The organism is Shewanella sp. GutDb-MelDb, from assembly GCF_002836075.1.
GTDB lineage: Bacteria > Pseudomonadota > Gammaproteobacteria > Enterobacterales > Shewanellaceae > Shewanella.
In genome coordinates this window covers 1-57,671 of record NZ_PJBM01000261.1, presented here as the reverse complement: position 1 = coordinate 57,671, position 57,671 = coordinate 1, and the positions used below count along the sequence as shown (strand labels likewise).

Below are 57,671 nucleotides of genomic sequence, written 5' to 3'. Positions count from 1 at the left end.
TGAGCTTTGAATAAGCACCCAGCACCTCGACTAACGGGTATCGCTTACTTGCCACGATGGGTAGGGGGCACGTTTTGCTATATCGTTTTTGGCCTTGGTGGATTACTCAGTTCATTGACCATTTTGCCTATCCTCAGATTTTGGCCTGGCACCCCCACACAACGTATAGAAAGAGTGCAGCATGCGGTTCACCTCATGTTCAAAGGCTTTGTCTGCATGCTCACTTGGACGGGGTTGATTAAGGTCAGTCATGGCGACCTGCAACAACTCAAGGATGCCAAGGGAATGATTGTCACCTCAAATCACCCTACCTTGGTCGACGTCGTTGTCTTGATCAGTTTAATGCCCAATACCAGCTGCATTGTCAAACAAGGTATTTGGCGCAACCCCTTTTTACGTGGTGTAGTATCCAGTGCAGGTTATATACCCAATCGTGGTGCAGAATTCCTATTAGCGGACTGCAAAGAGGTGCTCAATAGAGGCAATAATTTAATTATTTTCCCTGAAGGTACTCGGACTATCATTGGTAAACGCGTCAATAGTTTTGCTCGCGGTGCTGCCAACATCACTATTCGCACACGCAGCGACCTGCTACCCATATTGCTTAAAACCAACTGTGTTGGCTTTAGTAAACAAGAATCTTGGTATCAATTACCCAGACGCACCATCGGCATGCATATTGAAATAGGCGAAAAACTGCCCTATCTACGCTATGATGCAACTGCGGGTGGCGATGCTAAGATGGCTCGCCAAATGACCCGTGATCTAGAAGAATATTATAAACAACAATTAGATAAATACTTATGAGCTTAGAAAACGAAATTAAACAATTGATCATCGACAGTCTTGACCTTGAAGACGTCAGTATTGATGATATTGATGCTGAAGCACCACTTTTTGGTGAAGGGTTAGGGCTAGACTCGATTGATGCACTAGAACTTGGCTTAGCAATAAAAAAACAATTTGATGTGAAAATTGAAGCTAATTCAGACGCAACCAAATTACATTTTTTCAGCGTTGCTAGCTTAGCAAGCTTCGTTAAGTCACAACGAGTGTAGGAGGCATTATGCAAACTCGTGAACAAATTTTAGAAGCATTAACCCGTATATTAGTCGATGACTTTGAAGTCGACGCTGACGATATCACGTTAACAGCATCACTTTATGAAGCGTTAGATTTGGACAGTATTGATGCTGTCGATCTAGTGATTAAACTGCAACAGATGACAGGTAAAAAAATAAAACCTGAAGAGTTTAAAGCCGTGCGCACCGTCGGTGATGTGGTCGATGCAATTCAAGGTTTAGTTAAAGACTAATGCGCTTATTTTTGCAAATAGTGACTAGCCTAGTGGTGTTTGCCTATCCGTTGGCAGTCTATTTCGGCTTGCACTATTTGCCCGTAGGCACCGTTGCACTGGTACTGTGCGCCGTACTGCTGTTGCGCTTATTACTGCAAAAACAAAAATTAAAAGCACTATTATTACCCATTTTAATTGGTATTGGTCTCACCGCAGGCAGTTTTATCGCTAAAGAGCATGCGCTGTTACTGTTCTATCCAGTCGTGATCAACCTGACAATGTTAGCGCTCTTTAGTTACTCTTTAGTTCGTGGTCCTAGCATGATTGAGCAACTTGCGAGATTGAAACAACCCGACCTTCCTGATGAAGCCGCTGGCTACCTCAATAAGGTCACACGACTTTGGTGTGGATTGTTCATTTTCAATGGCTGCGTTGCACTCTATACCGCTCTTTATGCTAGCTTGGAAACTTGGACCCTTTATAACGGCTTAATCGCCTATTTGCTTATTGGATTACTGCTCGCTGGTGAGTGGTTATACAGAACATTGTGGTTAAAAAAGACATGACTGAATTACTCAAATCTTGGTTATCTCAAGGGCCAACAGCACAGCAGTTAATTAGCTTCAACCATCACAATATTGTGACTGGTGCGGTTTTCAGCAACCAAGTTGCTCATCTGCACCAGCAGCTCAATCGTTCCCAAGAAAAGCGCTGGCTATTGAGCTGTGATAGTAGCGATATGTTTGCTGTTGGGCTCTGTGCAGGCTTGCTTGCCGGAAAGCAGATTATACTGCCCGCCAATACTCAAACGGGAACGTTGAGTGAATTAACCCATGAATTTGAGGGGGTTATTTCCGATTTACCACTATGTGAAGGCAAAGCATTTCTGCGCTTAGATAAAGATATTAATCTGCCTACATCGCAATGGCCTCAATCAATCCAATGGGGTGAGCTGGTATTATTCACCTCTGGTAGCAGTGGTAAACCCAAACGAATCGCCAAATCTATTAGGCAACTCGATGCTGAAGTCAGCATCTTGGAGCATACTTTTGCTCAGCATCTGCCACATTGCAGCGTCATAGCAACCGTTTCGCACCAACATATTTACGGCTTGCTGTTTAAAGTTCTGTGGCCACTTGCCGCTAGTCGTCCATTTTTAAGTGATTTAGTTGAGTATCCTGAAACGCTTAGCTACTACGCCAACTTATTTCCAAACTTGTGCTTAGTGAGTAGCCCAGCTCAGTTATCTCGCTTGCCTGATGCTCTCGACAATGAGCCGCAGTTGCGCGCCCCAAGCTTAGTCTTTAGCTCAGGCGGCCCACTCAGCTTTGAGGCCGCGATGGCAATAAAGCAATGCTACGGTCGTCTACCCACCGAAGTTTTTGGCAGTACAGAGACGGGCGGGATCGCATACCGACAACAACACTCCCCCGCTGAACCTTGGCAAACATTTGCCGAAATGGAGATTAAGCAAGACGCTGTCGATGGCGCATTGCAGCTGAAATCACCCTATTTAGAAAACGACCACTGGTTAAGGTGTGAAGATAAAGTCGACATTGCGGCCGATGGTAAGTTTAGCCTACAAGGCCGCTTAGATCGCATCATTAAAGTCGAAGAGAAACGCTTATCATTAGTGCAGATGGAGTCACTTTTAGAGAGTCATCCTTACGTTACAAAGGCGGCCCTACTCTTATTAGAACAGCCCAGAATACAGCTAGGGGCAGCGATTGAACTGTCGCAGCAAGGTATTGAGCAGTTAACTACCGATGGCAAACTGGCACTCAACAACGTGCTTAAACGCCATCTATTAACCCAGTTTGAACGTGTTACCTTGCCACGTCGTTGGCGCTACCCAGAGCAGCTGCCGCTCGATTTTCAGGGAAAACGCGTACACAACACCATGTTGGCTTTATTTGATATCGATAAGTTTAAGAGTAAATGATTAAATCTACGCTACCGACGATTTTGAGCACTGCAATAGATGATGACACCATTTGTTGGCGTCTAGAGATTGCTGCTGAACTTGAGTATTTCAAAGGCCACTTTCCCGAGCAACCCGTGCTGCCAGGAGTCACTCAATTAGATTGGGCGATTAAACTTGGCAGCCAGCATTTTGGCTACACCTGCGACGTTGCCGTGCTTGAGGTTCTCAAGTTTCAACAACTCATGCTGCCTAACACTCAGGTCAATTTGACCATGAGTCACAATGCCGCTAAAGCTAAGCTTATGTTTACTTATAGCGATGGCGATAAACGCTTTGCATCTGGCCGAATCGCCTTCAATATGGCCCCTCAGAGTATTCAACAGACCAATAAGGACATAGGCTAATGCGCATCGCTTTGGTCATTCCAAACTATAACCACCAAACGGCAATTGCACATACGCTTGAGCAACTTGATGAACTTGGTTTGCCTTGCTACTTGGTCAATGATGGCAGTGATGATGAAACTCGCTTTTTACTCATCGAGCTGGCCAATAAATACCCCTGGGTAACGCTGCTGCACCATCCTTTTAATCGTGGTAAAGGCGCTGCGGTAATGACGGGACTGCGCACCGCTTATCAAGATGGCTTCAGCCACGCACTGCAAGTTGATGCCGATGGGCAACACAATTTAGATGATATTCCGGCGATGATCGCCCGTGCAGAATCAGCACCAGAGGCGTTAATCTCTGGGCTACCTCAATATGATGAATCGGTGCCTAAGGCTCGCTTATACGGTCGCTATCTCACCCACATTTGGGTCTGGATAGAAACACTCAGCTTTGATATCCAAGATTCCATGTGCGGCTTTAGAGTTTACCCGTTAGCCGAGACTGAAAAACTGTTTCTAACTCATGCTCTTGGCGAGCGAATGGACTTTGATATAGAAGTGCTAGTGCGCCTGTATTGGCAAGGCGTACCCGTTATTCATATTCCTACCCGTGTTATCTACCCCGAAGATGGCATTAGCCACTTTCAAGGGTTCAAAGATAATGCGCGTATCTCTCTCATGCACAGCAAACTGTTTTTCAGCATGCTACTGCAGCAACCTAAGCGCTTGTGGAACAAATTCAGCCAAGGTAAACAAAACCAACACTGGTCCACTATGCAGGAGCGCGGCAGCTACTGGGGCATTAAATTGATAGCTGAAAGCTATCGTTACGGTGGTCACTGGTTATGCCGTGCCATTATGTACCCCGTTATCTGCTACTTCTTTGCCACTGGATCCACGGCCAGATCAGCATCACAGCAGTTTTTAAGCCAAATTAAAGCGACTCAGCCCAACCATCCTTTGCTTAATGACAAACTCAGCTGGCGTGACAGCCTCAAGCACTTTTTTGCCTTTGGTCATGCAGCGCTTGACCGCATCGATGCCTGGTGTGACCGCATCAAACTCGCCGAAGTCGACTTTCCCAATAGACAACTCTTAACAGAACAACTGGAAACTGGCAAAGGGGCTGTTTTACTGGTTTCCCATCTAGGTAATCTAGAGCTTTGCCGCGCAATATCGATCCACCAGCGCAAAGTGAAAGTGAATGTCATGGTCTTAACCGAGCACGCCGAAAACTTTAACCGTGTATTGCAGCAACTCAACCCAGATAGCGCATTAAACCTCATTCAAGTGACCGAGCTTGGGCCAAGCACTTCTATCTTGTTACAGCAAAAAATCGATGAAGGTGAATTGGTGGTTATCGCCGGAGATAGAACCTCCTCGCAAACGGCTGGCCGTGTTATCTACAAGCCCTTTTTGGGTCAAGATGCACCGTTCCCTCAAGGACCCTTTATCCTTGCAGGCTTATTAGATTGTCCAGTGTTTACCATGTTCTGCTTACGTGAAGAGGGTCGTTACCACGTTCACCTCAGCCATTTTGCTAACAGCCTGAAAGGCCCACGAGCAGGCAGAACTGAACGACTCGACAATGCAGTACAAGATTTTAGCCAGCGCCTTGAATACTTTGCGCTGCGCCAACCACTTCAATGGTTTAATTTTTATGATTTTTGGCACAAGGATGAAAATATCCAACGTACCAATGTTCAAGGCAGTAAAGGACAACAACACAAATGACCCACGCTAATTCCCTAAACATCAAGCAACAAACCGTTGAGTTTGGCTACCGTAGTTTGTCTCTTGAAGACGTTGTAGCAATTTCAAAAGGGGCAACCGCACAGTTAAAGCAGACCGAAGAATACCGAGCCTATATTCAAAAAGGTGCATTATTTATCGATAGTTTGCTCAAAGAGGAAGGCGTGGTTTATGGCGTTACCACGGGTTACGGCGACTCCTGCACAGTCACCGTCGGCCTCGATCTTGTTCATGAGCTACCACTGCATTTGACCCGTTTTCATGGCTGCGGGCTTGGCGATATTCTATCAGTGGCACAAACACGGGCGGTAATGGCTTGTCGCTTAAGCTCTCTCGCCTATGGTAAATCTGGCGTCAGCTTTGAACTACTCGAACGTATTGAGACACTGCTGAACCTCAATATTACTCCGGTGATCCCAGAAGAAGGTTCCGTCGGTGCCAGTGGTGATTTAACGCCCTTGTCATACCTTGCGGCCGTACTCATTGGTGAGCGTGATGTCATGTATCAAGGTGAGCGACGCACGACGAGCGACGTTTATAAACAACTGAATATTATCCCGTTGACGCTGCGCCCTAAAGAGGGACTCGCGCTAATGAATGGCACTGCGGTGATGACAGCACTGGCTTGTTTAGCCTTTGATCGCGCTCAATATATGGCTCGATTATCAAGCCGCATTACAGCGATGGCCTCACTGACGTTAAAAGGAAATTCGAACCACTTCGATGAGATCCTGTTTGCCGCCAAGCCGCACCCGGGTCAAAATCAAATTGCCGCGTGGATCCGTGAGGACTTAAATCATCACACTCACCCGCGTAACTCTGACAGATTGCAAGACAGATACTCAATACGCTGCGCACCACATGTGATCGGTGTACTGCAAGATGCGCTGCCCTTTATGCGCCAGTTTATCGAAACCGAGCTTAACAGCGCTAACGACAATCCTATTGTGGATGCCGAAGGTGAGCATATCCTTCACGGCGGGCACTTCTATGGCGGCCATATCGCATTCGCGATGGATTCGATGAAAATTGCCGTGGCCAACATTGCCGACTTAATTGACCGCCAGATGGCGTTAGTGATGGATCAAAAGTTTAATAATGGTCTGCCCGCTAACCTTTCAGCGGCAATGGGTAAGCGTAAAGCCATCAATCACGGCTTTAAAGCCGTACAGATTGGCGTGTCTGCATGGACTGCTGAAGCACTAAAAAATACCATGCCTGCCAGTGTGTTTTCACGCTCTACCGAATGCCATAATCAAGATAAAGTCAGCATGGGCACCATTTCGGCGCGTGATTGTATGCGAGTGTTACAACTTACAGAACAAGTCGCGGCCGCAGCGTTGTTGGCCATGTCTCAAGGTATTCGGTTGCGTATCATGCAACAAGAGCTAGCGCCAAGCTCTATCACGCCATCACTGGCTAAGACGTTAGCGCAAGTCGAAGCCGATTTTGAACTGCTCACCGAAGACAGACCATTGGAGCAAGCACTCCGTGCTACCGTCGACAAGATCCAAAGTGGCGATTGGGAAGTATGTTAGTGGGCGTAACCATGCCAACAAGGATAGTGACCTTATGAAAGGGATTATAAGCACCGAAATTGAAATAGTTATCCCTTTCCATGATGTCGATTCAATGGGCATTACCTGGCATGGAAACTATCTGCGCTATTTTGAAATCGCTCGCTGCCAGTTACTCGATCTTATCGATTACGGTTACCGAGCAATGCAAACTTCAGGCTATAGCTGGCCCATTGTCGACTTACAGATCAAGTATGTACAGTCGAGTACTTTTGAGCAAAAGGTGATCATCAAAGCCGCCATCGTTGAATGGGAGAATCGGTTAAAAATTAATTACCAAGTATTGGATGCTGTCACTAAAAAACGCATTACCAAAGGCTATACCATACAAGCGGCGGTTGACATGCAAACGCAAGAGTTGTGCTTTGTTACGCCTGAGGTGTTTCAACATAAAATAGCCAAACTTGTCGATGCGAGTGATCAATTAAGCGCTTCGCTGACCCCGACCACAGGCTCAAATAAATGACGTTCGCAGGATCTGAGTCGCGCAGCTGCCAGTTTATATTAACCTGTATCCTCTTAATCGGTAATGCCGTGAGTTTTTCGGCTCATAGTGGGACAGATTTTGATGCTTTATTTGCACAAACGGCATCATCGAATGAGTTAACCCAACTCTCTAAGCAGCTAGCACCAAGCTCACAAGCGAAGGGGTTATTTACTCAGTATCGGCACTTAAAGGTGCTTAAGAAGCCACTGGTCAGTAAAGGCAGTTTTGTCTTTTCTAAACAGCTCGGCGTGATCTGGCAGCAGCAGTCGCCCTTCAATAGCACCCTAATCTTACAAGCGGGTCGCTTGACTCAAATCGACAGTCAAGGGCAAGTCCACATTAGCGATGCACAGCAATCCACCACGGCCAATCAACTGTCGCAATTAATGCCAACCCTGCTTAACGCCTTGCTCAGTGGTGATCTACACACGCTCGAGCAACATTTTCAATTGAGCTTACAAAGCGCCAGCGCCGACAACGAACAATGGCAACTGGGTTTGACGCCAATAGACCCTTTGGTCAAAAAAGCGATCCCTAGGCTGGTGTTAATGGGTGAGAAACAGATCCAGACCTTGATCCTATTCAGTGACAACCAAGATAGCAGCCGCATCGAATTTTCGGCGATCAATGAAATGCCGTTAACTGAGCAAGACAAAGCACGTTTTTCTCCCGCACAGGAAGATAGCAGCAGAGAAACCCGATGAGCACAACATCTCCTCTAGCCGTATTTAGCGTGTTAGCCACGCTCAGCCCAAGTAAAAAGTTACTGGTCTGGCTGACATTGGTATTTTTCACGTTAACACTGGGTTTTTTGCAATGGCAATCTGGCGCCAAGATCCAGACTGATATTTTGGCTATGCTGCCTAAAGTAAGTGAAAAACCACTTGAGCAACGTGCCATTGCTCAAGTTGAACAGCAGTTAGCCAATCGACTCTATATCGGGGTTATTAGTGCTGATAAAAACCAAGCAGTGAGCGCTGCATCTGCACTCATGCAGCAGTTAAAATCAAATAGCACCGCGGTGTTCACTGACATCAGTAGCGCTGACATTTCGCAAGCCGAAGCCTTAAACGCCTTTTACTTTCCGTACCGATTCAACCTACTGACCGATAAACAACAACAGCAACTCACACAAAATCAGTGGCCACAGCTAACTCAAGCGAGTTTACAGAAACTCTATAGCGCCTTTGGTTACGCCAATAGCGCCTTGATAAGTCATGACCCGCTGTTGCTCTACCCCGATAACTTACTCGCACTGGCCCCTAAACAAGCGTTAAGTGTAGAGAACGCTGTGCTCGTGACTCGCCTACCCAGTAATGATGCTAAAGCTACGCCACGCTATGTCGCTATCGTGATGGCAAAAGGGTTACAAAGCGTCTTTAGTCCTAATGCTCAACAATCACAGCTGAGCGCACTCAATACTGCACAGCGGGCGGTCAGTGCCGAATTTGCTGCGGTTGATTTTATACACGCAGGCGCGCTTTTTCATGCCGCGGCAGCCACTGACAATGCAAAAAAAGAGGTCTCAAGCATTGGCCTCATCTCGCTTATCGGGGTTATCGCCTTAGTCTGGTTTGCCTTTCGTTCCATCATGCCGTTAATGATTGCTGTCATTACGTTAAGCTGCAGCCTGCTTTTTGCCGTCGTACTCACGCTTGTGGTATTTGGCGAGTTGCATTTACTGACCCTAGTATTTGGCACCAGCCTTATTGGCATCGCCATTGATTACTGCTTTCACTTTTACTGCGAACGATTAAATCATCCTCAGCAAGATGCTAACCGGACTTCATTAGCCATTCTGCCAGCGATTTCATTAGCCTTAGTCACCAGTATTATCGCCTATGGCTCACTGGGGCTAGCGCCTTTCCCTGGGATGCAACAAGTCGCCATATTTTGCGCTGCGGGTCTAATAGGGGCTTATTTAACCTTGGTGTTTGCCTACCCTAAATTGGCGGGTGCAAAACTAAATGACGGCCAACGCCTGCTTGAGTTTGCTGATACATACCAAGGTTTTATGCTTAAGCGCGCCATACCATCATCGCGATTATCAACAGTAATCCTGTTACTTAGCACGGTAGCTTTTATCGGTGTCGGGCTCTCGCAGCTTAAGAGCGATGATGATATTCGTCAATTACAACACACACCCGCAGCCATTCAGCAGCAAGAAGACACGCTACGCACCGTACTCAGTGGCGGAACGGATAATCAGTTTCTGCTGGTATCTGGACAAACTGAAGAACAAGTAAAGCAAGCGCTTGAGCAACTCGAACCTATTCTCGAGACGGCACAACAACAGCAATTACTTGGCAATCACTTTAGCTTGAGTAAATTTCTGCCCAGTGAAAAAACACAAGCAAGCAACTACCAGTTACAGCAGCAAATTTATCAGCAACATTTAGTCGAAATCCTTAACCGTTTGGGGATCGAAGACAGCATTAAACAGCCGTTAGCGGATGAGTTTACTGCGGCAAAAAACCGCTATATTCATGTCGAAGACTTCCTACAATCTCCCGCAGGGCAGCAGTTAAGCTCTATGTGGCTAATGCCGCAACAAGACTCTGACTGCGCATCCATTGTATTACTCGGTGGCATTAAACAACTCGACACATTGTCAGCCCTGTTTAGCGACAATCCCAACGTTGATTTAGTGGATAAGGTGGGCGACATATCCAAAGTAATGGGCCACTATCGTCAACTAACACTGGCACTGCTGGTCATCGCATTGATCACTGCCGTAAGCATATTCACCTTTAGATTCGGTGTAAAACTTGCTTCAATAGTGGTGAGCGTACCCGGATTTGCTGCGATATTAACCTTATCGACCTTGGGGATAATGCACGCGCCATTGACTCTGTTTCATGCGTTGGCGCTGATTTTAGTGTTTGGGATTGGCATTGACTACAGCCTGTTTTTTGCTGAAGCGAATCAAAAGACACGCGGGGTGATGATGGCTGTACTCATGTCAGCGATATCGACACTACTCGCTTTTGGTTTACTTGCATTTAGCCAAACCCCAGCCATTAGCGCATTTGGTTTGACCCTATTGATAGGCATTAGCTTTACCTTTTTACTGTCGCCATTTATTCAAATTTACACAAGGAAACCATCTCAATGTTAAGCTCCAATGCACATCAGAACACGATAACTCAAGATGTTGAAAAGAGTCGTGTTGAAGACGTCGATGTTGCCATCATAGGCGCGGGCCCATCAGGGAGTATTGCGGCAAGTTTACTGCATGCTCAGGGCAAACGCGTTCTGGTGCTAGAGAAGCAGCATTTTCCGCGTTTTTCAATTGGAGAAAGCCTACTCCCTTGCTGCATGCAAGTGATTGCTGAAGCCAATATGCTCGACGCTGTTAACGCGGCGGGCTTTCAATATAAAAATGGTGCAGCGTTTAGATGTCGCGATCAATACACCAGCTTCGACTTTAATGACAAGTTCACCCCGGGCCCAGGGACAACTTTTCAAGTTGAACGCGCTCAGTTCGACAAACTGCTGGCAGACGAAGCCACTAAGCAGGGGGTAGAGATCCGCTATGGCCAGTCAGTAGAGTCGGTAAACCTTGACTCAGTACCTGAACTAACGGTACAAAATGAAGCCGGCGAAACCTACACCGTTAATGCAAAGTTCATTCTGGATGCCAGTGGTTTTAGCCGAGTGTTACCCCGATTACTCGACTTAGAAAAACCATCACACTTACCCACGCGTACTGCCGTTTTCAACCATATCAACGACAATATTACTTGTCCTGATTTCGACCGTAATAAAATTCTCATCAGTGTTCACCCTGATAATAAAGATATTTGGTACTGGTTAATCCCTTTTAGCAATGGCCGTTGCTCAGTCGGTGTTGTGGCAGAGCCACATCAACTCGGTAACTTAGCAGGCAATTTGGACGACGTGCTGCTGCAGATGATATCTCTAGAACCTGGGCTTAAAAAATTGCTCGCCAATGCAGAGTTAGTCAATGACTCCGCGCTGCTACAAGGATACTCCGCTAACGTTAAGACCTTAGCGACTAATAAGTTTGCGCTCTTAGGCAATGCTGGAGAGTTTCTTGATCCGGTCTTTTCATCCGGCGTGACTATCGCAATGCAATCGGCTTCTTTGGCGGCTAAAGCCCTTATCAAGCAACTCGATGGTGAAGCCATTGATTGGCAGGATGAATACGCTACGCCATTAATGAAAGGCGTTGATACCTTTAGAACATACGTCGAAGCTTGGTACGACTGCCGCTTTCAAGACGCTATATTTTATAGTGATCCCGACCTCACCATTAAGCAGATGATCTGTTCAATTTTAGCGGGCTATGCTTGGGATCAAAACAATCCCTTTGTCAGTGAATCAAAAAGACGCCTTAATATGGTTGTAGAAATATGTCGCAGCTAACGCATTTTCTTAAAGGCATAAGCTGCTTTAGCTTGCTGCTGTTAGCGGGTTGCAGCCAAACCTTGCAAAGACAAACCTGCGTTGAACTGCCAAGCAACGTCAGTTACTGTCTGGCGCCGCTCAACGACGCCAGCACAATTGAGCCGTCAAAGCCTTTCACTGAGCGTAGCCTGACTCAAAAAACAACCATAAAGACCCAATCAAGTCAGCATGAACTGCTCACTCAATTGGAGCTTAATCCGCAGCAGCTGACGTTAGTTGGCTTAGCCCCTTTAGGCCAACCACTATTTACGCTGACTTATGATGGCGATAAGCTTATCAGTGAGCAAAGCACGTTACTCGGCAATCAATTTAAAGCCGAGTATCTGTTAGCTATTATGCAACTTGTCTATTGGCGTGAAGACAGCCTCAATCGCCATTTACAAAATGGCTATATACAGGGCTATAATTGCGATGGTGCCTATTGCCGAAAGCTATTTGCTGCAGTGCCGAGAGGGAGTAGCAAAGAGATGAAGATTAATGCAGAAGATCCGCAGCCGATTGTCACCATCCGTTATAGTCGGCCTGAACCATGGCAAGCCAAAGTCGAATTGAGGATTGATGCTGCTGATTTCGAGCTCATCATCACTCCGTTATAAATCTATTATGGTGATTTAAAGTGAAGTCAAATATCGCAATAGCAATAACCCAAATAGGTTTATGTACCCCGCTAGGTGACACCTCCGCGTCTGTGCTTAATAATCTCATTACCGCAAATGTCGACGGCATGAGATGGCGCGATGATTTAATGTTTGATCGCCCGGTACTCGTGGGTGAAGTGGCTAGTAAACTACCGGAGTTGACGACGCAATGGCGACACTTTGATACCCGTAATAATCAGCTCGCCCTAGTTGCTGCCAAGCAAATCGAACAATATGTTATTGCAGCTAGCACCCAATATGGTGCCAACCGAGTTGCCGTTGTCATTGGCACGAGTACCTCAGGTATCGCCACTGGCGAGCAGGCGTTAGCACATCATCATCAGCATGGTGAATTTCCCGCGGGATATGACTATTCACAACAAGAGTTGGGCGACAGCAGTCTGTTCTTACAAAGTTACTTTGGGCTCAGCGGACCTTGCTTTACCGTCTCAACCGCCTGCTCTTCAAGCGCTAAAGCATTTGCCAGCGCACGACGACTGCTCAACGCTGACCTCTGTGACATGGTCATTGTTGGCGGGGTCGACTCCTTGTGTCAATTGACCCTCAATGGTTTTAACTCATTGGAATCAATATCCAAAGCCCATTGTCAGCCATTCAGTGCTAACCGCGATGGCATTAATATTGGCGAAGGGGCTGCATTGTTCACCCTAGAGCGAGCAACCGAACGTGATGCTATTGTATTAAGCGGTGTGGGCGAATCCAGCGATGCTTATCATATTTCTGCACCACATCCTGAAGGGACTGGCGCGATTATGGCCATGCAATCAGCGTTAAAAATGGCAAGCTTGAATGCAGGGCAGATCAACTACTTAAATCTACATGGCACCGCAACACCCAAAAATGACGCTATGGAAAGCCGAGCCGTCACTGCTGTATTCACTAAACAGCTCCCTCCTTGCAGCTCAACCAAACCGTTAACCGGACATACCTTAGGCGCTGCTGGCGCGATTGAAGCAGCCTTTTGCTACCTGTTACTCAGCGATTTAAACGTCGATAATAGACTGCCACCACAAGTATGGGATCAACAGCAAGACCCAGATAATCCCTCATTACCTTTGGTGAACTCCGGCGACACAGCGACGATACACCATGTAATGAGCAACTCATTTGCTTTTGGTGGCAGCAACGCAAGCCTCATATTCAGCCGCCATACAAAAACCACTGATGAGACTCAACCACATGTTTGATTTAACCACCCTTGCCAGCCAAGACGTTGAGCAATTTATCCCTCATCGGCAACCTATGGTGCTGATCAGTAATCTATTAGAGTATGAAGCTGATAATTTACTCACACAAACTAAGATAACGACAACCAGTCCCTATTTTGATGACAGCCTGCAGGGGGTGCCAAACTATGTTGGCATTGAATACATGGCGCAAAGCATTGCCGCTTTAGCAGGGATTGAAGCGCATCTTAGGCAAGACATCATCAGAGTGGGTTTTTTACTGGGAACGCGCAAACTGAACATGCATATTTCGCACTTTAAAGCGGGTGAAACCTACCAAACCCAAGTCACTCGACTGTATCAAGAAGAGTCTGGCTTAGCGGTTTTTGACTGCAAAATTATACACAATGAACAGATAGTTGCCGAAGCAAATGTGAACGTTTTTCAGCCTCAAGACACTAAAAACTATATTGCCGAAGCGACTGGCTGAACAATAAACATACTAAATTGAATTAAACATCATTGATAACGGCATTATCCCATTGAAACTTAAAGATAGTTTGCATAACAACGGAGCTGTTAGGGAGAAAAGATGACTAAAAGAGTACTGATCACCGGTTCAAGCCGCGGAATAGGCAAAGCGATAGCATTAAAGCTGGCCGCTGCAGGCTTTGATATTGCAATGCATTATTATCAAAATATCGATGCCGCAAACGAAACGCAGCAAGCATTAGAGCAGCTGGGTGCGTCTGTATCTTGCCTTAAATTTGATATCGCCGACCGCGCAACCGTAAAGCAAGCCATTGAACAAGACATTGAACAGCACGGCGCCTATTACGGCGTGGTGTTAAACGCCGGCATTAATTGCGATACCGCTTTCCCCGCCATGACAGAGTCAGAGTGGGACAGCGTGGTACACACTAATTTAGATGGTTTTTACAATGTAATTCATCCCACGGTAATGCCAATGGTACAAGCTAGACAAGGGGGTAGGATCATTACTATGGCCTCTGTTTCTGGTATTGCGGGCAACCGTGGGCAAGTCAATTACAGCGCTTCAAAGGCCGGGATCATCGGTGCCACCAAAGCATTATCACTTGAGCTAGCAAAACGCAAAATCACCGTCAACTGTATCGCTCCAGGGTTAATTGAAACCGATATGGTGGCTGATATCCCCAAAGAGATGGTCAATACTCTCGTCCCGATGCGACGTATGGGTAAAGCCTCAGAAATTGCAGGGTTGGCTAACTTTTTAATGTCTGAAGATGCCGCTTACATCACTCGCCAAGTGATCTCCGTTAATGGAGGCATGATATGAACCCGCTACCCCGCAGAGTCGTCATCACTGGCATCGGTGGGATTTCAGCCCTAGGTCATGACTGGCAAACGATTGCGAGCAATCTTAAAGCTAAGAAAAACTGTGTTGTTCGACTCGATGAGTGGGACAAATTTGAGGATCTAAATACTCGTTTAGCCGCGCCTATTACTGATTTTGAGAAACCCGCGCATTATACTCGCAAAAAAATTCGCTCAATGGGCCGAGTCTCCATTATGGCAACGCGAGCCAGCGAACTGGCTTTAATGGATGCCAACCTGCTTGATGACCCTGTGGTGACATCGGGGGCGATGGGGATCGCTTACGGCTCATCCACCGGCAGTACCGAACCCATTATCGCTTTTGGCGATATGCTGAAAACCGGTGATATGTCAGGCGTCACAGCGACCAGTTACATTAGGATGATGGCCCACACCACCGCGGTAAATGTTGGCGTTTTTTTTGGTTTAAAAGGACGAGTGCATACTACCAGTAGTGCTTGCACCTCCGGAAGCCAAGGAATTGGTTATGCTTATGAAGCCATAAAATATGGCCAACAAGACCTTATGCTTGCCGGTGGTGGTGAAGAGTTATGCCCAACTGCGGCCGTTGTGTTCGATACCCTTTTTGCCACCAGCACTCAAAACGATACACCGTCACAAACGCCTAAGCCATTTGATAAGCAGCGTGATGGATTAGTGATTGGTGAAGGTGCTTGCACCTTAGTGCTTGAGGAGCTCGAACACGCCCAAGCCCGTGGCGTTAAAATCTATGCCGAAATCGTCGGTTTTGGTACCAACTCAGATGGCTTACATGTCACCCAGCCAAACGCAGGAACGATGGAAAAATCTATCCGACTCGCGCTTAAAGATGCTGCTATTGACGCCAGTAGTATCGGTTACGTCAATGCCCACGGCACGGCAACTGAACGTGGCGATATCGCCGAAACACAGGCGACCAACGTCGTGTTTGGCCCATCACAGCCGATTTCATCACTTAAAAGTTACACTGGCCACACCCTTGGCGCTTGCGGTGCACTTGAAGCTTGGGTCAGTATTCAGATGATGAACGAGGGCTGGTTTGCCCCCACACTGAACCTTACCGAGATTGATCCTGAATGTGCTCAGCTCGACTACATTCAGAATGATATAAGGTTACTCGAGACTGATTATGTCATGAGTAACAACTTTGCCTTTGGTGGGATTAATACTTCACTGATTTTTAAGAAGTGGTCGACATAACCCCTTTATAAATAGCTCCTTTTGGAAGCAGAGTTAGTTAGCATAATCTTTATATCAGTAACCTTGAACAATTGATTAGAAAAATCTTATTGAAATAAATCTAATAAACGGTTTTAATAGGTGTCACTAATATATAAATTGCTATGTGAAAGGAGAGTCCATGTCTGAACCTATACTTTCGACGCTGTCTAGCTGTCAGCCAGGAGATAAGTGTTGGCAGCTTATCGAACAAGGCGCCACTGTTATTGATGTTCGTAGTCCTCAAGAGTTCGCTGACGGCCATCTGCCAAACGCGATCAATGTGCCGCTGGACGCCTTGGCGGCATGGGTAGTCCGTATCAACAACCCACAACAAATGTTTCTACTCTACTGCGGCGCGGGTATCCGAGCGCAAAAGGGCTGCGATATACTTAACGCCAGCGGTTTAGCCAGTGTGGTTAATGCTGGCGCCCTTAAAGATCTATTGGCTTGTAAGCCGCAGGGCTAGCATCACTTAGCAACAAAAAGGTCGCTAATGTTAGCGGCCTTTTCAGTTATTCAGTGGAAAGTCATTAAGCACCTATCAATGCCAGTTCTTGTTTTGCTTGGGCTAATCCTTGCTCTTTTGCTTCAGGCCCCATAGCCAATGCTTCGCTATAAACAAATTCGACGTCATCAATGCCGATAAAACCCAGTACCGTTTTAAGGTAAGGTACAACATGATCTGCTGCGGTATTTTTGTGCACGCCGCCTCGAGTGCTAATAACGATAGCCTGCTTGCCCTTAATCAACCCTACTGGGCCATTTTCGCCATAGGTAAAAGTCACTCCAGCACGTGCAACAAGATCGATCCAATTTTTAAGCTGAGTCGGTATAGAGAAATTGTACATTGGCGCAGCAATCACTATGGTGTCGTGTTCTTTCAACTCTTGAATTAAGGTATTCGACAGTGCGATAGCATCTTGTTGACGTTGCGATAAATCATCACTACCTTGCATACCCGACGCAATTTCACCGTCTAAAACAGGAATAGGCTCAGCTGCAAGATCGCGGATAGTGAGCAGCTTTCCTTGTGCTAAAAACTGCTGGCTTAGATGCTCTATTAATTGAGCAGATTGAGAATAGCCACCTAAGATACTTGATTTCAATACTAGAACTTTCGACATAACGTACTCCATATAATGATGATCAAGCTAAGATGAATTTAACTGCTCAATCGAATGACGTCAGTGTAGAGTGCAATAAAAGACAAAAATAGCGGATAAAACTCCGCTTACTGTTCGATTAAATCGAAAGAACTCACCACTCGTCTCTACAATCAAACCGTCATACACTCCAATTCGATATTCATCACTACATTTTAATGCCAGTAAAACATTCGAAATTATAAATAAATTTTTAAAATAATGAATAAGACTAATACTCTATTAAAACAGATAAATAGTTTAAATATTATTCAGCAAGTGAATTGGATTATAGAGAGAGATGTAACGAAAATGTGATCGTTGTTTTTAGAAAGCCCGTATAGCGAATGGAACCCAACACAAGAAGGGAAATCCAATGCAACGTTTACATACTAGCGCCTTACTTATTGCAACACTCGCCTTAACCGCTTGCGGCAGTGACGATGACAATATCGCAGTCGTTTTACCTGAACCTGCAGCTTCATCACAAATTCGTGTCATTCATGCCAGTGCCGATGCACCCATGGTCAACATATTAGCCAACGGTAACGCATTACTCACCGATGTTGATTATGCTCAATCCTCAGGATTACTGCAGGTCAGCTCAGCTGAATACGATATCAGTGTCGATGCCCAATTACCTGGCGACGAAACACAAACTGTTTTTACTGCATTCTTGGATGCAGAAGCGGATATGGAATACACCGCGGTCGCAGTCGGTAGCGTCGCAGACAACAGCTTAGATCTTGCCCTTATTGAAAATCCTACAGCCGATATTGCGGCTGATTATGCCCGAGTACAAGTGTTGCATGGCACTGTAGGTGTTGGCGAAGTTGACGTCTACGTCACTGCTGTCGACGCTGACATCAGCATGATGTCGCCCACGCTATCGCTAGATTATATGGCTTACACCACCCAAATTGAGCTCGCCGCTGGTGACTATCAAATTCGTATCACAGTCGCCGATCAAAAAGCAGTGGTATATGACTCAGGTACTGTTGCTTTAATGGCACTAAATGACTATTTCCTCACTGCGGTCACCAATGTGTGGAGCGGTTCATCACCCGTGGCACTGCTGGCAGCGCTTCCTGAAGGGCAAGTATTAATACAGGATAAAGATGCCGGAGCAGACCTCAGAGTTATCCACGCGGTCGCAGATGCGCCTGCTGTCGATGTATTTTTAGATGAGGGGACAACACCTGCGGTTGCTATGCTCACATTCAAGCAAGTAACTCCCTTCTTGAACGTACCCGAAGGGGACCACACTGTTACCGTGGCAGCTAATAGCGATAATAGTGTCGTTGTCATCGACATGGCAGCTGTGACCTTAGAGCAAGGTATGAGTTACTCGGCACTTGCTGTTGGCTCACTCACAGAGAATGACATTATGCCGTGGGTATTGATGGATAGCCCTCGACGTATAGCAACGGCAGCAAAGCTCAATATTGCCCATGCTTCTTACTCTGCAGGTAATGTTGATATCTACTTAACTGCGACTGATGATATCAGCGATGCAACTCCCGCATTGAGCGATGTGCCCTTTATGGCAGCCTCTGGTGCACTGTCCATTACAGCGGGTGACTATGTTGTTAGCGTGACACCACACGACAGCAAAACCGTTGCAATCGGTCCACTAGCGGTATCCTTAATGGCAGGCGGTATTTATAGCGTCGCGGCAGTTGATAATATCGGCGGCGGAACACCACTTGGCGTTATTTTAATGGATGATTTCACCGCTAAATAGATGACTATAACCAAACTTAAGCGACTTAACTCAGTTGAGTCGCTTTTCTATTTAATCTGAATGTCTCAACAACAAAATTATAAATTTTTGGTGGGTAAACTCACAAATATAGCGTCAAAATTAGCACATAATTTATCGCCACAATATAACTCTATAGTTAAAGGAACTCGTGCCCGTTTACCTCGCCGTAACACAGATAGATCCGCACCAGCCCAACGGGTTCTAGCAACAGGTGCTTCGCTGATAGGAGCAATATAACGAATATGTGCATCGGCCAGTACGATATCACCATCAACCTCGGCCAATTGTTGCTGCAACCACATCATCCCCCAACCAGTTAATGCCATTAGGGTATAAATACTGCCCGCAAACATTGTTTGATGAAGATTGATGTTCGGCTCTAATGGCGCTGTAACACTAAAGCTGTCGGCGTTAAACTCAATTGGCGTCACTTGCATAAACTCGCTAACGGGTATGGTTCGATACCAAGTCTGTTGTAGTTGTTTTAGTAATGCCGTTTCATCCATCGGTTTTGATGTCATGACAAACTAAACCTGTAGATTAAACGTCACCGGGCCATCATTAACTAATGAGACTTTCATATCGGCGGCAAATTCCCCCGTTTGAGTATTGACCCCTTTCGACTGACAGAAATCAACAAAGGCTTGATACAGTTCACGCGCTTGATCTGGCGTACCAGCACCTGAGAAACTGGGACGTAAACCACGGCCAGTATCCGCAGCCAGTGTAAACTGTGAAACCACCAGTAAACTACCGCCCGCCTGCTCTAGATTCAGGTTCATCTTGCCATTTTCATCAGAGAACACGCGGTAACTCATTACCTTAGTAGCCAATTTTTTCATTTTTGCCACATCATCTTCTCGCTCGACACCTAGCAAAACCAACAGGCCTTTATCTATCTCTCCAATGGTCACACCATCAACGACTACATTTGCTTCGCTCACACGTTGAATCAGGGCTATCACGTAAAAACTCTCCGACTTAAAAAGCTAAAAAAAAGCGCCTAGCTTACTCATGTAAGTCATAGGCGATTTTCTATAGCGGGTAAACTTACATTGATTTAATCTGTTGCATCACAGGGATTGGCTTAATAACATCTTCTGAGCCTTCAGGCAGCGATTTAGCAACCTGACGCAAGCCTTCATCGGTCCAAAGTAAAAAGCGACGGATCTCTTCCATACTAATGGTATCAACAAATGTTGCGGCGCCTTGCACTTGAATCACAGCACCTCGTTCTCTAACTACAAACTTTGCAAAGTTGAGCTTTTGGTTAAGCGTACCAATCATAATCAACATCTCTTTGCTGCCCACATACTTAGGGTGGATAGCATAAAAGCGGTTCATTAAAATTCGGTCGATACCTTCAGGGTTAATACTTGGCTGCAGGATAAACTGACTATTATCAAAATTTACCGCCACGCCATTAGGCCCAGCTTTAGTCGCTAAGTAGTTTTTACTGAGCAATGCTTCTAAAAGTTTTGTTGAAGCTTGTTCATTCGTCATCCCACCTAAAGTCACACTATCAGGGGTTTTAGTCGTTACTTCAACGTCAGTGTTGTTCTCTGTTGCAGCACAAGCACTAAGGCTCATGACCAAGCCTGCTAATAATAATTTTTTCATTGGATACGAATTCCTTTATTTATTTTTAGGGCCATTTCCCTTACGGCGCTCACGATTGCATTCGCCATTTTGACGTCCGCCAATGCATGATAACCGCCGTTAACTTCCATCACCTTTATCTGATGATTTGCTTTATCTTGCAAAAAACCATGTACAAAACCGCTTGGACAAACCCTGTCTAGCTCTCCCTGAATAATGAGCGTTTCCGCTTGAATATCCATCACAGTGGCAGACAGCAGCTCAAAGGCACCGAAGTAATTATGGGTCACATAATAAAGCTCGATGCTTGCTAATGCCTGACTGAGAATGACATTTTCACCCACTTGCAAACAACCAGGGTAGGCCAAAGCCAGCTCCCAGTTTAACCAGCACCTCACAAAATGTTGACGAATGCTTGTAGAATCATTGTCGAAACCCTCTCGGTAACATGAAAATAATCCATCGAGTTGATTACCCGGTACCGCTGCCACACTAAAGGCCAAATGCTCAGATGGAAATAAGCGAGCGGCCCCCTGTTGACCATACAACCATTGAATGCTTTCCTCGCTAGGAATAAAGGCGCCCCACAGCACTTGTTTGGTCACTCGGTTTGGATAAAACCCAGCGTACAATAGCGCCAATGTTGCGCCAAATGAGCCACCAGCTAGCGCCCACTTAGCAATACCTAACCACTTTCTAACCTGTTCAATATCAGTGAGTAAATGATTAACACTGTTGTGCTCAAGTCCTCCTCTAGGTCGCGAACGCCCCGCCCCTCTTTGATCCATCATAATCACGTGGTAAACCGAAAGGTCGAACAATCCTAACTCATCAAATGAGCAGCCAGCCCCTGGGCCACCATGTAAATACAGCAACGGAATACCATCAAGATTACCGTATTGGCTTATATATAATTCATGCTCATCACCGACCGCTAACCAGTCACGCGCTATCAACGTCTGCAGCCTTAGCATTGTCTTTAAGCCCCTCTTTAGATGTCGATTTAAGCTTGTCAGCATCAACAGGGCTGCTATCGGTAGCCGGCACTGGTGTCTCTATTTCGCCGCAATTTTCTAATAATAGCGCCGTCCTAGCCAGGTGTCGTTCGCGTAAATATTCCGGCAACGCAGCGGTTATCTCAGCGCCAACCAATACGATAACCCACGAGACATACACCCAAACAAATAAAATAGGGATCACCGCTAATGCGCCGTAAATAGCCTCGTAGCTCGGGAATTGAGTTACATAAAATGCAAAGCCTTTCTTGCCCAGTTCAAACAGCATCGCGGCGACAATGGCACCCAGTAATGCATGGAAAAACTTAACTTTCTTATTCGGCACCACCATATAGAGCAGCAAAAAAGCAGCCACCGAAAATATCATTGGCAATCGCTCAATAATCAGCGGCACCACGCCCGACAATTCAGAGTCATCAAATAGCTGAAGTGACACAAGATAGGAGCTAGCCACCAAGCTTGCCCCTACCAAAACAGGCCCCAACGTCAGTACCATCCAGTACATCGAAAACGACACCGCAACTTGACGTTTTTCTTTGGTACGCCAAATACTGTTAAGTGACTTATCAATTGCAGAGATGAGCATTAATGCAACTACCACAAGGGCTGCGATACCAACGGTGGTACCTTTAGAGGCGTTGGCCACAAATTCATTAATATAAATCTGTACCGTATCGCCAGCAGCAGGTAAGAAATTGTCATACACAAACCCCTCCAACTGCTCGCGAATACCGGCAAAGACTGGAAAAGCCGACAGCATAGAAAACATGACGGCCACAATCGGTACTAACGAGAGTAACGTTACGTAGGCTAAGTGCCCCGCTTTAATATTGACTTGATCTTCTTTGAAGCGGCGCAGCAAATGTAAAAAAAATGCCCAAATACTCCACAAAAAAGACCGAAATTGATTCACTGCTATCTTATTTTTCACTTGTCACTCTTGATTCTGTTAAAGTTGTACCGAATATGTACAACGATAAATGATTTGTTTAAATCTATATTGGTACAATAAAGCTTATAACCTTCTCTTTACAAGTATAAGGATCGAATTGATGTCTCAACAGGGTTCCGCTGGCAATGTTATTGCCGCTATCGCAAGCTTTTTCTTTCCCGGTCTTGGGCAACTCGTTCAAGGTCGTATACTCGCTGCATTAGTGTTTTGTATTGTCGTAATCGTCGGTTATGCCATGTGGTGGTTAATATTCCCCGCAATCATCGGTGCAATAGCCCATTTGTGGAGCATTATCGATGCGGCTAAATATCGCGCCGATTAGTCCAGCGCCAATACACACAAGTTTAGGGTTAAGCTTTAGAATCACATTCAGGATTGAATAAGATGAAAAAAATATTATCTGTTGCCATCATAAGTTGCGGTTTACTACTGACGGGTTGCCAAAGTGCCTACTATGGCGCCATGGAAAAGGTCGGTTATCACAAACGCGACATCATGGTCGATCGTGTTGAAGACGCCAAAGAATCTCAAGAGGAAGCACAAGAGCAGTTCAGCTCCGCTCTTGAAGAGATGCAGGCGCTACTTAACCATGACGGTGGCGATCTCGAAAGTGCTTATAACAAGGCCAAAGATGAATATGAGTCGGCGCTAGATGCGGCCGATGATGTCACTAATCGCATCGACAAAGTTGAAGATGTCGCCGAAGCATTATTCGATGAATGGCAGACAGAGATAGCCGAGATAAGCAAAGCGAGTCTGCGCCGAAATAGCGAAACCAAGCTTAAACAGACTCGCCGTTCATATACTCAACTGATCAAAAGCATGCGTCGTGCTGAAAGCAAAATGCCGCCGGTACTCACGGCCATGAAAGACAATATGCTTTACTTAAAGCATAACCTTAACGCACAAGCCATTGGCGCCATTAAGGGTGAATTTAGCAGTTTACAAACTGACATTTCTGGCCTGATAAAAGAGATGAACAAATCAATTGATGAGTCGACTAAGTTTATTGCTGCATTAGAAGGCAAATAAGCGACGACTAAAGTCCGGTTCCTACGCCCTGTGGCTTAGGAACCGAATTTGTGAACTCAAAGCCTTATTTCTTATAGTTTAATCACAAGTTTACGACCTACTCCACAATCTGCTTACACTCCAAGAACTTCTTCCTTTAAAAAGTTTCACACTAGTATCAATCATTATTAAACTGACACCGTTATGAGCTTTATCGAATCATTAACGCTTACTTTGGCACTAACCTACAGCGTTAGCTTGCTTTATTGGAGTGGCAAAAAATGGGGGGCAGCAGCTAGCGGAGTATTGGTTTCAGCCGCAGTCATATCTAGCCTATATTGGCCTCTAATCGCCGCTCTTGCCATTGCGGCAGTCATTATTGGCTTAGTCAGCAAGTTTCAACCCCAAGTCGCTCAGGGCGACATGAGGAGCAATAACTTACGCGAAGGGGTGCAGCATCTGTTAGCGCTATCGATGCTGCTGGTTGGAATACAGTTTGCGGTGAATAGCGCACTGCTCAAAGCCGGGATTACGCCTTGGCTTATGCGTCCCGATGTTGGTGATGCATTCCTACCCATTGCTGGCGGTATCGAACTCAAAGCAATTATCAGCCTCGGCATTTGGGATCAAACTCACCCTGCAGCGGCAGTAATGTTAACAGTAGTACTACTAACCGGCTTGATCTGTAAACGTGCTTTTTGTGGCTGGGCTTGTCCGCTCGGTTTAGCTGGCGAATACCTCTATAAACTCAGAATACGCTTTATCAAACGTGAATATTTACCACCAGCTTGGCTAGATTGGCCACTGAGAATGGTGAAGTACCTTCTTTTACTGGCGTTACTTTATATCATTGTGGGTATGCCTGCACAGGGAATACCTGACTACCTCAGTGGCAACTATCACAAGATAGCCGATCTAAAAATGGCACTGTTTTTTATCACTCCAGGCCTAGTTACTTTTCTCTGTTTCAGCTTTATTCTGAGCCTGGCGTTATGGCGCCGACAAGGATTTTGCCGTTACATCTGTCCTTATGGTGCATTACTCGGGCTAGTCAGTTTTTTAAGTCCATTTAAAATTCGCCGCAATACTCAGCATTGCTTGATTGACAGTAAAGGGATGAACTGTGATAAATGCAGCCGCGCCTGCCCTGCCAATATTTCGGTACATAGTCAGATCAATATCCGCTCAGATGAATGCCAAGCCTGCATGCGCTGCGTATCAGCCTGCCCCACAAAAGAGGCTTTGCAGTTTAGCACTCGCAACGGTATTAAGTTATCGGCACGAGGTCTTACTATCGCCTTAATGACACTATTGTTTCTGGTCCCTCTGATTGCTTACCTATGTGGTTTTTGGGTAAGTCAAACACCAACAGAAACGCGGATGTATTTAATCCAACACCTAAATTCGATAGGGCATTAGCGCGAGTCGAAGCAACACAACGTCTCCAAGGATGGAGACGTTTCTTTCAAGTAGAGGGAGTGCACTCACGTCTGAATATCGGATTTTTCAAAAACTAAACTTTTGTTAATGCAGAAAGTGGGAACCATCTAGAGTTATCACACTCTGATTATATGAGGCTAATGTTTGTAAGCCATTTTGTCGGTTAACCACTGAAAATGCCCTGCTAAATATTTGTTTTGTTCATCATCACTCCCTACTGCGCATTCCTAGTTAGGTTTGGCACAAAAATTCAGTTTCAACGCTAGCGCACTGTAAATTGAACATATTATTCGGCAATCCATATGGATTGCTTTTTTTTTGGCTAACGTTTTATTTTAATCAGATTTATACCCAAACCACATGAAAGGTAATCGATTGTAGATGTCGTGATTTCGCCAGCGGCTTAATGCTAATACCAATTCCATTAAATAGTTGGTCATTCAGCGGGAATTAAAATCACTGTAGGCAAGTAAGTCGATTGTAGCTAATAGTTATTCTATATCGAAAACCACATACGCAGCATAAAGTGATTTTAAACCCGCACTACGTGAGCTTCTCAGGACTTCCATTACTGCGTTGCAAGTCTCAAAAGGGAATAACCATTTCTTCAACAATGCGCCTAGAATTGAAAGCCCTGAGACAGCTCTGAATTGATCACATATTTAATGGAACTGGTATAATATTGTCTAGCCTATTATTGCACTTGGAGTGCAAGCAAAAAACATGGAACCGTTAACCGTGATAATAAATAACCCATCGCAGAACCCGACAGATTTTGATCGTAACGCTAATATCGATGTTATTCGTGGCTTAGCTGTATTGGGCATTTTGTTCATCAATATCTACTTTTTTGGCAATGCTATTTCAGGCTACGCCAGCCATGAATCCAACCCATTGCATGACATTTTAGTGGAGTTGTTCAGCAATTTTTTTATTGAAGGCCGCTTCATTAGTTTGTTTTCAATGCTATTTGGGGTGGGATTGGCGATTCAGTTCGACAGATTGTCAGCACAAAATAGAGATGCTTATCAATTAGTGAAATCCAGGTTGAAGTGGCTTGTGATTTTCGGGGTGATACACGCTATTTTCATCTGGTCTGGTGACGTACTTTTTACCTATGCACTCAGTGGGTTTGTGGCACTTTGTTACCTTAAACTTGATCACAATAAACTGCTAAAAAAATCACTTTTGTTTATCGCTGCCCCTGTGCTGCTCCTCACCCTGATGAGCTTATTATCTCCCGAGGAAAAATTTATACGTGGATCTGCGCTATTTGAAGAGGAGTCCCTAATATGGTTTGGATCGTATGCAGAACAGCTGACGATGCAATTGACGATATTTGCAACGATGCTATTTGTTATCCCATTAACTCTTATGTGGTTATCAGCAGGCTTAATGCTGCTTGGCATAGCGCTTTACCGTAAAGGCATTTTTGAGCACGGCTTTAACAAAAACCAACTTATCCAGCTGGCAGTGGCGACGGTACTATTATCGGTTTTCGATAGCTTACTGACTCTTTCAACAGATCCTATATTAAATACCCTATCAGGTGTTGCCGTTATCGTCAGCGCAATACCTATGGCGCTGATTTACATTCATATACTGGTTAAAATATGTCAAAACCGTTCCACTGTATTGGCGCCATTACAGAAGGTAGGCCAATTATCATTAAGCCTATACATCCTGCAGTCAATTTGTGGAGTACTAGTGTTTCGCTATTTTGCGCCAACACTAGTGAACACACTCGACAGGCCAGGCTATATGTTGATTGCGCTTGGTTTCTCTATTTTTCAAATCATGCTCGCAACTGTCTACCTTAAGTATTTCAAGCAAGGGCCATTGGAATGGTTATGGCGTAGACTAGCTCAGAGCAAACCACTAGCCTGATAACTGATTCAAGCTTATTTTCTACCAACATCCAAAGGCGTTCTATGACAGTTAAAACGAATGAAAGTACAGTTCTTGCCTGTGTTTGGTTTTCTGCAGCATTCGCTTTATGTGCACTAGCAGTGCACTCCGCGATAAACGGCGCACTCACTATTACACCTTGCTTGCTCGGCTTGGCCGTAATACACGTATATGTTGCCAGACAAAGGTTGTTGAAGTATCAATTACCTGAAGTGCAATATAACAAAACTATCCGCATGCTTGCGATATTTGTCGTGATCATGGCCGGTGCTGCTGCAAGTTACTACTAAATGGGTTTAGTAGTTGAGGCTACGTATAGATCAATTACCCAATGGACCGCTGTAGTTAATCAATAGTTAGCAAGACATAACCCCCTCTTAGTACATCCTGTACTTCGAGGATAAATACATCTGACAGCCAAGGCCTATGATATTCCCTATATCACTTAGGCATTCCTCACATCCCTGTGGGTCAAGGAGGGAATGCCAATAAATGAATGGAACATTTATGGCCATGTATAAATACCAGCACTTTCCATCCATGGATGCTGGCATAAATGTTCTGACCTCCAGGGAAGGAGGAAATGCCAATAAATGAATGGAACATTTATGGCCAGACATAAATCCCCTCCTTGTACATCCTGTACTTCGGGGATAAATACATCCATGTATAAAAAAGCCCCAAACATTTTCATGTTCAGGGCTTCTTCTTAGCGCTCAATCCTTTTAAGGACTGAAGCTAAACGAAACGATTACTTGCGGTTATGACGCTTACGATCGTTTTCGCTCAAGTAACGCTTACGAACACGAATGTTCAGCGGTGTTACTTCAACTAGCTCATCATCATCGATGAACTCAAGCGCTTGCTCAAGTGTCATGTCGATATGCGGAGTCAGTACTTGTGCTTCATCGGTACCCGATGCACGCATGTTAGTTAGCTGCTTACCTTTCAAACAGTTAACAGTCAAATCGTTTGCACGAGCGTGAAGACCAACAACTTGACCTTCATAAACTTCAGCAGCGTGAGTAATAAACAGACGACCACGAGCTTGAAGGTTAAACAATGCGAATGTCAGTGCTTTACCAGTTGCGTTAGAGACCAATACGCCACGGGCGCGTTGACCAATATCACCACCTTTCACAGGACCGTAATGGTCGAATGAATGGTAAATAAGACCAGAACCTGAAGTGGCTGTCATAAAGTCAGTTTGGAAACCAATTAGACCACGGCTAGGGATAACAAAATCGATACGTACACGACCCTTACCATCCATCTGCATGTCTTTCATGTCACCCTTACGGATACCAAGCTTCTCGATAACAGCACCTTGATGTTGCTCTTCAACGTCAACAGTCAAGTTTTCGAATGGCTCACACATCTCGCCATCAATCTCTTTAACGATAACTTCTGGACGAGAAACAGCTAGCTCGTAACCTTCACGACGCATGTTTTCAATCAAAATTGAAAGGTGAAGTTCACCACGACCCGATACGCGGAAACGATCTGGGCTTTCAGTTTCTTCAACACGTAGTGCTACGTTATGAACAAGTTCCTGCTGCAGACGCTCAAGGATGTTACGTGAAGTTACGTACTTACCTTCTTTACCAGCGAATGGAGAGGTGTTGACCTGGAAGGTCATTGTTAGTGTTGGTTCATCAACAGACAAAGCTGGTAATGCTTCTACGTTGTTAGTTGCACAAACAGTGTCAGAAATTAGCAACTGACCAAGACCCGTAATTGCAACGATATCACCAGCGTTAGCAATCTCGACTTCGTTACGTTCTAGGCCCATGTAGCCTAATACTTGGCCCATCTTACCGTTACGTTTCTTACCATCAGCACCAATAATAGTGACCTGTTGGTTAGTCTTAACGCTACCACGCTTGATACGACCAATACCGATAACACCCACGTATGAGTTGTAATCGATTTGAGAGATCTGCATCTGGAAATCACCTTCAGCATCAGCGTCAGGAGATGAAACTTTCTCAACGATAGTTTCAAATAGAGGAGTCATGTCACCATCTGAGACTTCTGGATCAAGAGAAGCGAAACCGTTTAGTGCAGAAGCATAAACGATTGGAAAATCTAGTTGCTCATCGGTTGCGCCTAGGTTGTCGAACAAGTCAAATACTTGGTCGATAACCCAATCAGGACGTGCGCCAGGACGGTCAATCTTGTTGATAACAACGATTGGCTTAAGACCTTGAGCAAATGCTTTCTTAGTCACGAAACGAGTTTGTGGCATTGGACCATCAACTGCGTCAACTAGTAGTAATACTGAGTCAACCATAGATAGAACACGCTCAACCTCACCACCGAAATCGGCGTGACCAGGGGTATCAACGATGTTGATACGGTAATCGTTCCACTTGATGGCAGTGTTCTTGGCCAGAATCGTGATACCACGTTCTTTTTCAAGATCATTTGAATCCATCACCCGCTCAGTGGCTTCTCCTCGAGTCTCAAGGGTTCCTGACTGCGCCAGCAGCTTATCAACCAAGGTAGTCTTACCATGGTCAACGTGTGCAATAATGGCGATGTTACGTAAATTCTCTAACACGGCTAAACCTCTTACCATCGGTATAAATATATAGGGGGGGGGGTACTGACAACCACTAAAACCAAACGATTATAGTTGTTGCTATAAAAAGCGTGACATTCTACTCTAGGTGGCGAGTATCTCACAGGATTATTTTTAACCAATCGTTAGAAATAACTTATGCGTGTTGCTTTTTCCCGTCATAACGTCCGCTTTACATACACTTTCCATCATTATCTTTGATAGGATTATTTATATTCCCGTTCCTTTTAAATACCTCTTTGAGGCATTTAGCGTCCTTTTAAGTGATAAATTTTGTTAAACATCCTGTTTACGACCCCTTTAGTCGACTTCCTAGTTTAGTCTGTTTAACCAGATACGCCTGCGAGCGGCATGAAACTGTCTTTTATCTGAATAACACTTATCTACATTTGGTTGATTTTTCTTTGACTTGTCCCCTATAAAAAAGTCTTATTCTTGGCTATTCTGTTGTCTTGCTTTTAACCATTAGCCAACGGCTAGTCAATATGAAAACAGTCTAGCTGCACAATGATGGCGCGTGCACCACTTTGATCCACTGGCCGCACCAAAATAGTGCATTAAAGCTAGCTTTATATTTTTAGTATGATTTAGAATTCATATAAATCATAATGTTACATGATTGGCACGACTCTCGCTTTACAGATAGCAGAATCGCATATTGCGTTAAGCATTAAGATAAAAAACAAGGGATAACCCTTTACCCTACTCGGAGACTTTAGAATGTCAGCAGAATCAGTTTTACAACAACTACAAGAATTAGAAGTTAAGTTTGTTGATCTACGTTTTACCGATACCATAGGTAAAGAGCATCACGTTTCGATCCCAAGCCACCAGGTTGATGAAGACTTTTTCGAAGACGGTAAGATGTTTGACGGCTCTTCAATTTCAGGTTGGAAAGGCATTAACGAATCAGACATGGTGCTCATGCCTGATGCTGCAAGTTTCGTACTTGACCCGTTCACTGCTGAAACAACCGCAAACATTCGTTGCGATATTCTAAACCCAGGCACAATGACAGGTTACAACCGTGACCCACGCTCAATTGCTAAGAAAGCAGAAGACTACTTACGCTCTACTGGTATCGCCGATACAGTATTGATTGGTCCTGAGCCAGAGTTCTTCCTATTCGATGACGTTAGATATGGCGCTGACATGTCAGGTTGTTTTTACAAAGTTGACGCTGTAGAAGCCGCTTGGAACTCAGGTACCAGCTACGAAGGCGGCAACAAAGGTCACCGTCCAGGCGTTAAAGGCGGTTATTTCCCAGTAGGGCCAGTTGATTCTTCACAAGACATACGTTCAGCAATGTGTCTTGTACTTGAAGAGATGGGCCAAGTTGTTGAAGCACATCATCACGAAGTCGCCACTGCTGGTCAAAACGAAATCGCCACTCGCTTTAATACGCTTACGCTTAAAGCGGATGAAGTTCAGGTGCTTAAATATGTTGTCCATAACGTGGCTGACGCCTACAACAAAACAGCAACCTTTATGCCTAAGCCAATCGTTGGTGATAACGGTAGCGGCATGCACGTGCATCAATCTCTAGCAAAAGATGGCGTGAACATTTTTGCTGGCGACAAGTATGCAGGCCTAAGCGAAACAGCATTGTTCTACATCGGCGGCATCATCAAACATGCTCGCGCAATTAATGCATTTGCAAACCCAGCAACGAACTCATACAAGCGTCTTATTCCACACTTTGAAGCGCCAGTAATGCTTGCTTACTCAGCAGCCAACCGTAGTGCTTCTATCCGTATCCCTGTAGTACCAAGTGCTAAAGGTCGTCGTATTGAATTACGTTTTGGTGACCCAATGGCTAACCCATATTTAGCATTCTCTGCAATGCTAATGGCTGGTCTTGACGGGATCCAAAATAAGATCCATCCAGGCGAAGCAATGGATAAAGATCTATATGACTTACCACCAGAAGAAGCGGCTGAAATCCCAACAGTTGCCACTTCACTGGAAAATGCACTTGAGTGTCTAGACGCTGACCGTGAGTTCCTAACTCGTGGCGAAGTATTTAGCAATGATTTCATCGATTCATACATCAAGCTTAAGACTGCTGATGTTGAACGTGTTAACCAAACGACTCACCCTGTAGAGTTCGAGCTTTATTACAGCTTGTAAACTTAAAAACTGAGTTAATGGCGTAGTTAAAGCGCCATTTAGAAAGCCCTAAGCGGAAACGTTTAGGGCTTTTTTGTGCTTATAAATCAATAATATTTTTGTCCATAATGCGAGTATCATAATGAACAACTATAGTTATTCTGAATAAAGTTTAACCATTACAATAGCCAGCATGTTAGCTTGATATTCACCACTCGATCAAAACAGAAGGGACTGCTATGTCAGCTAAAATTTTTGCATGTTTTCGCTCAACCCTCGCCGTAATCATGATGATGCTATTGGGTCTAGCCAATGCTAACGCGATTGAGTGGCCACAAGAGGTAACCGAAAAAGAGGGCACCATAGTGGTATATCAGCCACAGCCTGAATCACTTAACGGTAATATTCTGCAAGGGCGTGCGGCAATGTCTCTCGAACTCATCGATAGAGACGAGCCCGTTTTTGGCGCTTTTTGGTTTAGTGCACGCATCGATACCAATACCGATAACGCTACCGTTAGAGACGTTAAAGTCACTCAGGTTCGCTGGCCAGAGTCGACTGAAGCAGACGAGCAGCGCTTTACCGAAGTGGTAGAAAAAGCCCTAGGCAGCAGTAGTTTTAATATCTCAATGGAGCGCCTTTCTGCCAGTCTCGCCAATGCTAAACAAGAGAAACAAAGCTTAGAGAACATTAAGAACGATGCCCCCAACATTATTTTCCGTCAGCAACTCAGTGTACTGCTGTCTTTCGACGGCGCGCCGCAATTTAGGGAAATAGAAGGCAGCCCTTATGAGCGAGCATTAAACACGCCATTTGCGGTTGCACGTAACCAACAGACTAAAAAGTTATACCTCAGCAGCGGTACGTTCTGGTACACCGCAGACAACCCCATGGGCCCTTGGCAAACAACCGAATATCCGCCTGAAGACCTCGTTAAAATGCTTCCTAAACCTGAAGATGCCACTCCAGCAAAAAGTGCCTCAGCACCCGCCGTCATCGCCGTAAACACCGCCACCGAATTGGTCGCAACAGAGGGTAAGCCCAGATGGAAAAGCCTGACCGAAGGCAAGCTGCTGTACGTCAGCAACACAGAGACCGCATGGATTAGAGAGGTTTCTTCAGGTGATATGTATTTATTGCTGTCAGGGCGCTGGTTTAAAGCCAAGAAGGAAGCTGGACCTTGGGAGTTTGTTCGCGCCGATAAGCTGCCGACGAGTTTTAATGATATCCCACCTGAGTCCGATATTGGAGGCCTACGTGTTTCTGTTGCAGGCACCACAGAAGCAGACCAAGCGATGCTCGATGCGCAAATACCACAAACTGCTGCGATTAAGCGCAGTGAAACAAAGCTAACTGTTGAATACGATGGTGAGCCTAAGTTTGATGCAATCCCAGGTACTAAGGTCGCTTATGCCGTTAACACCTCCACTCAGGTATTGAAAATAAACGGTCAGTACTACGCAGTAGATAATGCCGTTTGGTTTGTCGCTTCAGCGGCTAAAGGCCCATGGACAGTCGCAGATAACATCCCGACAGACGAGATTGCAAAAATCCCCCCAAGCTCACCTGTGTATAACACCACTTATGTCGAGATTTATGACTCTACACCCGAGGTTGTCTATGTGGGTTACACTCCAGGCTATATGTGGTCCTACCCCTATTATGGTGTACCTGTATATGGCACAGGCTGGTACTACCCACCCTACTGGGGCCGTTACTATTATCCAAGACCACCGACTTGGGGATTACATGTTGGTTATAACCCTTGGACAGGCTGGAACGTCGGTGTGAGTTGGAGCAATGGTTTCTTTAGCGTGGGGGTTGGCTGGAATGCTGGCTGGGGTAATAACTATCATCCAGGCCGATGCTGTGGCGGTTATTACGGTGGAGGTTACCGTCGCCCTGTCGTGATAAATACCGGTGATATTAATATCGGTAACAGTGTCAGTATCGGTAATAGAACCAATATCTCCAACAAGGTTACCAAAAACAACAATATTTCAGGTAACCGCGTGGGGAAAAATAATCTCTATAACCGTCCAGAGAACCGCGTACGTAATGCTGACTCAAAGAAAATAAACAACAATCTTAGACAAGCGACTCACAACAAGAGCCGTGACAATAACGTCTTTGCCGATAAAAATGGCAATATTGCACGAGATAATAATGGTGAGTGGCAAAACCGCAATAAAGGCAATTGGACACCTGCGCCCGCAACTAAACAGAGAGTTGAAACTGGGCTAAGTAATCGTGATATCAGCAAGCCTGTCACTATGCCATCTAGGCCTAATACTGATATGAGTCGCCCCAACAATATGAATCGACAGATGAATAACCGCAACATTGACCGAGAAGGATTGAACCGCTCACGCAACGCAAGGCAACACGGCATGGCGCGAGAAGGTCGCAGAGGACGTTAATTAGCGACGATTCAATATTTAAAGGTCTGCTTGCTGCAGGCCTTTCCCTTTTCTTCTACCGCTTGTTAGGTTGACACCCCATCGATGGCTAGATAGCTTAATGGGATACCCCATCGAAAGTCAGTGTTCTGACAACCAATAATAAGTGGACCTTCATTTATGTGGCAAAAACTTGAGCCCTATCGTTCTTCAATTGTTTTACTGTCAGCACTACTTATTGGTGGCGTTATCGGTATTGTACTGCCTGATTTTGCACTTGAATTAAAGCCTATTGGGCAGATTTTTCTTAATCTGCTATTCATGATTATTGTGCCACTCGTTGCTATTAGTGTGACCTCTTCCATTGCACGAATGACTGACTTAAAAAAACTCGGTGCCATTCTTATTACCCTCTTCTTGGTGTCAATTGTAATGGCGATTATCCCCGCCGTATCGATTGTAGGCTTGGCTCTGGCCTTCGATCCTGCGCAAGGTGTTTTACTCGATCTGCATCAACATGTTGAAGCGGGGGCGGGCACAATGGATTTCGTTGGCTTGCTCACTACCAATGATTTTGTTGGTTTGCTGTCTAAATCCAATATCTTGGCATTGATCATCATGTCGGTCATCGCCGGGATCGCTATTGGTCAATCAGGAAAAGATGGTGAGAAAGTCTCAGATATCCTTGATAGTCTCAATACCGTTATCATGAAGATAGTATCCATTTTGATGGTAGCTGCCCCAATAGGACTAGGCGCCTACTTTGCTTCAACCATGGCCAGTCAAGACACCGAACTGTTGAGCACTTTTGCTCGCGCTATTGGGCTATTCTTTGTTGCGGCAATTATCTATTTCATCATCGGCTCAACTCTTTACGCTTGGTTAGGTGGCGGGACAAAAGGCGTTACTCAATTTTGGAAAAATGCGGTTGCACCGTCAGTTACCGCATTAGGTACCACCTCCTCTCTGGCCACGTTACCCGTTAATATCCGAGCCGCCAATAAGATGGGCATAAAAGAGGAGATAGCAGATATTTGTCTGCCTTTGTTGGTCAATCTCAATAAAGGCGGTGCCTCGATGACCACCGCGCTAAAGATTGTATTTATCTATTCAATATTGGGTTTGGATTTCACTGCAGATGTTTTTGCGCTCACCGTACTTATTTCAGTGTTGTCAGCATTTATTATTAGTGGCGTGCCTGGCGGAGCCTTTTTGGGTGAAATTTTTATCGTCACCACTCTCGGTCTACCGATAGAAGTTATCCCTATTTTAGTCATTATCGGCACAGTAACCGATGCACCTGCCACACTCATCAATGTGATTCACGACCTAAATGCCACTCAAATTATTGAACGGATCAATGGTAAACGCTATAAACATAAAGCTGTAGATTAACCGCCTAATAAAATTGGAGTACAACTCTCCTTTACTCTCTATTTTCAGAAGGTCATTGGGTGCAATTTAAACGGTATAATTTCAATAGCTTAGGCACATGACAACTATTATGTCATATGCCGACTTTATGACTGTCATATCGATGACGTCGTCTCAAGTTCAATTCTATGCTCAACTTGCTGCAGTCAAATTCAACTATCGACATAGCAAGGAGCACGATATGGAAAGCTTAATTCCACCACATAAACTGGATACCGCAATGGATAAGGTCTCGATTACAAACGGATATTGGTATTGTTTTAATGATAAAGAGGTCCGAGTTACCGCCCACGGCTCGGGTTTTTCAGGTCTAGAGACCATTTATATCAATGGTGAAGTAGTCGTTGAAAAGCGTAATTTTGGGATGAAAAGCGCTCATGAATTTTGTTACTTAGGAAATAATTATGAAGTGACATTCCAAGTAAGCAACCTGCTTACTGCGGCGGTAGTCTGCACACTTTATAAAAATGGCGAGCATGTCGCGACAGAAACTAAAGCCTACCTAAATATGAACACCAAAGATGCGCTCAAAAGAGTGCTTATGTTCTTTTTAGCAGGCATTATATTTGGTGGTGTTTCTGCTTGGCTTGTATTCCAGTTTATAGGTTAAACTGATGCACATTCAAATCTTCAAATATGCGGAGTAGAACATGGATATTAGTGCTACGACCGTAAAAGGACTGCGGCTATCAAGAGGCTGGACACAACAGCATTTAGCAGATGCCTGTGACATCAGTTTACGCACTGTGCAGCGAGTTGAAAAAGACGGCAGCGCATCAAATGATACCTTACTAGGGTTGTGTGCAGTCTTTGAGATTAAGCAAAAGACGTTACTTGTCATCCCAGCGCCTAGCCATCAGCAGATGCAACAAGTCTCTTTACAGACTCAGACCTTAACGCTCGCTATCGCGACGCTGTGCGGTGGCTGTATAGGGGCTTTAATTATGTTCCTAGTGCTTGCCTAGCCCAAGAAAATCACTTGGGTTTAAATTTATTGTATTGAGATCTTTCCGCGCTAAAAACCTAGTCTGCCTGTGGCACAACATAGACAGCCACCCTGCCATTATGACCAGCTGCGACCACCGTATCACCATCAATCGCCAAGGTGTAATAACCTTGTGTCTGACCTTGAATCGACAACGGCTGCCAACTAAAGCCATGGTCAAATGAGATATCTGTAGCCAACTTACCCGTCGCTATACACATGGCTTGATGACAAACCATCGCGGTTCTCAGTCCGGCAGTCGCCTTACGCGTTTTATGCCAGACTTTGCCTTTTAGATACACCATATTAGCATCGTGCTTATCACGCTGTTGGTAATCACCGCCGACAACAAAAACATCGCCAAGAGTATTCATCGCCACGCCATAACCGCCGGCAGTTTGTGTATCGTCATAGAGTGGAATATGCGTTCTTTGCCAGTAATCACCGGAGTCTTGCGAGGTATAAATAGAGCTACTATGGCCGCCAGTGGTGAACCATGCTTGACCCGCTTTGCCGACCATGAGGGTATTACCACTCGCGGCAAAGGCCACTTCACGGTCGAGCAGTTTAGGAAGATGAGCTCGAGCAATCCGTTGCCAACTTTTACCACCATCTTGAGTGCGTAAGATAACAAAGCAACCATCAACAGGATCCCCTAACAGCAATCCGTTGTTTCTATCCCAAAAAGCAATAGAATCAAAAAAACCCGTTTCATGTTTATTTTCGAGCAACAGTTTCCAAGAAGCCCCCTGATCTTCAGTAATATAGAGTGTAGATAACTCGCCCTCACCAGCCCCCATCACAATGGCAGTGTTAGCGTCGAAAACTTCAATATCACGAAAATCGGTTAACGGTTGCTCTGTAACAGAAACATCGAGCCAAGTTTTACCTGCATCCTTAGACAAAAAGACACTATTGTTAGAGCCACTCACCCACACTATGCCATCAGCAGCTGCGCTACCACGAAAAGATAAACTTGCATCAATCTGCTTTGTCTGCCATTCAACTGAAAAGGCACTAACACTGCACAATCCCAATAACAGTATGAATATCTTCATTAAACTCACCTTGTAAAAATGAATGGCTTTAACTATCAATCAATAATGTTAAATAGGCAACCTAGAATAATTAATTGAATTTGTCGGCGACTACTCAATAAGAACAAGACAACAAATATTAGTATCAGCTTAAATAAGTACTTATTAAACAACTAATTATGTTAACAATATGCTAATAAAAAGATGGACATTAATTAGTCAAGATGATAAAAATGTGACCTGAGTCACATTTATTTATTCTGGAGAAAATAATGAAAATTACCCTTACCGCCCCACTAATGATGGCAACATTACTCTTCTCTGCAGCAAGCTTCGCAGGAATGAACTCTGTAGCACTATGTAATGATTGCTCTAAAAGCGCGGCGTTAGAAGCCGCAACGGCACTTGAGAATAATAATGTCTATGTGGTCGATTTTGTCAAAAGAACAGCTCAAAAATATGTGTCTGACAGTAAAGGAAACACCATTGCTGCCAATATGAGCCTAGGTGAAATTACCCGCCTGAATCAACAATTTGATTATCGAAAAACGTATCTTCATGCTGTTAAGCACTAATTTAAAAGTGTCCCTATTTGCTCTTTATCCAACGGCTAAAGAGCAATATTATTGGTTACCACCCTGTCGTGCCAACAAGTTCTAATAGGCGCCACATATCAGCTTCATCATTGTATATGTGCGGCGACACTCGTATCCCTTGGCTTCGTGCATCAACACTGATGTTGGCACTTTTTAGCGCAGATAATATCTGTTGCTGCCGATGACCGAAATTTAGGATCATGGTTCCACTGCGTTTATCTTGTTCTCGGGGAGAGACCAGTTCACTGCCAAGCTCATTGGCCACCAGCTCAATCAAATGCTGATTATGCTGGCGTAGCTTTTCTGAACCCAATTGACAAAAATAATCAATGCTATGAGCCGCTATCGCATAAGGCGCTACAGACGGTGTCCCGCCCCAAAACTTAAGCGCGCTTTTATGGTATCTAAAATCATGAATATCGAATTCAAACGGATTTTCATGACTAAACCAACCTACGTCCTTAGGCTGACAATCTGCAATATGCTGACGGTTAACCCAAAGGTAAGCCGCTCCAGGGCCACCACATAACCATTTAACACTGGAGCCAATCATAAAGTCAGCCTGCAGAGCCCCTAAATCTACCGGCACCACACCCGCTGACTGAGCGATATCAATCAGTGTGAGTACACCTCTCGATTTTGCTGCCGCAACAATGTCATCGACTGGCGATAGCTGCCCAGTATTAGAGTAAGCATGACTCACAAACACCATATCAATATCTGTCGTTAAGTGAGCATCCCATACATTAGCATCGGTAATATCCAGCGCTTTAGGGATAAATCGCAGTTCGCAGTTTTTTGGCAGCGCTTTTTTGAGTGCAAAACCCATGCTGGGGAAATCAATCTCACTCATTAAGATCACGGTATCATCACGTTGCAATGAATCAACGGACATCACCAATTTGGTCAATGCGCTCGATAGATTAACTTGCGGACAGAACTCGCTCGCGGGGGCATTAAACATTCTCGATAAACCATCGGTAAATCGCTCAATAATGCCAAGCCAATCTCTCCAAGGCTCAATACCAGACTCTTGCCATGGTGTGAAAAACTGTTGCTTAAAATCAGCCTCAGCCGTTTGAAGCGGTCTGCCAACAGAATGGTTCAATAAGTAACTTCCAGGCGCGAGCATAAAATCTTTTTTATAGTCATGGTTAAAATCCCCCATATCAACGAGCCTCTAAGCTTGCAGTGAGCGATTTAATATCGTCATATCGCGTTTTTATATCACTGCGGCATGCCGCAGACCGCCTATCTCGTAGTTTTTCCAGCGCATTAAGCAACACTGGTAATGGCGGGCCACTCGCGGTAACTTTATCCATATGTTGCTGCTCCATCGTTTGAGAAGGGATAGCAATATACTTATTTACTAATTCATTGTGATGCTGAATCGCTGTTTCGCCGTGCAATCTACACACCTCTAGAAACAGCCTTACGTTTTCTTTAAACCAGGCTTCATGGTGCAAATGCTGCAGCGCTAACAGCTCGTCCATAAAGCTAGAGCGACGCATACAGTCACGCAAAATGCGTTGATCTTCTGGCATCATATACAGAAACTTATCAACCAACATTTGTGAATATCCAGCTTCGTTGGCAGCGCACAACCCTAAAAGCATATCAATGACATTGATACCGGCAAAATCACCGGCATTTGCACCGCGGTAAACTTGGCTTCCAACACGATAGGGTTTGTAGTACGGCCTCACGCAATAGAAGAAGTCATTAGTATCGAGCTTGTTAAAGAGTTGCTTATTCGACTCTTTTACATCTACGAGCGCTTGCTTGGCGACAACCAGTAAATCGGCGGCAATGGGATGAGAAATGCCTAGAGGTTGTATTTTTAATAATGCGTCTGCTGCACGCTTATAGGCAAGAATACCTTTGGTATTATAATCAACAAACAGCTTTTCAGCGGGCAGGTTAGTAAACCGTTTGTATAGGCCGTTATCAGCGCTGTTATGTGTGGTTAAGTGCGCGGTGGCAAACCTTGGAGTAACACCAATAGAAGCGCCGATATGCATCGCTAAAGCAGAGGCTTCTGTTAATGGTGATACCTGCTCACGAGAGGGCTCGGTTATCTCATGACGGCGACAAGCAGCCATGTACAAGCCTACATTCCCCAGTAAGCCGAACGCGTGATCAAAGCCTTCGTCGGTATTTCCCTCCGCCAATAATGCCGCGATCATCTCTCGGCCTTCAGCTTCTAACGCTATTTTAAGTGACTCACCAATACCTTCGACATTGGCACGATCAACTTGCGTTGCATATAACAGCTCTAATTGGGTATTGAGCTCCACAAAACGGGTACGGATCCAGTGGTCAAAAGCCCGAGTATTCAATGTCATCTAGCGGTTCCTGTTATTGTTATTATTATGTTGAATTAGCCTATCAGGATCTCTAGGGGTAAAATCGTCATTTTCCCTTCTATAACTTCCATTTCAGATCGGATTCCACTATAAATTGACTACATTCGATTGAAATAAACTATAAAACTAAATTCGGAGTTCTCTTTGGACAGTAAAGATCGCAATATTCTCGCTATTTTGCAGCAACAGGGCCGTATTGCCATTTCAGAGTTGGCTACAAGGTTAAACATGTCTGATACCCCCTGCCTTCGCCGAGTCAGAAAGCTCGAACAGACGGGAGTTATAAGCGGCTATGCGGCACAAATAGAACCTAAAGAGGTCGGGCTCAATGTGGTGGTCTATGCCTTTGTGCGCCTCACAGAAAATTCAGATCATCATGCTGAGCGCTTCGAAACGGCGATGCAAAGTCTGGAGCAAGTGATGGAATGTTCTGTTGTCACCGGGGCGCATGATTATGTTTTAAAAATTGTTGCCAGTGATTTACTTAGCTACGAAAGCTTCGTTAAAAAGTCATTAGGTAGCTTAAATTGTATTGCGGGCATTGAATCAACGGTGGTGCTAAAGCAGAATTTCTCACGAAGCACCCTGCCTTTATAATACTCATAATTTCATATGTTTAATGAAAAATAAATCTAGATTAAATTAAGTATAATGTACTTAAACTGACCCATCGCAAATATTAACTAGACGACCGGTCTAATTGAGTTTAAGATACGGCCTATGAAAATTGAATCCCAACAAACACGTCAGCATATTATTGACTCTGGTTATAGCTTAATTTCGAGTAAAGGCTTCTCGAATGTGGGCTTGTCGCAGATCCTAAAATTTGCCGATGTTCCCAAAGGCTCTTTTTACCATTACTTCAAATCTAAGGAGCTGTTTGGTGAAGAGATCATTAACAGTTACTTCAAGGGATACTTACACAGTATTGATGAACTATTTGACGCCAAAAATGGTTCAGGTCTTGAGCGACTCATGAGCTACTGGCTGCGCTGGCAGGCAACTCAGAGTAATTGCAGCATTGACCAAAAATGCTTAGTAGTTAAGCTCAGTGCCGAAGTTGCAGATCTTTCTGAGTCGATGCGCCTAGCGCTTGATAAAGGCTCATCAGGCGTTATTACGCGTCTTGCCCACTGTATCGAAGCTGGGATCAACGACGGTTCACTTCCAGCGATGCACGCCCAAATTACGGCAGAAACCTTATACCAGCTTTGGTTAGGCGCGAGTTTAAAAAGTAAATTATCACGTGATCCAAATGTGATTGAACGCGTATTGCAAGTAACCAAAGCCCTGTTGGCACAGCCTATATCTCCGCTGAAATAGCCAACAGTTTTATCTCACCCGCCTATGATTAGCGCGGGTATTTTTTTAACTATTTAATAGACGACTGGTCTACTAAATATCTCATACTCATTCGATAATACTTGTCGATAGATAGGAAAGAATATGAACAGTTTTGACTATTACAACCCAACTCATATTAGCTTTGGCGAAGGCAAGATTGCCGAACTGGATAACTTAGTCGCAAAAGATGCAAAAGTATTAATATTGTTTGGCGGCAATAGCGCCAAGAGTACTGGCACGCTAGATGAAGTAAAGGCAGCACTTGGACAGCGTGATGTTGTTGAGTTCGGCGGTATTGAGGCAAACCCAACTTACGAAACATTAATGAAAGCCGTTGAAGTTGTTAAGCAGCAAAATATTGATTTTCTATTGGCGGTCGGTGGCGGCTCTGTTATTGATGGTACTAAGTTTGTCGCTGCTGCAGCCCTATTTGAAGGTGAGCCATGGGATATTCTTTTGAGCTGGGGCGCAAAAGTCACTCAAGCACTGCCATTTGGCACAGTGCTAACCTTGCCAGCCACAGGTTCTGAAATGAATAGTGCTAGCGTTGTTACCCGTAAAGAGTATCAGGCTAAGCTCTCTTTCATGAGCGACCATGTTTATCCAAAGTTTTCTGTTTTAGACCCAAGTAAAACCTTCACTCTACCAGAGCGCCAAGTGGCCAATGGGGTTGTCGATGCCTTTATTCACATCACTGAGCAGTACTTAACTTACCCTGTTAATGCTCCAGTACAAGACCGATTTGCCGAAGGCCTACTTCAAACGTTAATCGAGCTTGGACCCAAAGCCCTCAGCGAACCAAAAGACTATGATGTTAGAGCCAATCTCATGTGGGTTGCCACAATGGCTTTAAGCGGCGTGATCGGTCGCGGTGTTCCCCATGACTGGGCAACACATATGATTGGCCATGAACTTACCGCTTTATATGACATCGACCACGCTCGCACTATCGCTATCGTGCTGCCCGGTATGCTGGATTGTCGCCGTGAAGGTAAGCAGGAGAAGTTACTGCAATATGCCGATCGCGTTTGGGGCATAGCCCAAGGTACTAACGATGAGATCATCGATGCTGCAATCGCTAAAACACGTGAATTTTTCGAAGCAATGGGCATTAAAACCCGCTTAAGCGACTATGATTTAGATGCCAGCAGTATCGACAAAATCATGGCACAGCTTGAAGCTCATGGCATGACAGCGCTCGGTGAAAAACAAGATGTAGATTTAGCAATGAGTCGCAAAATTTTAGAGCGCAACCTTTAGTCGAGCAAGCGCACTTAAGCTTTAAATATACCCGCTAAAGTGCGCTATCTAACTTATAACGAATACACTTTTGAATATCGTTTTTAACTAAAACGATTAAACATTAAAAAGGATTATAAATGAACGTATTAATGGTACTGACCTCGCACGATAAATTAGGCGATACTGGTTTAAAAACAGGCTTTTGGTTAGAAGAATTTGCCAGCCCTTATTACCGCTTTAAAGACAGCGGTTTTAACGTCACACTAGCATCACCAGCGGGCGGTCAACCACCGCTTGACCCAACCAGCGAGCAGCCAGACTTTCAAACAGCAGCCACTGATAGATTCAATCAAGATAGTGACGCACAAAAGCTGCTAGCGACGACTCAAGTGCTTGCCAACATTAATGCTGAAGATTACGACGCCATTTTCTACCCTGGTGGCCACGGACCATTATGGGATCTGACTAATGACGCTAATTCAATCGCGTTAATTGAAACCTTCTATCAAGCAAGCAAGCCCGTCGGCTTAGTGTGCCATGCTCCCGGCGCACTGAAAAATGTCAAAGCCGCTGATGGTACTCCATTGGTTGCGGGTAAGAAGGTTACTGGCTTTACCAACACCGAAGAAGCTGCCGTGCAGCTTACCGATATCGTGCCTTACCTTGTTGAAGATATGATGATCCAACACGGCGCCCTTTACAGTAAAGGCGATGACTGGGCGAGCTACTTAGCGGTTGATGGTCACCTAATTACGGGCCAAAACCCAGCATCATCTGAAGTGGTTGCCGATGAGATAATCAAGCAGCTTAAATAGCCTATTGCTGTTCAAATAAAGGGGCTTTGCCCCTTTCTATCAATGCTTCCCGTTTTCTCTCACTCTATCCGTTGTCGCCATACCCACGGCGAACAATAGCAAAGGACAGCCAATGATCACCTTGCACCATTTAAACAAATCTCGCTCAAAACGTATTATCTGGTTACTAGAAGAGCTTGGACTAGATTACCAAATCAAAGCTTACCAACGAGATAGCCAAACATTTTTAGCCCCGCCAGAGCTTAAGGCTATTCATCCACTCGGTAAGTCACCGGTGATCGAATATAACCAACAGATTATTGCCGAATCAGGGGCGATCACTGAATATCTTATTGACGCTCACGCGGCAGGAAAGCTAGCGCCAGAGAAAGGCAGTAAAGACTATGTCGAGTATCTCCAGTGGCTACATTTTGCGGAAAGTTCGGCAATGCTGCCATTGTTGCTCAGAATGTTTGTTGCCAAAGATGGTTGCCAAACTAACTTTTTAGAAGGTTACGCCGCTGTTGAAACTGAAAAAGTGCTTAGCTATGTTAATCAGGCCTTAGAGGGTAAGCGCTACCTAGTGGCTGATAAGCTCACTGGTGCAGATATTATGATGTCGTTTATCGTTGAGATGTTAGTTGCCAGCGGTGAGGCAGATAAATACCCAAATATTGCCGCTTACGCAAAACAGTTGAACCAGCATGCCAATAGCGCTAAAGCGGGTGAAATTGAACAGCAATATGACAACAGTTAGCAGTTCTTAGACTAAGTTAACCGATTACAAAAAAGGCAGCCTATAGGCTGCCTTTATGTTTACTGAATTCATGAACTAAAACGATTGAGCTATGGTGCTTAACGCAAGATATCACCTCTGCAGCGCTAGCGAATTTTACAAATAGAGTGCTTATCAAAATAACGGACGCTTGCTTCGCCATGATGTTCCCAAAACTCAAAGTTTGCCCCTTGATATTTAGCACCACTGCCACTGGGTACATTCGTCGCCAGCAGTTGTTGCTCATCAAAGGTAAAAACAGCCGTGACTGGATCTAACTGGGTATAAAAAACAGCAGTAATTGGTGGGAAACCCTCACAATCAAACAGAACACTCGCAGGGACCTCTAATAATCCACCTTGGATTTGTAACTCTATAATCCGACTTTGATAGTTTTGCACCACACACTCACGCACACTTACATTTTGTGCTTTCCAGCAGTCATTACGGCCTTTTATCCAGCCTCTTTGCATCGCTTTGGGTTGTTCTTCTGTAGGGATGTTTTTCAAAGCTTGTTTATATACTGTCGCTATTGTTCTATCTAATGATGCTAGCTCATCATCTTGGCAGATCAGATGCTCTACTGCACCACTGGCCTTATTACAGTCAAAACTAGGCGATGCCGCTAAAGTTGAAAAACTGCTCATGCTGACCAACACCAGAAATAAAATTTTATTCAAAGCCATCATCCACCTCAAACTATACTGTAAAAATTAGCATTATAACGACTCGCTGCAATCCGTCATATCGAGCTCTACTATTGGTATTATACTTAGACCAACAACATTGCCACAATTAAGGGGAAATATGGATCTGCTCACTGTGCAGTTAGCACCTACATTAGCATATAAGCACCGACCTTAGGTTCACAACCTGGATTGCTTAGACAAATGCATAATTATCATCAATAAAATTCATGATTTATTATTGAAAAGACGCTAGTCTGAGAGAGCAAACGTGCCACAAAGGAACTCACTATGCGCCTAGGTTTTTTGGTTTTAATGCTGCTTGTCAGCCCATTTATCCATGCGACAGTATACAAATGGGTAGATCAGGACGGTAAAATACATTTTTCCGATCAGCCCGTAAAAAATGCTGAAGTCGTTGAGTTTAACAAGAACACCGAGAACCAAATAAAACTTCCCCCGCCTCCCAGTCCATCAAATAGTCATTTATCTCCTACTGGCGATAAGATTAATTACCGCATGCGTATCGCCTCTCCTAACGAAGAAGAAACGGTAAGAAGTAATGAAGGTAATATTTCAATCGCACTGCAGATTGAACCTGAACTTGCTCCTTCACATCTATTAGTGCTGTTTATGGACGGTAAGCAACAAAGTGATGCTCAACAAAGCGGTTTGTTCCAAGTGAATAATGTCGACCGCGGTGAACATACTTTTATTATCAAAGCACTAACACAAGACGGCAAACTACTTGCATCAACTCTCCCAAGGAAAATTTTTCTTCACCGGACAATACAGAATAGAGCAAGATAATGTCTGCTCTCACTCGCGAATAATTAGTTAACACGAATAAATACATTCACTTAACTGGTTTAGCTTAATGTTATTGCTCCGATGAAGTCGAGTTGCAGACCGCACCACTTTGGTGCACCATAGTGGTGCAACTAAGTTAGAATCCCAAAATGGTGCAACTGATTAAGGCGGAGTAGCAGATGGATACAGGTTTATTGCTCAATCACTTAGTGACTGCAGTGCTCGTTATCAATGATGAGCTGGAACTGCTTTACACTAATGTTGCTACTGAGCAGCTTTTGGGCGTTAGCAATAACAAGCTACTTGAACTGAGTTTGCCTGAGCATTATCAAACATTGGCCGTTGATCTTCCTATGCTGCAATTAGCCATTAAAAATAACCAAGGACTGACCGTTAATACCGTTTCACTGGTCACTCTCGATGGTCAACAACACACTGTCGATGTCACCCTAACACCGATAGAACAAGAGCATGGTCAGGCCTTATTAGAGCTACGACAGGTCGATCAACAAAGGCGTATCCACCAGCAATTAACTCAAGATGCACAGCAACAAGCCGCTCAATTTCTAGTGCGAAACCTCGCACATGAAATAAAAAACCCGTTAGCTGGACTAAGAGGGGCTGCGCAGCTGTTATCTCGAGAGCTTGAAGAGGCTGAACTCAGAGAGTTTACCGACTTGATTATTGAACAAGCAGATCGTTTAAGAGGGTTAGTAGACCGGTTATTAGGCCCACAAAAGCCAACACAGCACCGTCTTTATAATATCCATGAAGTGGTACATAAAGTATTACAACTGGTCAATTTAACCCTGCCTGACAATGTTACCTTGTTGCAAGATTATGATCCTTCGATCCCTGATATTGAAATGGATCCAGACCAACTGCAACAGGTTGTGCTCAATATTGTGCAAAATGCGGTGCAAGCACTCGATATGACCGGCGGTAATATCCGCATAAAAACGCGCACTCAGCATCAAATAACGATTGGTACACAACGACATAAATTAGTGTTGATGCTATCAGTAATCGATAACGGTCCAGGCATTAACCCCGACTTAATAGATACGCTGTTTTATCCCATGGTCACAGGCCGTGAACAAGGTTCAGGCCTAGGATTATCGATTGCGCATAACTTTGCCCGATTGCACGGCGGCCGAATTGAATGTGACTCTTCTGTTGGACGCACCGAGTTCACCATCACTCTACCCATCAATAGCTAAATGAGGAAAACAACAACATGACTGAACAAGTATGGGTCCTCGATGATGATAGTTCTATTCGCTGGGTGCTTGAAAAATCATTACAAGGCGCCAAGCTCAGCAGTGCCAGTTTTGCCGCTGCCGAGTCATTGTGGGATGCCCTTGAAACAGCGCAGCCCAAAGTGATTGTGTCTGACATTCGCATGCCAGGTACCGACGGCTTAACGCTACTAGAACGTCTACAAACCCATTATCCACATATTCCCGTTATCATTATGACCGCCCACTCCGACCTTGATAGCGCAGTCAGTGCTTATCAAGCAGGCGCATTTGAGTACCTGCCTAAGCCGTTTGATATTGATGAAGCCATCTCCCTCGTTGAGCGTGCGATTACGCACGCTAACGAACAAAGTAATAGCAGTGCACCTGCAGAACCCGTTGTTGCCACTCCCGAAATAATTGGTGAAGCGCCGGCAATGCAAGAAGTTTTTAGAGCCATAGGTCGATTATCACGCTCATCGATTAGCGTACTGATTAATGGTCAATCAGGTACCGGTAAAGAGCTGGTCGCCAGTGCATTACACAAGCACAGTCCCCGAAAAGGTAAGCCCTTCATTGCAATTAATATGGCGGCGATCCCTAAAGATTTAATCGAGTCGGAGCTGTTTGGCCATGAAAAAGGCGCCTTTACTGGCGCTGGAAATGTTCGCCAAGGTCGATTTGAACAAGCAAATGGTGGCACACTCTTTTTAGATGAAATTGGTGACATGCCTTTGGATGTACAAACTCGTTTGTTACGAGTGCTAGCCGATGGTCAGTTCTATCGCGTAGGCGGTCACTCTCCCGTACAGGTTGATGTGCGTATTATTGCTGCAACGCACCAAAATTTAGAACAACTCGTGCAAGCAGGCGGCTTTAGAGAGGATTTGTTTCATCGTTTGAATGTGATCAGAGTGCATCTGCCGCCGTTATCGCAACGACGAGAAGACATTGCCCAGCTCGCACGTCACTTTTTAGTTATCGCAGCAAAAGAGATCGATGTAGAGCCCAAAATTCTGACGAAGGAAACAGCCAATAAGCTGGCAACACTGCCTTGGCCTGGTAATGTTCGTCAGCTAGAAAACACTTGTCGTTGGTTAACCGTGATGGCGTCTGGACAAGAAATTTTGCCACAAGATCTGCCTCCAGAACTGCTAGAGGAACCCGCAGTATCTCACGACCAACACACTGGCACTGCCGACTGGGAAGCTGCATTAAAACGTTGGATAGATCAGCGCTTAGCAGAGGGTGAAAGTAACTTGCTCACTGAAGTGCAGCCCGCTTTTGAACGGATCTTGCTAGAAACAGCCCTAAAACACACCAATGGCCATAAACAAGAAGCTGCTAAACGTTTGGGCTGGGGCCGTAATACTTTAACTCGTAAACTGAAAGAGTTGGCGATGGAATAAAGAGCAGCACCAGAGTGTGACACTAAAAAAGGATATCGTTTGATATCCTTTTTATATTTCAGTGTTGCGTTCTAATACGCTCTAGCATTGACTAGAACTGGTAATGCATACCTAAGGTCACGTTTGACAAATCGATATCAAAATCACTGGCACCAAAATCATCTGAATCCAGATCTGCTGAGGTATAATCGTATCCTAAACGGATATTGAGATTGTTAGTCAGCGCTGCGTTAACACCGGCACCCGCAGTCAAACCAACGCCTGTGTAATCTACATCACGAAATACACCGTCCATGATTACCGCTACAGACGCTACACCCACTTTACCGTATAAAGAAAATGTATCGTTGATAACCCATGTGAACTTAGGTGCAACAGAAAATGAAGCTGCATAAACATCAACAAAATCTTCATCGACGAAGTTATTAGTAATATAAAGAGTGCCTTCTAGACCGAACCACTCATTGAAGTTGTATCCACCATAAGCACCATAGCTTTGGCCTGATTCGGAGTCGCCCTCAACATCAGCGGAAAATGCGCCAATTTGACCACCCACATATGCTCCAATGCGATCCGTCTCTGCAGAAGCAATATTTGAAGCCGCCAACCCTAAAACAGCTAACGCTACAATTGATAATTTTTTCATGATGATTCCCTTACATCGTTTTAATGCGAAGGAATTTAGCACAGTAAAGATACAAATTGCGACAACTATGTGTAAGCAATTATATTAACTACCTATTTACAACAAACAAAGAACCAAGAGATAACCATCAGCACAAAACACTCAGCGTTTTTACTTGTCATCCATCAATAATTACACTGGATCTTGGTGAATAATCACCTCAGCATAGTTAAACTCTCGCCGGATCCGAATGGACGTTTCAACGGCTATGGTATGAGCCTGTTCCAAGCTCAGCGAGCCATCTAACTCCAAATGAAATTGAATAAACATGGTCTTACCCGACTCTCTTGTTCTGAGATCATGGATGCCCCTAACTTGAAGATCAAGGATCGCGATCTCGGTGATTTTATCTCGAGTTTCATCATCTAGCTCTCTGTCTAACAGTGACTGTACCGACTTATACGCTAAACCAATCGCTTGTTGGCCAATGAAAAGTGCAATCAGCACAGCAAATAAGCCATCGGCCCACCACCAGCCATATTGTGATAAAACCAATGCTAATAACACTGCAGCATTCAAGAACAAATCCGACTTATAATGCAACGCATCAGCCTCGACTATCGTGCTTGAGGTAGCTGCCAAGGCTCTTTTCTGCAGCATCACTAGAGCGAAGGTAAGCACTATCGCGATAATCGACACAATCACACCGAGAGTGGCATGCTTTACTTCAATAGGGTTGATGAGTCGCTCCCCCCCATGGAAAAGCAGTAAAAATGCAGAACCTAGAATAAATGCAGATTGGGCAAGTGCTGCTAACGGTTCAGCTTTACCATGGCCGTATCGATGATCTTGATCGGCGGGAACTATCGCATAGCGGATGGCAATAAAGTTAACGATAGACGCCAAAGCATCAGCAAAAGAGTCTGTTAAAGATGCCAGCATACTGGCTGAGCCAGAATACATCCATGCGGCTAACTTTATGGTGATTAGGGTTAAGGCTGTAGCAACCGCTGCGCGGCTGGCAAGCTTCACCCAAAAATCATATTGGGAAGTGTCATTCATAAGATCGGTTTACAAGTAAAGTAAGGGAAGTCCAGATCTTAAGTTTATATCAAACTGAGGGGGAAAACTGATGATCCCCCTCATGTTTAATATCGATCATATGTAAATCATCTTTTGTGGTGTTTGTTTTTGGCAAAACGTTGCTCAAATTTCTGTTGCTGCTCAGGTGTCAGCAGTTGATAAACCTCGTTTTGCAGTTTCATCATATTGACTGCTTTTTGTTGACGCGCTTCCTGCTTAGCCATTAATGCTTGCTTCACCTCTGCCTCATTGAAATTAGCAGCAGTGATAAATGCTAGCATCTGTGTTTTTTGCGCTGCACGCTCCTCTTTCGAAGGACGGTTTAGCTCCATCTCTTCACGATGCGAACTCAATATGGCTTTGACTTGAGTTTTTTGTTCATCAGATAAATCTAAACCGCGGAACATTTTACGCATTTTATCATGATGCCCGCCACGCTCACCTTTCATCTGATGATACTCTTGCTGGTTATGGTGTTTAGACTGTTCATCCGCGGCACGCACTGTAACAGTGAGTAATGTGGTACTTGCCACTAACGCCAATAATCCTGCTTTTAAAGTATTCTTTTTCATATGCTGCCTCTTTTAAATTCGATTTAGCGTGGTTACGCTAAGCTGTTTTCGACGCTTACCAGTGTAACCATTGCAATGTAAGCGAGGGTTTAGCTTACGTAAAACACTGTAAAGCTGACGCAGTAAACCTAAATGCCGACGACATGACTAAATGACCTTTACATTGAATTACACTGCTAAACAGCAATTGACATCAAACAAGGTATACTCCTGATATTGAGCGTAATAAAAAGGGTTAGCATGAGCCGTATACTGTTGATAGATGATGACTTAGGTCTTTCTGAATTACTGGCACAACTATTAGAACTAGAAGGGTTTGAACTGACATTAGCCCATGATGGCCAGGCAGGACTCGATCTCGCATTACAACAAACATTTGATCTCATCTTGCTCGATGTGATGCTACCTAAACTCAATGGTTTTGAAGTATTACGTGCACTGCGTACCAAGAAGCAAACTCCGGTATTGATGTTAACGGCACGAGGCGATGAAATAGACAGAGTCGTTGGCCTTGAGATTGGCGCAGATGACTACCTCCCAAAACCATTCAATGATCGCGAACTCGTCGCACGTATTCGCGCCATTATCAGACGCACGAATATTAAACCTAATGACAATACTCAAACAATACAGTCCTTTGGTGATCTCAGTCTAGATCCTGCTCGTCAAGAGGTGCATTGTCAGGAACTGCTTATCATTCTGACCGGAACTGAATTTAGTTTACTGTTTGAGTTAGTACAACATGCCGGTGAGCTCGCGTCTAAAGAGACACTCAGTGAAAAAGTGCTGGGAAAGAAGCTGATGCCATTTGATCGTAGTTTAGATATGCATCTGTCTAACTTACGTAAAAAGATGCCTGAACGTATTGATGGTCGTCCACGAGTTAAAACGATTCGTGGCAAAGGTTATATCTGGTTACCTTAAATGTCATTGAGAAAAAGTCCCAACAATATTTTTGTAAAGTTACTGCTCGGCTTTTGGTTATGTAGCTCATTGATCATAGCCCTCATCGGTTTGCTGCCGCTATTACAGCAAAACCATGACCAGTCAGAGTTACCTCCTCGCCTCGAGAGCATGTTAGCAAAGCTGGCACAGAAGATCATTGACTCACCCCAAGTAATGCAACCCGATAGGATGAAGCGCTTGAGCCGCTTCAAACAGAGAGATGGTCGCCCGGTAAGGATCTACCTTGTCGATGAAAACTCACGTGTGCTCAATACTCATAAACCTTCACGAGCTCTACGTCGGTTTATGCTGATGGCTGATGAAGCCGGTAAACCAATAAAGCATCAATTCAGAGATGAGCTGTTATTTGGTCCATATGAGTTTAAAGCAGAAGGTAAGCAATACGCTTTATATGGTCGTTTACCCGAGCATCACCCTCGACCTTGGTTTTTCTTTTTTATTGATAACAAAATCCTCACCTTAAGTATTGCAATTTTATTGTCAGGCTTGCTCTGCGGACTTTTTGCCTGGCATCTAGGCAAACCTTTACGTTCACTAAAAAGCAGTGCTGACGCCTTAGCTAATGGTGATTTAAGCAGCCGTGTCGACAGTGCAACAGCCAAGCGTAATGATGAAATTGGACAGCTTGCTCAAGCATTTAACGGGATGGCAGATTCTGTTGAAGATATGGTCAAAAGCCAACAGCGATTGATAAGCGATATCTCACATGAACTCAGAACACCATTGACTAGGCTCAAGCTATCACTGGCGCTAAGCCGTAAAAAAGGTCAAGAAACCCAAGAAACACAGCGAATAGAGTACGAAGCGGATTTGTTGGAACAGATGATTGCCGAGTTACTAGAACTGTCACGGGTTAAGCTCAATGCCAGCGAGTCTAAGCGCAACTTAGAACTTGCAGAGGCCTTAAGTCAGGTGCTAGATGATGCCGATTTTGAGGCTCAACAACAAAACAAACAGCTACATATTGATATCGATGAATCGATACGAGTGCCGCTTTACCCTAGGCCACTGTCTAGGGCGGTAGAGAACTTGCTGCGTAATGCGATTCGATATGCAACTTCACAAATTACTATTCAAGCTTCAATTACAGGTCAATTAATTAAACTTGAAATTATCGATGATGGACCCGGGATCCCAGATACTGCCGACTTAGAAGCTATTTTTAAACCCTTCTATCGTCCGCAATCAGCAAGAGATAGAGAGTCTGGCGGATGGGGCTTAGGCTTAGCGATTGCTGAAGCTGCGGTGACTGCGCATCAAGGTCAGATAAAAGCTGAAAACGGCTCCCCCACGGGTCTTAAAATTACCATAACATTGCCCTTGGCGTAAACGGGACTCCATACCCAAATGACTTGGGTATGGACTATGCCGCGCTTGCGGTCGCTTCTAATGACGCAAGCCAGTTTATATAGTCGCTCAGCTTGGGGATCCGCTTATCTGAGTGTCCCATTAATTGTGCCAATGCGTAACTAAACTGATGGTATAAGTTAGCGTCATTGTAGTGCTTACCCGCATCATCACAATTAATATGTGCGCCGCGTAAATAATTGGCCACCAGCTCTGCTCGATTAAAACCTTCAACAATACCAACGGCTTTTATTAACTGACGATTCCATTCAATATAGTCGCCATAAGCTTGTCCAAAAGCACAACGATTATCGTCAGTTGCTTGCTCAAGGAGTTCAGAATTTGGCATCACTCTCGAAATAATAAAACGATTATATAAGAGATCGTCACGTATACCCCAGCAATGGTGCATCAAAAAGCGCGTTAAACAGTCTTGATATTGGCTTTCGTCGATAGCGGCTCTTTCTAAACGCTTCTTAAAGTGTGCCGTCGCCACCGTCACCATTAAATCCGCTTCACTTGGAAAATGATTATAGATTGTACCTTTAGAGATCTGACTAGCTTCAACCAAATGAGAACGCCGTAAGTCAAAACTTTTATGGCCACGCAGGCATCGCTCCGCAACGTCAGTTAAGTAGCTTTCTCGTTGTTGCCAATTACTCATGTCGACCTCTTCACGAATCTAACAATTAGTTTAAATAAACTTCACATTCATAACATAGCAGCCTAGGACTTACGGCGGTATTGAGTAATACTGATACCACTATGAATAAACTCAATAGCCCATGTTAAAAATTGAATTGTTAGAAAGCTTTATTGCGGTAGCTGAATGTGGAAACCTTTCCAAGGCGGCGGATAAACTCTGCCGCACACAATCAACCATTAGCTTACAAATCAAGAAGTTAGAAGAAAGCGTGGGTCAACCTTTGTTACTCAGAGACAACAAAGGTGTCACGCTAACTGAGTCTGGTAAGACGTTACTTAACTACGCTTATAAGATGATGCAACTCAGCTCACAAGCACTTGATGAACTAAAGGATTGTCAAAACCGTGAAGTGATACGACTAGGTGTGCCGACAGATTACATCAACCGTTATCTCGGCAGTTGTTTGCTGGAGTTTATTCGCGAGTTTACTTGCATCGAGCTAGTCATCGATACCGACGTGAGTGGTAATCTTTATAAGCGACTGCACAACGGTGAATTCGATGTCATTGTTGCGACTCACTGGCAAGCACCTGCAGCCGGTCATGGTGAACTGCTATTTGAACGTCGTTTTCATTGGGTTGCGGCAAAAGAGGGCAATGCCCATAAACGGGAAACCGTGCCTATGGCTTTGTATCCTGAAAACTGCCCCATTCGCGCACAGGTTTTTGCCAACCATAGAATATCCATGCGCCCGATGAGTGTATTACTATCAACCCCATCGCCAGCGGCAATATGTATGGCGGTCGAAAATGACTTAGTGATCGCTCCCGTCGCCGAATTTCGAATTAGTGACAAGATGCAAATTATCGATCCTATTAAACACAATATCCCACCACTGCCGATTTTCAATGAGTCCTTGTATCTCAATCCAGAGACACAAACTGAGGCCACAAATCAATTAATTAACTTAATAAAAGCCAATGTAACTGACTTGGGTGAAGTCACTCAAACTGTCAATCCCAGTTAACCACGGCTTCAAATCTGTTAAACAAAAAATGCCAACAATATTGTTGGCATTTTTTTATGTTTTTAAACTAACCTCTACAGTGAGTAAGCCACTAGAAGTAGTAAGCGAAGTTGATATTAAATCGTTGATCCCAATCGTCATCAGCTTGGGTTAAGCCTAAGCTGTTGCCACCCAACCATAAGACGTTTTTAGCCATATAATAGTCAACATAAACAAAGACTGGACCATATGCTAATGACACACCCGTGGTATTTAGCAATGAATCATCAAACGCTTCAACATCTGGCTGTACCATACTAAAGTCATTATAGAGCGTGTAGCTTCCCCATGAAGTTGTGATGTTTTTTGATAAGTTAGCGGTATAGATATTACCTTTGCTAGCAACTTCAAAAAATCCATCTAACATGCCCATACCAATCTTATTCGGATCAATTTGACCATCGTCATATTGATCATAATCATAAGCTAAATATTGTGCTTGAAGGCCCCATCCGTCATAACTCATATCAAGGTGTGCAGCATAATTAAGAGTATCGCCATTTTCACCAAACGCTGAGTTATAGAGTTGTCCGTACTCAAGTGATGCACCCACTATCGTAATCAATTCCCCATTCGTAAGCGTAAAGCTTTGACGAGCCGCTAAAGTATTAGCTTCTTCGTTATTATAACTCGTACCATCAACCGTGCCTTTAGCTACCGTACCCGCAAAATCTCGATGATCACTGCCGCCATATACCGCATTCTTAATAAAGGCGAACTCTGTTAATGAACGACCATTTTGATATTTTGCCGCAACACCAACACCATAATCGTCTTCAAAGCCCAAATAGTAGTTTAAGCTATACCACCAGTTATGCGATGCGTAGCCCTTATTACCAAAAGGTTTATTGATAACGCCGCCGCTAACCGTTAAGTCTTCATTGACATCCCAATAAGCATAACCATATTTTAAGAAATCATAACCTTGATAAAACCGATATTCAGCTTTAACGCCAATATCATTCCATTTGTCTGAAAAAGTAACGGATAATAAGTTAAAGTCGAGATCACCAATTTTATCTTTTGACGATTCAGAATAATCACTATAACTGTAATTAGCACGAACTGAACCACCAACTTTTAAATCATCAGCAACTGCAAAGTTACTCGTAATAGCTACCAGCGCCGAAAAAGTCAGCGCTATATTTAGCTTGCTCATCGAATACGTCCTTTTATTTAAAAAATAATATAGTGTTAAAAAATTAATTGAGAGGGTTATATCTACAGTGGGATTAAATTAATAGGCAATAGATTTTATCTATCGCCATATTAAATCACTACCATTTGATTTTGGTTAAATCACACTGAATAACTTCGCCACGTTTAGCCGGTGTTCCCGGATTTTCAGCTGATTCGCACAGCAAAGTTGTGCCATAGTCATTACGCTTGTCATTCGCGTTACTTCTGGCCCAGACTGATACGATAGCGCGCTCTTCAGGCTTAGCTTCGCAACTACCGTCAACATCAAATGCATGGATAGTATTCTGGTGGAAGTAGATCAATGGATCTTGTTCGCTGCTACCTGATAACCACATAGTTTGTGAATTATGCTGACCTTCATCAAATTGCACTCGACGTATTTTGTCATCCTCTTTTACGGTTGTAACAAGAGGTGAATCTTCACGGATAGCCATTGTTTTGAACTGATTGGTACAAGCTGGCACACGCATGTTGTAGTACATCTCAGAGATTGCGTGATTATGGAACGGATACAAGGTATCAACAGATTGTACTGTCATACCCACTTCTGCACCGACCTTTTCGCCATTAATTTCATCAATACGTAATAAGCCCCAATGACCAAATATTTCAGCGTATGCATAACCACCACGAATATTGTTAAAGTTCTTATCGTTACGCTTACTTTCTTCTGCGTACATAGGGAACCAACCCGCCGCAGCCCATAGGTTGGGTAACGCGTTAGCACTAATGTCATAAGGAAATACCGCAGGCATTTTGACTTCATCACCCGTCACCATCTTGTAAAAATTATCGGTAAAACTCTTACCTAACTTTTTCACTTCAGGGTTAGTGACCTTCTCTTTAAAAAAGGTCTCAAAAGTAGTGCGATTCAGCCATTTCGCCACGGGAGAGTTTTCCGTTAGCTCACCACCTGGATTGTAGATCCAAGCAACGTCTTCACGTGCACCAAAGCACTTTTTTGCTTCATCAGCGTTATTAATCACCTGATAGATGTTTTTCACCATCAACTTCATATCACGCCTATCCATCAAGCACATACGTTGACCGCCCTCTGTCGAGTCAATCATAGCCGAGTCCGAATTAAGGCAACCGCTTGTTTGATCGTTGGTCAGTGCAATAGCGTAAGCTTTTAGATAGGTTAAAGTCTCATCCCATAGAATATCGACATACTTTTGGTCATCAGCAGAATATTTTGCTTGCTCAGCTAAACAACTAAACTTTGCCGACTTAATCTCATTAGCATCTAAGAAATCTGGAATCTCAG

The 57,671-nt window shown here is 44.4% G+C and carries 58 protein-coding genes and 1 pseudogene (1 of these 59 running past the window's edge); 42 read left to right on the top strand and 17 right to left on the bottom strand.

Going from position 1 to position 57,671, the window contains the following annotated elements; all coding sequences use genetic code 11:
* From CXF82_RS19865 to CXF82_RS19775, 19 genes and pseudogenes are all read left to right on the top strand, one after another.
* Positions 1-14: the end of a beta-ketoacyl synthase chain length factor gene (locus CXF82_RS19865; protein WP_102044813.1), read on the top strand. It extends 703 nt beyond the left edge of the window; only the last 14 of its 717 coding nucleotides appear in the window; its start codon lies off the left edge, out of view; it ends in the stop codon at positions 12-14.
* A pseudogene (locus CXF82_RS19860) lies at positions 7-826 on the top strand (lysophospholipid acyltransferase family protein). Before CXF82_RS19865 ends, CXF82_RS19860 begins: the two are co-directional and overlap by 8 nt.
* A complete protein-coding gene (locus tag CXF82_RS19855) occupies positions 804-1,058 on the top strand; it encodes a phosphopantetheine-binding protein (protein WP_101089487.1) in 255 nt (84 codons plus the stop codon). Before CXF82_RS19860 ends, CXF82_RS19855 begins: the two are co-directional and overlap by 23 nt.
* 8 nt (positions 1,059-1,066) lie before the next feature.
* Positions 1,067-1,315 (top strand): acyl carrier protein, encoded by a 249-nt coding sequence (locus tag CXF82_RS19850; protein WP_101089488.1) that lies wholly within the window; start codon positions 1,067-1,069, stop codon positions 1,313-1,315.
* On the top strand, positions 1,315-1,863 hold the full coding sequence (locus CXF82_RS19845) for a COG4648 family protein (protein ID WP_101089489.1): 549 nt from the start codon (positions 1,315-1,317) through the stop codon (positions 1,861-1,863). Before CXF82_RS19850 ends, CXF82_RS19845 begins: the two co-directional genes overlap by 1 nt.
* Positions 1,860-3,239 (top strand): AMP-binding protein, encoded by a 1,380-nt coding sequence (locus CXF82_RS19840; protein WP_101089505.1) that lies wholly within the window; start codon positions 1,860-1,862, stop codon positions 3,237-3,239. Before CXF82_RS19845 ends, CXF82_RS19840 begins: the two co-directional genes overlap by 4 nt.
* Positions 3,236-3,625, top strand: coding sequence for an ApeI family dehydratase (locus CXF82_RS19835; protein WP_101089490.1), 390 nt, complete (start codon positions 3,236-3,238; stop codon positions 3,623-3,625). Before CXF82_RS19840 ends, CXF82_RS19835 begins: the two co-directional genes overlap by 4 nt.
* Positions 3,625-5,343 carry a glycosyltransferase family 2 protein gene (locus CXF82_RS19830; protein WP_101089491.1) on the top strand — a complete coding sequence of 573 codons (1,719 nt, stop codon included), beginning with the start codon at positions 3,625-3,627 and terminating at the stop codon, positions 5,341-5,343. The genes CXF82_RS19835 and CXF82_RS19830 overlap by 1 nt, the downstream gene beginning before the upstream one ends.
* Positions 5,340-6,899, top strand: a complete 1,560-nt coding sequence (gene hutH / locus CXF82_RS19825; RefSeq protein WP_102044812.1) for an HAL/PAL/TAL family ammonia-lyase — start codon at positions 5,340-5,342, stop codon at positions 6,897-6,899. Before CXF82_RS19830 ends, hutH begins: the two co-directional genes overlap by 4 nt.
* Positions 6,900-6,933: 34 nt before the next feature.
* The gene (locus CXF82_RS19820) at positions 6,934-7,404 is read left to right on the top strand and encodes an acyl-CoA thioesterase (RefSeq protein WP_102044811.1); all 471 of its coding nucleotides are present in this window, start codon (positions 6,934-6,936) and stop codon (positions 7,402-7,404) included.
* On the top strand, positions 7,401-8,129 hold the full coding sequence (locus CXF82_RS19815; protein WP_101089494.1) for an outer membrane lipoprotein carrier protein LolA: 729 nt from the start codon (positions 7,401-7,403) through the stop codon (positions 8,127-8,129). Before CXF82_RS19820 ends, CXF82_RS19815 begins: the two co-directional genes overlap by 4 nt.
* Positions 8,126-10,543, top strand: a complete 2,418-nt coding sequence (locus CXF82_RS19810; RefSeq protein WP_102044810.1) for an MMPL family transporter — start codon at positions 8,126-8,128, stop codon at positions 10,541-10,543. Before CXF82_RS19815 ends, CXF82_RS19810 begins: the two co-directional genes overlap by 4 nt.
* Entirely contained in the window at positions 10,537-11,814 is a 1,278-nt protein-coding gene (locus CXF82_RS19805) for an NAD(P)/FAD-dependent oxidoreductase (RefSeq protein WP_101089496.1), read from the top strand. The genes CXF82_RS19810 and CXF82_RS19805 overlap by 7 nt, the downstream gene beginning before the upstream one ends.
* A complete protein-coding gene (locus tag CXF82_RS19800; RefSeq protein WP_101089497.1) occupies positions 11,802-12,452 on the top strand; it encodes a DUF3261 domain-containing protein in 651 nt (216 codons plus the stop codon). The genes CXF82_RS19805 and CXF82_RS19800 overlap by 13 nt, the downstream gene beginning before the upstream one ends.
* A gap of 20 nt (positions 12,453-12,472) precedes the next feature.
* Positions 12,473-13,702, top strand: coding sequence for a beta-ketoacyl-[acyl-carrier-protein] synthase family protein (locus CXF82_RS19795; protein ID WP_102044809.1), 1,230 nt, complete (start codon positions 12,473-12,475; stop codon positions 13,700-13,702).
* The gene (locus CXF82_RS19790) at positions 13,695-14,171 is read left to right on the top strand and encodes a hotdog family protein (RefSeq protein WP_102044808.1); all 477 of its coding nucleotides are present in this window, start codon (positions 13,695-13,697) and stop codon (positions 14,169-14,171) included. The genes CXF82_RS19795 and CXF82_RS19790 overlap by 8 nt, the downstream gene beginning before the upstream one ends.
* 102 nt (positions 14,172-14,273) lie before the next feature.
* Positions 14,274-14,999, top strand: a complete 726-nt coding sequence (locus CXF82_RS19785) for a 3-ketoacyl-ACP reductase FabG2 (RefSeq protein WP_101089500.1) — start codon at positions 14,274-14,276, stop codon at positions 14,997-14,999.
* Positions 14,996-16,237, top strand: coding sequence for a beta-ketoacyl-ACP synthase (locus CXF82_RS19780; RefSeq protein ID WP_102044807.1), 1,242 nt, complete (start codon positions 14,996-14,998; stop codon positions 16,235-16,237). Before CXF82_RS19785 ends, CXF82_RS19780 begins: the two co-directional genes overlap by 4 nt.
* Positions 16,238-16,397: 160 nt before the next feature.
* Positions 16,398-16,724, top strand: a complete 327-nt coding sequence (locus CXF82_RS19775) for a rhodanese-like domain-containing protein (protein ID WP_101089502.1) — start codon at positions 16,398-16,400, stop codon at positions 16,722-16,724.
* 64 nt (positions 16,725-16,788) lie between these two features.
* On the opposite strand, the gene CXF82_RS19770 is transcribed toward CXF82_RS19775, so the two are convergent.
* A complete protein-coding gene (locus CXF82_RS19770) occupies positions 16,789-17,382 on the bottom strand; it encodes an FMN-dependent NADH-azoreductase (RefSeq protein ID WP_101089503.1) in 594 nt (197 codons plus the stop codon).
* A gap of 394 nt (positions 17,383-17,776) precedes the next feature.
* Here CXF82_RS19770 and CXF82_RS19765 point away from each other — a divergent pair, with 394 nt between their 5' ends.
* Positions 17,777-19,144 (top strand): DUF4397 domain-containing protein, encoded by a 1,368-nt coding sequence (locus CXF82_RS19765; RefSeq protein WP_102044806.1) that lies wholly within the window; start codon positions 17,777-17,779, stop codon positions 19,142-19,144.
* 77 nt (positions 19,145-19,221) lie between these two features.
* Here CXF82_RS19765 and CXF82_RS19760 read toward each other — a convergent pair whose 3' ends face one another.
* From CXF82_RS19760 to CXF82_RS19740, 5 genes are all read right to left on the bottom strand, one after another.
* Positions 19,222-19,671: a thioesterase domain-containing protein gene (locus CXF82_RS19760; protein ID WP_102044818.1), complete on the bottom strand. Its 450-nt coding sequence runs from the start codon at positions 19,669-19,671 to the stop codon at positions 19,222-19,224.
* Positions 19,672-19,692: 21 nt separating this feature from the next.
* Positions 19,693-20,130, bottom strand: coding sequence for a D-aminoacyl-tRNA deacylase (gene dtd, locus CXF82_RS19755; protein WP_101089543.1), 438 nt, complete (start codon positions 20,128-20,130; stop codon positions 19,693-19,695).
* An 85-nt stretch (positions 20,131-20,215) separates the two neighbouring features.
* Positions 20,216-20,785: a hypothetical protein gene (locus CXF82_RS19750; protein ID WP_102038711.1), complete on the bottom strand. Its 570-nt coding sequence runs from the start codon at positions 20,783-20,785 to the stop codon at positions 20,216-20,218.
* Positions 20,782-21,738, bottom strand: coding sequence for an alpha/beta fold hydrolase (locus tag CXF82_RS19745; protein WP_101089545.1), 957 nt, complete (start codon positions 21,736-21,738; stop codon positions 20,782-20,784). Before CXF82_RS19745 ends, CXF82_RS19750 begins: the two co-directional genes overlap by 4 nt.
* Complete coding sequence (locus tag CXF82_RS19740; RefSeq protein WP_257982829.1) at positions 21,707-22,711, bottom strand: virulence factor BrkB family protein; 1,005 nt, start codon at positions 22,709-22,711, stop codon at positions 21,707-21,709. Before CXF82_RS19740 ends, CXF82_RS19745 begins: the two co-directional genes overlap by 32 nt.
* 121 nt (positions 22,712-22,832) lie before the next feature.
* Here CXF82_RS19740 and CXF82_RS19735 point away from each other — a divergent pair, with 121 nt between their 5' ends.
* The 5 genes from CXF82_RS19735 to CXF82_RS19715 all read left to right on the top strand — a co-directional run bounded on the left by CXF82_RS19735 (position 22,833) and on the right by CXF82_RS19715 (position 27,381).
* Positions 22,833-23,054, top strand: coding sequence for a hypothetical protein (locus tag CXF82_RS19735; RefSeq protein ID WP_101089546.1), 222 nt, complete (start codon positions 22,833-22,835; stop codon positions 23,052-23,054).
* A 62-nt stretch (positions 23,055-23,116) separates the two neighbouring features.
* On the top strand, positions 23,117-23,764 hold the full coding sequence (locus CXF82_RS19730; protein WP_101089547.1) for a DUF2959 domain-containing protein: 648 nt from the start codon (positions 23,117-23,119) through the stop codon (positions 23,762-23,764).
* A gap of 183 nt (positions 23,765-23,947) precedes the next feature.
* Complete coding sequence (locus CXF82_RS19725) at positions 23,948-25,162, top strand: 4Fe-4S binding protein (RefSeq protein ID WP_101089548.1); 1,215 nt, start codon at positions 23,948-23,950, stop codon at positions 25,160-25,162.
* Positions 25,163-25,906: 744 nt separating this feature from the next.
* Complete coding sequence (locus CXF82_RS19720; RefSeq protein ID WP_102044805.1) at positions 25,907-27,070, top strand: DUF418 domain-containing protein; 1,164 nt, start codon at positions 25,907-25,909, stop codon at positions 27,068-27,070.
* Between the two features lie 44 nt (positions 27,071-27,114).
* On the top strand, positions 27,115-27,381 hold the full coding sequence (locus tag CXF82_RS19715) for a hypothetical protein (RefSeq protein WP_102038709.1): 267 nt from the start codon (positions 27,115-27,117) through the stop codon (positions 27,379-27,381).
* A 461-nt stretch (positions 27,382-27,842) separates the two neighbouring features.
* On the opposite strand, the gene typA is transcribed toward CXF82_RS19715, so the two are convergent.
* Positions 27,843-29,672, bottom strand: a complete 1,830-nt coding sequence (gene typA / locus CXF82_RS19705) for a translational GTPase TypA (protein ID WP_101089550.1) — start codon at positions 29,670-29,672, stop codon at positions 27,843-27,845.
* Positions 29,673-30,395: 723 nt separating this feature from the next.
* Here typA and glnA point away from each other — a divergent pair.
* The 5 genes from glnA (at position 30,396) to CXF82_RS19680 (ending at position 36,582) form a co-directional block, all read left to right on the top strand.
* Entirely contained in the window at positions 30,396-31,805 is a 1,410-nt protein-coding gene (gene glnA, locus CXF82_RS19700) for a glutamate--ammonia ligase (protein ID WP_101089551.1), read from the top strand.
* Between the two features lie 218 nt (positions 31,806-32,023).
* Positions 32,024-34,204, top strand: coding sequence for a carbohydrate-binding family V/XII (locus CXF82_RS19695; RefSeq protein WP_219621795.1), 2,181 nt, complete (start codon positions 32,024-32,026; stop codon positions 34,202-34,204).
* Between the two features lie 159 nt (positions 34,205-34,363).
* On the top strand, positions 34,364-35,578 hold the full coding sequence (locus CXF82_RS19690) for a dicarboxylate/amino acid:cation symporter (RefSeq protein WP_102044803.1): 1,215 nt from the start codon (positions 34,364-34,366) through the stop codon (positions 35,576-35,578).
* A 220-nt stretch (positions 35,579-35,798) separates the two neighbouring features.
* A complete protein-coding gene (locus CXF82_RS19685) occupies positions 35,799-36,227 on the top strand; it encodes a hypothetical protein (protein ID WP_102044802.1) in 429 nt (142 codons plus the stop codon).
* A 40-nt stretch (positions 36,228-36,267) separates the two neighbouring features.
* Positions 36,268-36,582 (top strand): helix-turn-helix domain-containing protein, encoded by a 315-nt coding sequence (locus tag CXF82_RS19680; RefSeq protein ID WP_102044801.1) that lies wholly within the window; start codon positions 36,268-36,270, stop codon positions 36,580-36,582.
* A 58-nt stretch (positions 36,583-36,640) separates the two neighbouring features.
* Here CXF82_RS19680 and CXF82_RS19675 read toward each other — a convergent pair whose 3' ends face one another.
* Entirely contained in the window at positions 36,641-37,660 is a 1,020-nt protein-coding gene (locus tag CXF82_RS19675; protein ID WP_102044800.1) for a WD40/YVTN/BNR-like repeat-containing protein, read from the bottom strand.
* Positions 37,661-37,911: 251 nt separating this feature from the next.
* Here CXF82_RS19675 and CXF82_RS19670 point away from each other — a divergent pair, with 251 nt between their 5' ends.
* Complete coding sequence (locus CXF82_RS19670; RefSeq protein ID WP_101089554.1) at positions 37,912-38,214, top strand: hypothetical protein; 303 nt, start codon at positions 37,912-37,914, stop codon at positions 38,212-38,214.
* A gap of 55 nt (positions 38,215-38,269) precedes the next feature.
* Here CXF82_RS19670 and CXF82_RS19665 read toward each other — a convergent pair whose 3' ends face one another.
* Together CXF82_RS19665 and CXF82_RS19660 are read right to left on the bottom strand one after the other, a co-directional pair.
* The gene (locus tag CXF82_RS19665) at positions 38,270-39,403 is read right to left on the bottom strand and encodes an aminotransferase class V-fold PLP-dependent enzyme (protein WP_102038707.1); all 1,134 of its coding nucleotides are present in this window, start codon (positions 39,401-39,403) and stop codon (positions 38,270-38,272) included.
* Between the two features lies 1 nt (position 39,404).
* Positions 39,405-40,580 (bottom strand): PrnB family protein, encoded by a 1,176-nt coding sequence (locus tag CXF82_RS19660; protein WP_102044799.1) that lies wholly within the window; start codon positions 40,578-40,580, stop codon positions 39,405-39,407.
* Positions 40,581-40,745: 165 nt separating this feature from the next.
* Here CXF82_RS19660 and CXF82_RS19655 point away from each other — a divergent pair, with 165 nt between their 5' ends.
* From CXF82_RS19655 to CXF82_RS19635, 5 genes are all read left to right on the top strand, one after another.
* On the top strand, positions 40,746-41,198 hold the full coding sequence (locus tag CXF82_RS19655) for an Lrp/AsnC family transcriptional regulator (protein WP_102044798.1): 453 nt from the start codon (positions 40,746-40,748) through the stop codon (positions 41,196-41,198).
* Between the two features lie 123 nt (positions 41,199-41,321).
* Complete coding sequence (locus CXF82_RS19650) at positions 41,322-41,924, top strand: TetR/AcrR family transcriptional regulator (protein WP_101089558.1); 603 nt, start codon at positions 41,322-41,324, stop codon at positions 41,922-41,924.
* 123 nt (positions 41,925-42,047) lie between these two features.
* Positions 42,048-43,205 (top strand): iron-containing alcohol dehydrogenase, encoded by a 1,158-nt coding sequence (locus CXF82_RS19645; protein WP_102044797.1) that lies wholly within the window; start codon positions 42,048-42,050, stop codon positions 43,203-43,205.
* A gap of 119 nt (positions 43,206-43,324) precedes the next feature.
* Positions 43,325-44,002 (top strand): type 1 glutamine amidotransferase domain-containing protein, encoded by a 678-nt coding sequence (locus tag CXF82_RS19640; protein ID WP_101089560.1) that lies wholly within the window; start codon positions 43,325-43,327, stop codon positions 44,000-44,002.
* 112 nt (positions 44,003-44,114) lie between these two features.
* On the top strand, positions 44,115-44,738 hold the full coding sequence (locus CXF82_RS19635; protein ID WP_101089561.1) for a glutathione S-transferase family protein: 624 nt from the start codon (positions 44,115-44,117) through the stop codon (positions 44,736-44,738).
* 125 nt (positions 44,739-44,863) lie between these two features.
* Here the strand turns inward: CXF82_RS19635 and CXF82_RS19630 are convergent, their stop codons facing one another.
* On the bottom strand, positions 44,864-45,436 hold the full coding sequence (locus tag CXF82_RS19630) for an MliC family protein (protein WP_257982828.1): 573 nt from the start codon (positions 45,434-45,436) through the stop codon (positions 44,864-44,866).
* Positions 45,437-45,733: 297 nt separating this feature from the next.
* On the opposite strand from CXF82_RS19630, the gene CXF82_RS19625 reads away from it, so the two are divergent.
* From CXF82_RS19625 to glnG, 3 genes are all read left to right on the top strand, one after another.
* Positions 45,734-46,252: a DUF4124 domain-containing protein gene (locus CXF82_RS19625; RefSeq protein WP_101089563.1), complete on the top strand. Its 519-nt coding sequence runs from the start codon at positions 45,734-45,736 to the stop codon at positions 46,250-46,252.
* Positions 46,253-46,431: 179 nt separating this feature from the next.
* The gene (glnL, locus tag CXF82_RS19620; RefSeq protein ID WP_101089564.1) at positions 46,432-47,472 is read left to right on the top strand and encodes a nitrogen regulation protein NR(II); all 1,041 of its coding nucleotides are present in this window, start codon (positions 46,432-46,434) and stop codon (positions 47,470-47,472) included.
* Positions 47,473-47,489: 17 nt separating this feature from the next.
* Positions 47,490-48,899, top strand: coding sequence for a nitrogen regulation protein NR(I) (glnG, locus tag CXF82_RS19615; protein ID WP_101089565.1), 1,410 nt, complete (start codon positions 47,490-47,492; stop codon positions 48,897-48,899).
* A gap of 91 nt (positions 48,900-48,990) precedes the next feature.
* Here glnG and CXF82_RS19610 read toward each other — a convergent pair whose 3' ends face one another.
* The 3 genes from CXF82_RS19610 to CXF82_RS19600 all read right to left on the bottom strand — a co-directional run bounded on the left by CXF82_RS19610 (position 48,991) and on the right by CXF82_RS19600 (position 51,179).
* The gene (locus tag CXF82_RS19610; protein ID WP_101089566.1) at positions 48,991-49,545 is read right to left on the bottom strand and encodes a porin family protein; all 555 of its coding nucleotides are present in this window, start codon (positions 49,543-49,545) and stop codon (positions 48,991-48,993) included.
* A gap of 171 nt (positions 49,546-49,716) precedes the next feature.
* Positions 49,717-50,586, bottom strand: coding sequence for a cation efflux pump FieF (locus CXF82_RS19605; RefSeq protein ID WP_101089567.1), 870 nt, complete (start codon positions 50,584-50,586; stop codon positions 49,717-49,719).
* 107 nt (positions 50,587-50,693) lie between these two features.
* Positions 50,694-51,179, bottom strand: a complete 486-nt coding sequence (locus CXF82_RS19600) for a Spy/CpxP family protein refolding chaperone (protein WP_101089568.1) — start codon at positions 51,177-51,179, stop codon at positions 50,694-50,696.
* Positions 51,180-51,419: 240 nt separating this feature from the next.
* On the opposite strand from CXF82_RS19600, the gene CXF82_RS19595 reads away from it, so the two are divergent.
* Both CXF82_RS19595 and CXF82_RS19590 read left to right on the top strand, forming a co-directional pair.
* Entirely contained in the window at positions 51,420-52,103 is a 684-nt protein-coding gene (locus tag CXF82_RS19595) for a response regulator (RefSeq protein WP_102044795.1), read from the top strand.
* A complete protein-coding gene (locus CXF82_RS19590) occupies positions 52,104-53,474 on the top strand; it encodes an ATP-binding protein (protein ID WP_101089570.1) in 1,371 nt (456 codons plus the stop codon).
* A gap of 34 nt (positions 53,475-53,508) precedes the next feature.
* Here CXF82_RS19590 and CXF82_RS19585 read toward each other — a convergent pair whose 3' ends face one another.
* Complete coding sequence (locus tag CXF82_RS19585) at positions 53,509-54,156, bottom strand: TetR/AcrR family transcriptional regulator (RefSeq protein WP_101089571.1); 648 nt, start codon at positions 54,154-54,156, stop codon at positions 53,509-53,511.
* A 121-nt stretch (positions 54,157-54,277) separates the two neighbouring features.
* On the opposite strand from CXF82_RS19585, the gene CXF82_RS19580 reads away from it, so the two are divergent.
* Entirely contained in the window at positions 54,278-55,165 is an 888-nt protein-coding gene (locus CXF82_RS19580) for a LysR family transcriptional regulator (protein WP_101089572.1), read from the top strand.
* A gap of 91 nt (positions 55,166-55,256) precedes the next feature.
* On the opposite strand, the gene CXF82_RS19575 is transcribed toward CXF82_RS19580, so the two are convergent.
* On the bottom strand, positions 55,257-56,363 hold the full coding sequence (locus tag CXF82_RS19575) for a hypothetical protein (protein WP_101089573.1): 1,107 nt from the start codon (positions 56,361-56,363) through the stop codon (positions 55,257-55,259).
* Between the two features lie 118 nt (positions 56,364-56,481).
* A partial coding sequence (locus CXF82_RS19570; RefSeq protein ID WP_102044794.1) for a dimethylsulfoniopropionate lyase DddY occupies positions 56,482-57,671 on the bottom strand: 1,190 nt, incomplete at its 5' end.

What these genes read in the sequence shown, in the direction of transcription:
- CXF82_RS19855 (WP_101089487.1), top strand. Translation starts at nt 804, where the DNA reads ATGAGCTTAGAAAACGAAATTAAACAATTGATCATCGACAGTCTTGAC.
- CXF82_RS19850 (WP_101089488.1), top strand. Translation starts at nt 1,067, where the DNA reads ATGCAAACTCGTGAACAAATTTTAGAAGCATTAACCCGTATATTAGTC.
- CXF82_RS19845 (WP_101089489.1), top strand. Translation starts at nt 1,315, where the DNA reads ATGCGCTTATTTTTGCAAATAGTGACTAGCCTAGTGGTGTTTGCCTAT.
- CXF82_RS19840 (WP_101089505.1), top strand. Translation starts at nt 1,860, where the DNA reads ATGACTGAATTACTCAAATCTTGGTTATCTCAAGGGCCAACAGCACAG.
- CXF82_RS19835 (WP_101089490.1), top strand. Translation starts at nt 3,236, where the DNA reads ATGATTAAATCTACGCTACCGACGATTTTGAGCACTGCAATAGATGAT.
- CXF82_RS19830 (WP_101089491.1), top strand. Translation starts at nt 3,625, where the DNA reads ATGCGCATCGCTTTGGTCATTCCAAACTATAACCACCAAACGGCAATT.
- hutH (WP_102044812.1), top strand. Translation starts at nt 5,340, where the DNA reads ATGACCCACGCTAATTCCCTAAACATCAAGCAACAAACCGTTGAGTTT.
- CXF82_RS19820 (WP_102044811.1), top strand. Translation starts at nt 6,934, where the DNA reads ATGAAAGGGATTATAAGCACCGAAATTGAAATAGTTATCCCTTTCCAT.
- CXF82_RS19815 (WP_101089494.1), top strand. Translation starts at nt 7,401, where the DNA reads ATGACGTTCGCAGGATCTGAGTCGCGCAGCTGCCAGTTTATATTAACC.
- CXF82_RS19810 (WP_102044810.1), top strand. Translation starts at nt 8,126, where the DNA reads ATGAGCACAACATCTCCTCTAGCCGTATTTAGCGTGTTAGCCACGCTC.
- CXF82_RS19805 (WP_101089496.1), top strand. Translation starts at nt 10,537, where the DNA reads ATGTTAAGCTCCAATGCACATCAGAACACGATAACTCAAGATGTTGAA.
- CXF82_RS19800 (WP_101089497.1), top strand. Translation starts at nt 11,802, where the DNA reads ATGTCGCAGCTAACGCATTTTCTTAAAGGCATAAGCTGCTTTAGCTTG.
- CXF82_RS19790 (WP_102044808.1), top strand. Translation starts at nt 13,695, where the DNA reads ATGTTTGATTTAACCACCCTTGCCAGCCAAGACGTTGAGCAATTTATC.
- CXF82_RS19785 (WP_101089500.1), top strand. Translation starts at nt 14,274, where the DNA reads ATGACTAAAAGAGTACTGATCACCGGTTCAAGCCGCGGAATAGGCAAA.
- CXF82_RS19780 (WP_102044807.1), top strand. Translation starts at nt 14,996, where the DNA reads ATGAACCCGCTACCCCGCAGAGTCGTCATCACTGGCATCGGTGGGATT.
- CXF82_RS19775 (WP_101089502.1), top strand. Translation starts at nt 16,398, where the DNA reads ATGTCTGAACCTATACTTTCGACGCTGTCTAGCTGTCAGCCAGGAGAT.
- CXF82_RS19770 (WP_101089503.1), bottom strand. Translation starts at nt 17,382, where the DNA reads ATGTCGAAAGTTCTAGTATTGAAATCAAGTATCTTAGGTGGCTATTCT.
- CXF82_RS19765 (WP_102044806.1), top strand. Translation starts at nt 17,777, where the DNA reads ATGCAACGTTTACATACTAGCGCCTTACTTATTGCAACACTCGCCTTA.
- CXF82_RS19760 (WP_102044818.1), bottom strand. Translation starts at nt 19,671, where the DNA reads ATGGATGAAACGGCATTACTAAAACAACTACAACAGACTTGGTATCGA.
- CXF82_RS19750 (WP_102038711.1), bottom strand. Translation starts at nt 20,785, where the DNA reads ATGAAAAAATTATTATTAGCAGGCTTGGTCATGAGCCTTAGTGCTTGT.
- CXF82_RS19745 (WP_101089545.1), bottom strand. Translation starts at nt 21,738, where the DNA reads ATGCTAAGGCTGCAGACGTTGATAGCGCGTGACTGGTTAGCGGTCGGT.
- CXF82_RS19735 (WP_101089546.1), top strand. Translation starts at nt 22,833, where the DNA reads ATGTCTCAACAGGGTTCCGCTGGCAATGTTATTGCCGCTATCGCAAGC.
- CXF82_RS19730 (WP_101089547.1), top strand. Translation starts at nt 23,117, where the DNA reads ATGAAAAAAATATTATCTGTTGCCATCATAAGTTGCGGTTTACTACTG.
- CXF82_RS19725 (WP_101089548.1), top strand. Translation starts at nt 23,948, where the DNA reads ATGAGCTTTATCGAATCATTAACGCTTACTTTGGCACTAACCTACAGC.
- CXF82_RS19720 (WP_102044805.1), top strand. Translation starts at nt 25,907, where the DNA reads ATGGAACCGTTAACCGTGATAATAAATAACCCATCGCAGAACCCGACA.
- CXF82_RS19715 (WP_102038709.1), top strand. Translation starts at nt 27,115, where the DNA reads ATGACAGTTAAAACGAATGAAAGTACAGTTCTTGCCTGTGTTTGGTTT.
- typA (WP_101089550.1), bottom strand. Translation starts at nt 29,672, where the DNA reads ATGGTAAGAGGTTTAGCCGTGTTAGAGAATTTACGTAACATCGCCATT.
- glnA (WP_101089551.1), top strand. Translation starts at nt 30,396, where the DNA reads ATGTCAGCAGAATCAGTTTTACAACAACTACAAGAATTAGAAGTTAAG.
- CXF82_RS19695 (WP_219621795.1), top strand. Translation starts at nt 32,024, where the DNA reads ATGTCAGCTAAAATTTTTGCATGTTTTCGCTCAACCCTCGCCGTAATC.
- CXF82_RS19690 (WP_102044803.1), top strand. Translation starts at nt 34,364, where the DNA reads ATGTGGCAAAAACTTGAGCCCTATCGTTCTTCAATTGTTTTACTGTCA.
- CXF82_RS19685 (WP_102044802.1), top strand. Translation starts at nt 35,799, where the DNA reads ATGGAAAGCTTAATTCCACCACATAAACTGGATACCGCAATGGATAAG.
- CXF82_RS19680 (WP_102044801.1), top strand. Translation starts at nt 36,268, where the DNA reads ATGGATATTAGTGCTACGACCGTAAAAGGACTGCGGCTATCAAGAGGC.
- CXF82_RS19675 (WP_102044800.1), bottom strand. Translation starts at nt 37,660, where the DNA reads ATGAAGATATTCATACTGTTATTGGGATTGTGCAGTGTTAGTGCCTTT.
- CXF82_RS19670 (WP_101089554.1), top strand. Translation starts at nt 37,912, where the DNA reads ATGAAAATTACCCTTACCGCCCCACTAATGATGGCAACATTACTCTTC.
- CXF82_RS19665 (WP_102038707.1), bottom strand. Translation starts at nt 39,403, where the DNA reads ATGGGGGATTTTAACCATGACTATAAAAAAGATTTTATGCTCGCGCCT.
- CXF82_RS19660 (WP_102044799.1), bottom strand. Translation starts at nt 40,580, where the DNA reads ATGACATTGAATACTCGGGCTTTTGACCACTGGATCCGTACCCGTTTT.
- CXF82_RS19650 (WP_101089558.1), top strand. Translation starts at nt 41,322, where the DNA reads ATGAAAATTGAATCCCAACAAACACGTCAGCATATTATTGACTCTGGT.
- CXF82_RS19645 (WP_102044797.1), top strand. Translation starts at nt 42,048, where the DNA reads ATGAACAGTTTTGACTATTACAACCCAACTCATATTAGCTTTGGCGAA.
- CXF82_RS19640 (WP_101089560.1), top strand. Translation starts at nt 43,325, where the DNA reads ATGAACGTATTAATGGTACTGACCTCGCACGATAAATTAGGCGATACT.
- CXF82_RS19635 (WP_101089561.1), top strand. Translation starts at nt 44,115, where the DNA reads ATGATCACCTTGCACCATTTAAACAAATCTCGCTCAAAACGTATTATC.
- CXF82_RS19625 (WP_101089563.1), top strand. Translation starts at nt 45,734, where the DNA reads ATGCGCCTAGGTTTTTTGGTTTTAATGCTGCTTGTCAGCCCATTTATC.
- glnL (WP_101089564.1), top strand. Translation starts at nt 46,432, where the DNA reads ATGGATACAGGTTTATTGCTCAATCACTTAGTGACTGCAGTGCTCGTT.
- glnG (WP_101089565.1), top strand. Translation starts at nt 47,490, where the DNA reads ATGACTGAACAAGTATGGGTCCTCGATGATGATAGTTCTATTCGCTGG.
- CXF82_RS19610 (WP_101089566.1), bottom strand. Translation starts at nt 49,545, where the DNA reads ATGAAAAAATTATCAATTGTAGCGTTAGCTGTTTTAGGGTTGGCGGCT.
- CXF82_RS19605 (WP_101089567.1), bottom strand. Translation starts at nt 50,586, where the DNA reads ATGAATGACACTTCCCAATATGATTTTTGGGTGAAGCTTGCCAGCCGC.
- CXF82_RS19600 (WP_101089568.1), bottom strand. Translation starts at nt 51,179, where the DNA reads ATGAAAAAGAATACTTTAAAAGCAGGATTATTGGCGTTAGTGGCAAGT.
- CXF82_RS19595 (WP_102044795.1), top strand. Translation starts at nt 51,420, where the DNA reads ATGAGCCGTATACTGTTGATAGATGATGACTTAGGTCTTTCTGAATTA.
- CXF82_RS19590 (WP_101089570.1), top strand. Translation starts at nt 52,104, where the DNA reads ATGTCATTGAGAAAAAGTCCCAACAATATTTTTGTAAAGTTACTGCTC.
- CXF82_RS19585 (WP_101089571.1), bottom strand. Translation starts at nt 54,156, where the DNA reads ATGAGTAATTGGCAACAACGAGAAAGCTACTTAACTGACGTTGCGGAG.
- CXF82_RS19580 (WP_101089572.1), top strand. Translation starts at nt 54,278, where the DNA reads ATGTTAAAAATTGAATTGTTAGAAAGCTTTATTGCGGTAGCTGAATGT.
- CXF82_RS19575 (WP_101089573.1), bottom strand. Translation starts at nt 56,363, where the DNA reads ATGAGCAAGCTAAATATAGCGCTGACTTTTTCGGCGCTGGTAGCTATT.